This is a genomic window from candidate division WOR-3 bacterium (assembly GCA_029858255.1).
In the GTDB taxonomy this organism is placed as follows: domain Bacteria; phylum Hydrothermota; class Tepidihabitantia; order SM23-42; family SM23-42; genus SM23-42.
Map to the genome: position 1 here is coordinate 57,672 of JAOUFJ010000004.1, position 57,671 is coordinate 115,342.

The 57,671-nt window shown below is 48.2% G+C and carries 51 protein-coding genes, 1 tRNA gene, 2 rRNA genes, 1 other RNA gene and 1 riboswitch (2 of these 56 cut by a window edge); of the genes, 38 read left to right on the forward strand and 17 right to left on the reverse strand.

Features of this window, described 5'->3' with window-relative positions:
• The 3 genes in view from OEV79_03330 to OEV79_03340 are tightly spaced (at most 30 nt apart) and all read right to left on the reverse strand, a layout consistent with a single transcriptional unit that may run on beyond the window.
• Window positions 1–800, reverse strand: partial view of an efflux RND transporter periplasmic adaptor subunit gene (locus OEV79_03330; protein ID MDH4210459.1) — the 5' portion only. The gene continues 355 nt to the left of window position 1, outside the view; the window shows 800 of its 1,155 coding nt (coding positions 1–800); it begins with the start codon at window positions 798–800; its stop codon lies beyond the left edge, outside the window.
• On the reverse strand, window positions 800–2,041 hold the full coding sequence (locus OEV79_03335; GenBank protein ID MDH4210460.1) for a TolC family protein: 1,242 nt from the start codon (window positions 2,039–2,041) through the stop codon (window positions 800–802). Before OEV79_03335 ends, OEV79_03330 begins: the two co-directional genes overlap by 1 nt.
• A 30-nt stretch (window positions 2,042–2,071) precedes the next feature.
• Window positions 2,072–2,746: a YIP1 family protein gene (locus tag OEV79_03340; GenBank protein MDH4210461.1), complete on the reverse strand. Its 675-nt coding sequence runs from the start codon at window positions 2,744–2,746 to the stop codon at window positions 2,072–2,074.
• Between the two features lie 187 nt (window positions 2,747–2,933).
• Here OEV79_03340 and OEV79_03345 point away from each other — a divergent pair, with 187 nt between their 5' ends.
• A complete protein-coding gene (locus tag OEV79_03345; protein MDH4210462.1) occupies window positions 2,934–3,284 on the forward strand; it encodes a hypothetical protein in 351 nt (116 codons plus the stop codon).
• An 18-nt stretch (window positions 3,285–3,302) separates the two neighbouring features.
• On the opposite strand, the gene OEV79_03350 is transcribed toward OEV79_03345, so the two are convergent.
• Entirely contained in the window at window positions 3,303–3,653 is a 351-nt protein-coding gene (locus OEV79_03350) for a helix-turn-helix domain-containing protein (GenBank protein ID MDH4210463.1), read from the reverse strand.
• 191 nt (window positions 3,654–3,844) lie between these two features.
• Between OEV79_03350 and OEV79_03355 the strand changes: the two genes are divergently transcribed.
• The 8 genes from OEV79_03355 (at window position 3,845) to OEV79_03390 (ending at window position 13,187) form a co-directional block, all read left to right on the forward strand.
• Window positions 3,845–4,531, forward strand: a complete 687-nt coding sequence (locus OEV79_03355; protein ID MDH4210464.1) for a DUF554 domain-containing protein — start codon at window positions 3,845–3,847, stop codon at window positions 4,529–4,531.
• A gap of 37 nt (window positions 4,532–4,568) precedes the next feature.
• Window positions 4,569–4,771, forward strand: a riboswitch (cobalamin riboswitch).
• A 24-nt stretch (window positions 4,772–4,795) separates the two neighbouring features.
• The gene (locus tag OEV79_03360; GenBank protein MDH4210465.1) at window positions 4,796–6,784 is read left to right on the forward strand and encodes a TonB-dependent receptor; all 1,989 of its coding nucleotides are present in this window, start codon (window positions 4,796–4,798) and stop codon (window positions 6,782–6,784) included.
• A gap of 31 nt (window positions 6,785–6,815) precedes the next feature.
• Window positions 6,816–7,564: RNase P RNA component class A (rnpB, locus tag OEV79_03365), an RNA gene on the forward strand.
• A gap of 93 nt (window positions 7,565–7,657) precedes the next feature.
• Window positions 7,658–9,352: a single-stranded-DNA-specific exonuclease RecJ gene (recJ, locus tag OEV79_03370; protein ID MDH4210466.1), complete on the forward strand. Its 1,695-nt coding sequence runs from the start codon at window positions 7,658–7,660 to the stop codon at window positions 9,350–9,352.
• Window positions 9,349–9,975, forward strand: a complete 627-nt coding sequence (locus OEV79_03375) for a polyphenol oxidase family protein (protein ID MDH4210467.1) — start codon at window positions 9,349–9,351, stop codon at window positions 9,973–9,975. The genes recJ and OEV79_03375 overlap by 4 nt, the downstream gene beginning before the upstream one ends.
• A gap of 30 nt (window positions 9,976–10,005) precedes the next feature.
• Window positions 10,006–12,072: a clostripain-related cysteine peptidase gene (locus OEV79_03380; protein ID MDH4210468.1), complete on the forward strand. Its 2,067-nt coding sequence runs from the start codon at window positions 10,006–10,008 to the stop codon at window positions 12,070–12,072.
• Window positions 12,069–12,956, forward strand: a complete 888-nt coding sequence (locus tag OEV79_03385; protein ID MDH4210469.1) for an isoaspartyl peptidase/L-asparaginase — start codon at window positions 12,069–12,071, stop codon at window positions 12,954–12,956. The genes OEV79_03380 and OEV79_03385 overlap by 4 nt, the downstream gene beginning before the upstream one ends.
• Window positions 12,957–12,989: 33 nt before the next feature.
• Window positions 12,990–13,187, forward strand: coding sequence for a hypothetical protein (locus OEV79_03390; protein MDH4210470.1), 198 nt, complete (start codon window positions 12,990–12,992; stop codon window positions 13,185–13,187).
• A gap of 24 nt (window positions 13,188–13,211) precedes the next feature.
• On the opposite strand, the gene OEV79_03395 is transcribed toward OEV79_03390, so the two are convergent.
• A complete protein-coding gene (locus OEV79_03395) occupies window positions 13,212–14,177 on the reverse strand; it encodes a DUF4388 domain-containing protein (protein ID MDH4210471.1) in 966 nt (321 codons plus the stop codon).
• The gene (locus OEV79_03400; protein ID MDH4210472.1) at window positions 14,167–15,891 is read right to left on the reverse strand and encodes a hypothetical protein; all 1,725 of its coding nucleotides are present in this window, start codon (window positions 15,889–15,891) and stop codon (window positions 14,167–14,169) included. Before OEV79_03400 ends, OEV79_03395 begins: the two co-directional genes overlap by 11 nt.
• A gap of 201 nt (window positions 15,892–16,092) precedes the next feature.
• Between OEV79_03400 and OEV79_03405 the strand changes: the two genes are divergently transcribed.
• From OEV79_03405 to OEV79_03510, 22 genes are all read left to right on the forward strand, one after another.
• A complete protein-coding gene (locus tag OEV79_03405; protein MDH4210473.1) occupies window positions 16,093–16,299 on the forward strand; it encodes a 4Fe-4S binding protein in 207 nt (68 codons plus the stop codon).
• A gap of 10 nt (window positions 16,300–16,309) precedes the next feature.
• Window positions 16,310–17,377 (forward strand): 3-methyl-2-oxobutanoate dehydrogenase subunit VorB, encoded by a 1,068-nt coding sequence (locus OEV79_03410; GenBank protein ID MDH4210474.1) that lies wholly within the window; start codon window positions 16,310–16,312, stop codon window positions 17,375–17,377.
• The gene (locus OEV79_03415) at window positions 17,374–18,123 is read left to right on the forward strand and encodes a thiamine pyrophosphate-dependent enzyme (GenBank protein MDH4210475.1); all 750 of its coding nucleotides are present in this window, start codon (window positions 17,374–17,376) and stop codon (window positions 18,121–18,123) included. Before OEV79_03410 ends, OEV79_03415 begins: the two co-directional genes overlap by 4 nt.
• Entirely contained in the window at window positions 18,120–18,653 is a 534-nt protein-coding gene (locus tag OEV79_03420) for a 2-oxoacid:acceptor oxidoreductase family protein (protein MDH4210476.1), read from the forward strand. Before OEV79_03415 ends, OEV79_03420 begins: the two co-directional genes overlap by 4 nt.
• A 75-nt stretch (window positions 18,654–18,728) precedes the next feature.
• Window positions 18,729–21,143 (forward strand): TIGR03960 family B12-binding radical SAM protein, encoded by a 2,415-nt coding sequence (locus OEV79_03425; GenBank protein ID MDH4210477.1) that lies wholly within the window; start codon window positions 18,729–18,731, stop codon window positions 21,141–21,143.
• Window positions 21,140–22,615, forward strand: coding sequence for an Rne/Rng family ribonuclease (locus OEV79_03430; protein MDH4210478.1), 1,476 nt, complete (start codon window positions 21,140–21,142; stop codon window positions 22,613–22,615). The genes OEV79_03425 and OEV79_03430 overlap by 4 nt, the downstream gene beginning before the upstream one ends.
• Window positions 22,616–22,639: 24 nt before the next feature.
• Window positions 22,640–24,535 (forward strand): transketolase, encoded by a 1,896-nt coding sequence (locus tag OEV79_03435; protein ID MDH4210479.1) that lies wholly within the window; start codon window positions 22,640–22,642, stop codon window positions 24,533–24,535.
• Between the two features lie 129 nt (window positions 24,536–24,664).
• On the forward strand, window positions 24,665–25,078 hold the full coding sequence (locus OEV79_03440) for an archease (protein ID MDH4210480.1): 414 nt from the start codon (window positions 24,665–24,667) through the stop codon (window positions 25,076–25,078).
• Window positions 25,075–25,638, forward strand: a complete 564-nt coding sequence (locus OEV79_03445) for a hypothetical protein (protein MDH4210481.1) — start codon at window positions 25,075–25,077, stop codon at window positions 25,636–25,638. Before OEV79_03440 ends, OEV79_03445 begins: the two co-directional genes overlap by 4 nt.
• A 43-nt stretch (window positions 25,639–25,681) precedes the next feature.
• Complete coding sequence (locus tag OEV79_03450) at window positions 25,682–26,971, forward strand: MFS transporter (GenBank protein ID MDH4210482.1); 1,290 nt, start codon at window positions 25,682–25,684, stop codon at window positions 26,969–26,971.
• A gap of 100 nt (window positions 26,972–27,071) precedes the next feature.
• Entirely contained in the window at window positions 27,072–27,392 is a 321-nt protein-coding gene (locus tag OEV79_03455) for a hypothetical protein (protein ID MDH4210483.1), read from the forward strand.
• A gap of 53 nt (window positions 27,393–27,445) precedes the next feature.
• Window positions 27,446–29,461, forward strand: coding sequence for a hypothetical protein (locus tag OEV79_03460; GenBank protein MDH4210484.1), 2,016 nt, complete (start codon window positions 27,446–27,448; stop codon window positions 29,459–29,461).
• A 126-nt stretch (window positions 29,462–29,587) separates the two neighbouring features.
• Window positions 29,588–30,067 (forward strand): V-type ATP synthase subunit K, encoded by a 480-nt coding sequence (locus OEV79_03465; protein ID MDH4210485.1) that lies wholly within the window; start codon window positions 29,588–29,590, stop codon window positions 30,065–30,067.
• Window position 30,068: 1 nt separating this feature from the next.
• The gene (locus OEV79_03470) at window positions 30,069–30,632 is read left to right on the forward strand and encodes a hypothetical protein (GenBank protein MDH4210486.1); all 564 of its coding nucleotides are present in this window, start codon (window positions 30,069–30,071) and stop codon (window positions 30,630–30,632) included.
• A gap of 12 nt (window positions 30,633–30,644) precedes the next feature.
• On the forward strand, window positions 30,645–32,678 hold the full coding sequence (locus OEV79_03475; protein MDH4210487.1) for an elongation factor G: 2,034 nt from the start codon (window positions 30,645–30,647) through the stop codon (window positions 32,676–32,678).
• Window positions 32,679–33,437: a prolipoprotein diacylglyceryl transferase gene (gene lgt, locus OEV79_03480; GenBank protein MDH4210488.1), complete on the forward strand. Its 759-nt coding sequence runs from the start codon at window positions 32,679–32,681 to the stop codon at window positions 33,435–33,437.
• On the forward strand, window positions 33,434–34,198 hold the full coding sequence (locus OEV79_03485) for a ComF family protein (GenBank protein MDH4210489.1): 765 nt from the start codon (window positions 33,434–33,436) through the stop codon (window positions 34,196–34,198). The genes lgt and OEV79_03485 overlap by 4 nt, the downstream gene beginning before the upstream one ends.
• Window positions 34,199–34,472: 274 nt before the next feature.
• Window positions 34,473–35,393 (forward strand): class II fructose-1,6-bisphosphate aldolase, encoded by a 921-nt coding sequence (gene fba, locus OEV79_03490; protein MDH4210490.1) that lies wholly within the window; start codon window positions 34,473–34,475, stop codon window positions 35,391–35,393.
• Window positions 35,390–36,352, forward strand: coding sequence for an FAD:protein FMN transferase (locus tag OEV79_03495; protein MDH4210491.1), 963 nt, complete (start codon window positions 35,390–35,392; stop codon window positions 36,350–36,352). Before fba ends, OEV79_03495 begins: the two co-directional genes overlap by 4 nt.
• Window positions 36,349–37,332, forward strand: coding sequence for an AmmeMemoRadiSam system radical SAM enzyme (gene amrS, locus OEV79_03500; GenBank protein ID MDH4210492.1), 984 nt, complete (start codon window positions 36,349–36,351; stop codon window positions 37,330–37,332). Before OEV79_03495 ends, amrS begins: the two co-directional genes overlap by 4 nt.
• Window positions 37,333–37,350: 18 nt before the next feature.
• The gene (locus OEV79_03505; GenBank protein ID MDH4210493.1) at window positions 37,351–37,611 is read left to right on the forward strand and encodes a DUF4321 domain-containing protein; all 261 of its coding nucleotides are present in this window, start codon (window positions 37,351–37,353) and stop codon (window positions 37,609–37,611) included.
• 21 nt (window positions 37,612–37,632) lie between these two features.
• Window positions 37,633–39,039 carry an aldehyde dehydrogenase family protein gene (locus OEV79_03510; protein MDH4210494.1) on the forward strand — a complete coding sequence of 469 codons (1,407 nt, stop codon included), beginning with the start codon at window positions 37,633–37,635 and terminating at the stop codon, window positions 39,037–39,039.
• Window positions 39,040–39,098: 59 nt separating this feature from the next.
• On the opposite strand, the gene OEV79_03515 is transcribed toward OEV79_03510, so the two are convergent.
• From OEV79_03515 to OEV79_03555, 9 genes are all read right to left on the reverse strand, one after another.
• Window positions 39,099–39,323, reverse strand: a complete 225-nt coding sequence (locus OEV79_03515) for a hypothetical protein (protein ID MDH4210495.1) — start codon at window positions 39,321–39,323, stop codon at window positions 39,099–39,101.
• Between the two features lie 103 nt (window positions 39,324–39,426).
• On the reverse strand, window positions 39,427–40,431 hold the full coding sequence (gene ychF, locus OEV79_03520; protein MDH4210496.1) for a redox-regulated ATPase YchF: 1,005 nt from the start codon (window positions 40,429–40,431) through the stop codon (window positions 39,427–39,429).
• A gap of 22 nt (window positions 40,432–40,453) precedes the next feature.
• The gene (gene pth, locus OEV79_03525) at window positions 40,454–41,020 is read right to left on the reverse strand and encodes an aminoacyl-tRNA hydrolase (protein MDH4210497.1); all 567 of its coding nucleotides are present in this window, start codon (window positions 41,018–41,020) and stop codon (window positions 40,454–40,456) included.
• On the reverse strand, window positions 41,017–41,724 hold the full coding sequence (locus tag OEV79_03530) for a 50S ribosomal protein L25 (GenBank protein ID MDH4210498.1): 708 nt from the start codon (window positions 41,722–41,724) through the stop codon (window positions 41,017–41,019). The genes pth and OEV79_03530 overlap by 4 nt, the downstream gene beginning before the upstream one ends.
• The gene (locus OEV79_03535; GenBank protein ID MDH4210499.1) at window positions 41,721–42,674 is read right to left on the reverse strand and encodes a ribose-phosphate pyrophosphokinase; all 954 of its coding nucleotides are present in this window, start codon (window positions 42,672–42,674) and stop codon (window positions 41,721–41,723) included. Before OEV79_03535 ends, OEV79_03530 begins: the two co-directional genes overlap by 4 nt.
• A gap of 154 nt (window positions 42,675–42,828) precedes the next feature.
• Window positions 42,829–42,899 (reverse strand) — tRNA-Gln (locus OEV79_03540).
• A gap of 107 nt (window positions 42,900–43,006) precedes the next feature.
• A complete protein-coding gene (gene ispE, locus OEV79_03545; protein MDH4210500.1) occupies window positions 43,007–43,837 on the reverse strand; it encodes a 4-(cytidine 5'-diphospho)-2-C-methyl-D-erythritol kinase in 831 nt (276 codons plus the stop codon).
• The gene (locus tag OEV79_03550) at window positions 43,834–44,181 is read right to left on the reverse strand and encodes a septal ring lytic transglycosylase RlpA family protein (protein ID MDH4210501.1); all 348 of its coding nucleotides are present in this window, start codon (window positions 44,179–44,181) and stop codon (window positions 43,834–43,836) included. Before OEV79_03550 ends, ispE begins: the two co-directional genes overlap by 4 nt.
• A gap of 47 nt (window positions 44,182–44,228) precedes the next feature.
• Window positions 44,229–44,927: a hypothetical protein gene (locus OEV79_03555; protein MDH4210502.1), complete on the reverse strand. Its 699-nt coding sequence runs from the start codon at window positions 44,925–44,927 to the stop codon at window positions 44,229–44,231.
• Window positions 44,928–45,186: 259 nt separating this feature from the next.
• On the opposite strand from OEV79_03555, the gene dnaA reads away from it, so the two are divergent.
• The 7 genes from dnaA to OEV79_03590 all read left to right on the forward strand — a co-directional run bounded on the left by dnaA (window position 45,187) and on the right by OEV79_03590 (window position 54,766).
• Window positions 45,187–46,509, forward strand: a complete 1,323-nt coding sequence (gene dnaA, locus OEV79_03560; protein MDH4210503.1) for a chromosomal replication initiator protein DnaA — start codon at window positions 45,187–45,189, stop codon at window positions 46,507–46,509.
• Window positions 46,510–46,701: 192 nt separating this feature from the next.
• A complete protein-coding gene (dnaN, locus tag OEV79_03565; GenBank protein ID MDH4210504.1) occupies window positions 46,702–47,796 on the forward strand; it encodes a DNA polymerase III subunit beta in 1,095 nt (364 codons plus the stop codon).
• Window positions 47,796–48,260 (forward strand): hypothetical protein, encoded by a 465-nt coding sequence (locus tag OEV79_03570; protein MDH4210505.1) that lies wholly within the window; start codon window positions 47,796–47,798, stop codon window positions 48,258–48,260. Before dnaN ends, OEV79_03570 begins: the two co-directional genes overlap by 1 nt.
• A gap of 181 nt (window positions 48,261–48,441) precedes the next feature.
• Window positions 48,442–51,474 (forward strand): 23S ribosomal RNA (locus tag OEV79_03575).
• Between the two features lie 35 nt (window positions 51,475–51,509).
• Window positions 51,510–51,626, forward strand: a 5S ribosomal RNA gene (gene rrf, locus OEV79_03580).
• 217 nt (window positions 51,627–51,843) lie between these two features.
• A complete protein-coding gene (locus OEV79_03585) occupies window positions 51,844–52,386 on the forward strand; it encodes a T9SS type A sorting domain-containing protein (protein MDH4210506.1) in 543 nt (180 codons plus the stop codon).
• Window positions 52,387–52,396: 10 nt separating this feature from the next.
• A complete protein-coding gene (locus tag OEV79_03590; GenBank protein ID MDH4210507.1) occupies window positions 52,397–54,766 on the forward strand; it encodes a hypothetical protein in 2,370 nt (789 codons plus the stop codon).
• Between the two features lie 165 nt (window positions 54,767–54,931).
• Here OEV79_03590 and OEV79_03595 read toward each other — a convergent pair whose 3' ends face one another.
• Both OEV79_03595 and OEV79_03600 read right to left on the reverse strand, forming a co-directional pair.
• Window positions 54,932–56,485: a bifunctional GNAT family N-acetyltransferase/carbon-nitrogen hydrolase family protein gene (locus OEV79_03595; GenBank protein ID MDH4210508.1), complete on the reverse strand. Its 1,554-nt coding sequence runs from the start codon at window positions 56,483–56,485 to the stop codon at window positions 54,932–54,934.
• Window positions 56,486–56,644: 159 nt separating this feature from the next.
• Window positions 56,645–57,671, reverse strand: partial view of an MFS transporter gene (locus OEV79_03600; GenBank protein ID MDH4210509.1) — the 3' portion only. It continues 194 nt past the right edge of the window; only the last 1,027 of its 1,221 coding nucleotides appear in the window; its start codon lies beyond the right edge, outside the window; its stop codon occupies window positions 56,645–56,647.

The following is a 57,671-nucleotide window of genomic DNA, read 5'->3' on the forward strand; positions in this document are numbered from 1 at the left end:
CCCGGTCTCAAAAGCGAAGAGACCGCATGGAGTTCGATCTCTACCTCAAAATCGGTTACTTCATCAGTGCTGAGTTGGCTCTGGATAGGCATGAGACCAACCCTAACGACCGTACCATTGTAGGCTGAATCAGGCAAAGCATCGGCAATCACCTCTGCATGCTCGCCGACCCTTACATCCGGAACATCGGTTTCGTCTATTTTGACAACGGCAATCATCTGGGACATATCGGCAACAGTCATCATCACCGTTCCGCCATAATTGAGAGCGCCCATGACCGCTGTCTCACCTTCCTCCACGTTTACCTTCATTATCTTACCGGAAATTGGTGAGTATATCCTGGTCTTGCGATAAGCATCCAATGCTTGTTCGTAAGAAGCCTTTGCCGTTTTGTGGCTCAACTCCACCCGCTCGAAACTCTCTCTTGAAATCAAATTTTGTTCGATCAATTTCTCGGCTCTTTGAAGATCCTGCTCTGCCTGCTCCAGATTGGCGAGCGCCAGACCGCGCGTTGCACTAGCCTGGACATCATCGAGTTCGATCAGCAAATCACCCTTCTTAACATGATCACCCTCTCGATAAATTATTCTCTTCACCCGCGCGATCGTTTCGGCCGATATGTCGATCTGCGCCTTTGCCTTGAGTTCACCCGAGGCCGTAACAACTGACGTTATGTTGCCCCGCTTGACCAGGCTCACGTTAACTTTTTCCCCCGAATCTCCCTGGTTTAGATTCAACACAATAATTATTACGACAACCACAATGGCGCCGATAATTATCAGTAATCTCTTTCTCTTCATCACTGCTCCTTATCGAGTGCTAACGTACCCAGTAAGTAAGAAAATGTTGCCTGCTGCACGTAGTAATCGCTCAGCGCTGAGGAATACGAAACACGCGCATCGTAGACGGATTTCTCGGCAGTCAAGAAATCCAGAAATGACGTAACTCCCAATGCGTAACGCTCACGGGAAATAACCGCAGCTTCATTTGCCGCATCGAGACTCTTTTTGGCGTACTGCAGTTTATCAAACGACTCACTTATTAAGTAGTATGTCGTGCGCAGCTGCTTCTCGGTTTCCAACTCTGCCCTGAGCTCGGCAAATTCGCTGCGTCTCAAATCATTCTTAGCATTCAAATATCTGAACACCAGATTTTTGATCTCGAATATCGGGAAACTCACACTGATCCCGTAATTCTTCACCGCATTATCTCTGTAATATTGGAAATCAAATAGGAATGAATCACTGGTAACATTGTAGCCGTAAAAAAGAGAGATACGGGGTAAGAATGCGAGGTAAGAAGAAATAAGATTGATCTTCGAAAGGTCCTTCAGTTGCCTGGCGATACGCACTTCGTAGTTCACCGCACGTAGAATTTCCGTCAAGGAATCCAGGTCGGGCATATCGGTCAATTCCGGAGCAGCAAGCGTGTCGGTCGGGTAAATATATCCAGCCGTGCCCAATATCGACCTGAGCTCTTCCTGTGCCGATATCTCCAGTGTTCTTGCCCTCGACCTGTCCTGCTGAGCATTGAGATAAAACACCTCACCCTGCAGCAGCTCGAGCCTTGATGCAGAACCCAGCTCGTACTTTGCCTGGACCAGATTCAGATTCTCCTGCGCCCTCTCGATCGTTATCTCCGAAGAGCTCAACAGTTCGAAAGCGTTGATCAGATTGTAGTATGCTGTTTTTATCCGGAGGATGAGGTTGGATATATCAACCTGGTGCTGTATGTTATTACCACCCAGTTCGCCACGCGCAACGAGAACTGAACTTATTATATCAAGGTCGAACAAGGGCATATTAATGCTCATCGCGCCGGTATAATCACTACTCGTGATGCTTTCAAACTCGCTCTTTGTATATGTGCCAGTGACACTGATGGTTGGAAGGAGATTCGCAAGACTCTGGTAGAATTGAATGCGAGATTTATCAAGAGCAGCACGTGACTCGTGGTAGATCGGGCTGTTCTCGAAAGCAATATCGATTGCCTGCGACACCGACAGTGAATCGACCTGCAAGAATAGTGCTAAGATAATCATAATTGTATTAATTCAGACTACGGATGGCGTCTACATCCCTCGGCCGAATATCTGTCCGAGTCCGATCCCGACAAATATCGACACCAACCAGATCACAAAGACGAGCACGTAGGCGTTTTTCTTGGCGATACCATTGGTGATACTGATGCCCATGCCGACCAATATCATCTCCCAGATAATGAAGAAGTCAAACCCGGCGAGCAATTGGTAGGTGAACGAGTCCCTCCCAAGGGCCGGAGCGAGAAGTGCAAGGGATGTCGTTACGTATGGCGATTTCGTAATCGCGATCATGATCAGTTTCAGGATCGCTGAGGGTACGACCACCAATGATGAAAAGCATATGACCGAAAATATCTTCTTGAACCCGCTCTCGCCGCCGAAAAGGGGCACGAAGAGATTGGTCACGACGGTAAAAACAAGCAATAGGATAACGGTAAAAAGCGCGGCACTGAGGGCGCCCGAAATTACGGCAACCGGGCCCGAAGTGAACTGTCTCGCCTGTTCCATTTGTTCCTCGGTCATGCCTCTTTCTCTCATCACCTCTTCCTGACGCATCGTTATTTCTTCCCGTGCGAGATTCACGGTCAGTACAGCAGTCAGCGCTACGATCACTAGAACGATCACTAACGGCAGAACCCACTTGGTTTTTTCTTTCAATGCAGTGAATACCTTGCCCGGAGCAAAGTATATATCCAATATGCCCATTTTGTCTCCTTTCCAACTACTTTATAGTACGTGTTAACAAGGGAATATGTTTCAGTAGAGAATTACTGAAATCCGCTCGTTACTATTAGTAACGATTTTACGCATAAATTTCGTGATGTCAACGGATTGCTCGGCATGGTATTGACACGACAGATCATATCAATATCCTTATTGTCGAGGAGGAAATATGGCTAATAAAAAGCGCCTGTTTATTGCCACTGTATTCGGAGTGCTTTCCGGCATTGTTTGCTGGATTCTGGCGTCCTCTGAAGGACCCACTCCCTGGTTTTTCGCCCTTTCAACCATCCTCAGCCGCACGCTTATTGGATTCGCTATCGGCATCAGTGTACTCAAGATCAGATGGTGGCTGCATGGCATAATCATGGGCTTTATCTTCAGCATTCCCATGGCCCTGCAGGGTTTTTATGTGCCAGGTAAAGAACTGTTCATTCTATTGGGAACGTTGATCATGGGTGTGATCTACGGTTTCTTTATCGAACTCTTTACGACCGTAGTCTTCAAGGCTGGAGCGAAATAGCAAGGTAGAGTACGATAATCAGTATTCACGGCTTCTGAGGCGCTTGACCAGAAGCTCTAGCTGACCAAGGACCTGCGCTATCTTATTGTCCTTTATGAAATAGACCTTACCCTCGCGGAGATTCTCATAACGAACCAGATCGATCTCCCTTAGGTGCCTCAAGACCGTGCTGACCGTAGTGACTGAAAGCTTCAGCTTCACGGCTATGGCCGATGGAGTACAACCGCCCCGCATCAGAAGCTTGACAATCTGGTACGCTGTGGGATTACCCAGCACCCTGCAGATACGCGAACTCCGGTAATCGATTTCGGGTACTCTTCTCTTTTCGTTTCTCATCTTGTCTGTACATATATTACAAATTCCATCCATTACGTTACAACAGTAAATTCGTGAATTCGCCAATTGGCGAATTCGGAAATTGCGAGTATACTTCAAATCACTCACAGTTCAGACACGTTTCAAAGACCATGTGAACAGACATCATTGCGCCAAAGAAAACGGGTCAGTGGAACACACGCTATTTACGTTGAATTTCTGTTCGGGCTGTATATAATTACGCCATGATCGGGACGATCGTAAATACGGTACTCGTCATTGTGGGCAGTCTCCTGGGGTTGCTCCTGCGAAAGGGTATCCCTGAAAATTTCAGCAGGATGATCATGGTCGGGCTAGGCCTCTTCACCTGCGTGTTGGGTGTGAAGATGGGTATCCAGATGGAACGGCCGCTCGTTGTCGTCTTGAGCCTGATACTTGGTGGTGTGTGCGGTGAACTATTACATGTCGAGGAATTCCTCGAGGGCATCGGCGAGAGACTGAAGCGGCTGGTCAAGAACCAGGGGGAAACATCATTTGCTCAGGGTTTTGTTTTTGCCAGCCTGCTTTTCTGTGTCGGTCCCATGACCATACTCGGGTCGATCCAGGCCGGGCTTCAGAACAAACCTGAATTGCTTTTTGTCAAATCACTGATGGATGGCGTGTCGTCGGTCATCCTCGCCTCGGCAATGGGTCTTGGCGTCATCTTCTCGGCAGTTACCGTGCTCGTGATCCAGGGCGGCCTGACATTGCTCGCCCAGCAGTTCAGTTTTCTTACCGACCCGGTCTACCTCAACGATTTTACCGGTGTCGGCGGCATCATGATCTTTGCCATCGGGCTTAAGCTGCTTGCTGTCAAAACCATCAAAGTCGGCAATCTACTGCCGGGTCTGGTTATTGTAATAATCCTCACTTTTATTGCTGGATTGATTTAGCAGAAATACCAAAACCTCAGTATCCGAAATTTCCTTGACAGATCTCTTCGTAAAGGATATACTCAATCGGCTGGTGGATTCAAGGGAAGCGCCGTGAGAATCGGCCGCGGTCGCCGCCACTGTGATTCCATCTTTTCTCTGATCAACGAAAGCCACTGTTGCCGCACCCCAGGCGTGCGGACGGGAAGGCTGGTCAGGGCAGGATAAGCCAGGAGACCTATCCCCAGTCACACGAAGATATACCTTCGGACGAAAGGAGGATGTATGCTGCTTTTGTTATTATCACTGATGATCAGCCAAATCACGTATGAAATGGATGAGGTCGTGGTCACGGCGCACCGCTATCCTGCCCTCTTGAAGGACGTCACGGTTGCGGTCATGATCATAGAACGCGAGGAAATAGACAAGCTAAATGCCCTCAATCTTGGTGAAGTACTCAACGCTGCTGCCGGCATCGATTTCAAAGACTACGGAACAACTGGCGGGGTGACCAGCGTGTCCTTGCGCGGAGTGCCTTCCAATGGCACCCTGGTTCTCATCAACGGACAGCCGTTGAACGCCGTCACCAATGGCATGGCTGACCTTAGTATGATCGACATAAACACGGTCGAAAGAATAGAGATCGTCAAAGGACCGGTTGCAAGTCTCTACGGCGCGAATGCGCTTGGCGGCGTCGTCAATATTATAACACACCGTGAACTGAGCAAACCAGACATCGCGATAAAGTTCACGCCTTCAACAACGGTAATAGACGATCCTCTTCACACAAAAGACATATCGATCAAACTTGGATTGCCGATACGGAAAACACAGTTTGACCTCAGTGGCAATTACGGCAATTCTGATGGGCACAGGAGCAACAGCGATCTGACAAAATACCATATTACAGGCTCAATTGTTCACAAGGCCAGAAGCGCAGAATTGCGAGCGTTCATAAACTACAGTGACAAAGAGTACGGCATTCCCGGACCTCTGCCATTTGTCGACAGCCTTCATCCAATGCCACAATTTGGCGACAGTACCGCAACCTCCCTTTTTGACCGGGAAATAGATCACTCGCTAATGGGGAATTTAGGTGCCGATTTGCAGGTTACTGACAACGTACGGTGGTACAGCAAGATTTTTGCAGACCGGAAGCATACTGTATTCAGCACTACTTACGGCGGGTGGTTGGGTGATACCATCAGCGAAAAATATGATTACCTGACTCACACGCTCGGCTTAAACACAATGCTGACAGTGCGCGCTGAGAAATTTGCTTTCGCGCTCGGTCTTGACGCCACTTATGATACCCTTCTCACGAATACTACTTCAACGCAGACCGGAGATACCGCCTGGCGTGCCAGTTCAAGCAACATAGGAGTGTGGACTGAACTGCAACTACACCTGACCGATGCGGTATCGGTTACGCCCAGCATCCGCTACGACCGCAATTCGGCTTTCGGCGATTTCTTGTCACCCGGGATCGGTATTTCCTATATGCCGAACGAAATACTCTGGCTCAAGTTCTCGGCGGGGAAAACGTATCGCGCACCGACCTTCAATGACCTATACTGGCCGCAATCCGGCAATCCCGACCTCGAACCAGAACACGGCTGGGCATATGAACTCCGTGCCGAGAGTTCGCCGCGACCAAATCTTTTTGCGGCAGCGTCTCTCTTCCTGCGCAGCGTGAAGGACCGGATCGCATGGTTGCCCGAGGCCAATAACTTATGGCAGCCGCAGAACGTAAATTTTCTGACGATAAGAGGTTTCGATCTGGAATTGAAGCATCAGATAGCCGATTTTGTCGAGCACAACCTTGAATTCACTTACTTGAATGCACGCCAGAAGAACGATGAGATCGTGTATGATTATTATGACTGGGTAGCAGATACTTCACTGACGATTTCCGAAGAGATCGAACGGTCAGCTGCCTTCACACCAGAGTACAGCGTGTCCTCAACGTTCAGTTTTACATTGCCAGGGGACTTCGGGCTCAGTATTTCGGGTCAGTATGCTTCACGTCGGATCAATTATTATGCAAATTATGATGATTATCCGGCTGTGTACATGGATATGAAGACACTTGATGATTATTTGGTCGTCAATGCTGCGATCAGCAAAAAAATATTCAAAAATACTCGGCTGACTGTTGGTGTAAAAAATATGTTCAACAAAGAGTATTCGCTGCAATTTGGCAATGCAGTAGAAGACCGCGATTATCCTATGCCAGGGAGAGTTTATTTTGCTCAATTTAACGTAAAATATTGACATAAATGTCCAGCGCGGCTATAATTTCAAGTGGGGTAATCGGATAGCCGCTCCATGTGAGAGGAAAGTCCGGGCTTCATAGGGCAGGATGCTTCCTAACTGGAAGCCGCGCACCTAAGGTGCGGGAGGAAAGTGCCACAGAAAATATACCGCCCAGCACCTTTGGTGACACATGAGATCGATAGAATGTGTCTGCACACGGAATGTTGACGTCCTTCAGAGAACCGGAGGCAGTAATCCGTTGAGAACACTACAAGCGATCTCATAAGAATGGCTGTATGTCATGGCTTAATGCTTTGTCAAACCGCTGCATTTCTGATAAAGCAACAATGTACAGCTTGTTGTATCACCAAAGGTGCTGGGTAAGGGTGAAATGGCGAGGTAAGAGCTCACCACTCTGATGGTGACATCAGAGGTACGGCAAACCCCATCCGAAGCAAAACCAAGCAGTTCCAGTAGAGGCGGCCCGCCTTCCCCCGCACCTGTGGCGGCATATGAGATCGATGCAACGAGTGCTTAGAGGAAACATATCCGTCCTTCAAAGAATTGGAGGAGGAATTCTCTTGAGTGTTCTACAAGCGATCTCAGAACAATGGCTGCATCTTGCACCTTTGAGTTTTATCAACTTGTTGAGTTAATGATACAGCAACAGCGTGCAGCTTGTTATGCCACCAAAGGTGCGGGGCTGGAACGGGTAGGTTGCGCAGAACCCGGCAGTGATGCCGGGACAAGAGAAATGGCTATCTATTACAGAACCCGGCTTATAGATTACCCCACATCTGAAGCAGTTGACAAATAGTAATCACATAAGTATTATATACAAAGGTTCTGTCAATCTTTCGGAACCGGATTTTCATTTCACTGCATGAATTCATGACCAAATGGCAACCTAAGAATAATAATGCAGAGGCAACCGCCCTGCAGATCAGAGGCAAAAGCGTGCCGCGAGCAATAGTCCAGATCCTTCAGAACCGCGGTTACCACACTCCACAGGCAATAGAGAAATTCTTTGCACCATCTCTTTCTGACCTTCACGATCCTTTCTTGCTGCAAGACATGGAAAAAGCGGTCACACGCATCATGCGTGCAGTAGATAACAAAGAAAAAGTGCTGATCCACGGCGATTATGATACCGATGGGATAACCGCAACTGCTCTGATGGTCAGGAATCTAACAAAATTGGGTTTACGCATCCAGCACTACATCCCCCACCGCCTGGAGGAAGGTTATGGCTTATCTTCAAGTGGTATCAACCATGCCATAGAAGAAAGGTGCACATTGATCATCACCGTCGACTGCGGCAGCGGCGCACTCAATGAAATCGCATATGCAAACGAGCACAAGATCGATGTCATTGTCTGCGACCACCATCAACCGAAGGACCGCTTGCCTGATGCACTGGCTCTCATAAACCCCAAACTTCCGGGCAGTAATTATCCTTTCAAGGAACTGGCAGGAGTCGGCGTCGCCTTCAAACTCCTGGCCGCGCTCCAACAAAAAATGGGCAGGCCAATGGAAGAATTACATGGCGACCTGGACCTTGTCGCGCTGGGAACTGTGGTAGACGTCGTTCCCCTGATTGATGAAAACCGGGTTCTCGTGAAATACGGCATGAAAAGAATCCTGCACAGCCGGAAAAAAGGCATCCAGGCGTTATTGAAAGAAACGGGCATAAGCAAAGAATTGAATTCATACCATCTCAGTTTCATAATCGGCCCCCGCATAAATGCCTGCGGCCGGCTGCACGATGCAAAACTCGCTCTTGAGCTTCTGCTCACCGAAGACATGTCCCATGCGCTGAAGTTAGCGCACGGTCTCACGGTCGATAACGAGGAAAGAAAAAAAATCCAGGATGAAACGTATGCAAATGCCATTTCGATCATGAAAGACACAAAGCGAGACAAGGACCGTATCATAGTGCTGGCTAATGATGATTGGCATGAAGGCGTGCTCGGTATCGTTGCATCAAGAATCGCCTCCGAGCATTTCCGCCCGACCATAATATTGACCCTGAAACAGGAAACGGCAAAAGGTTCGGCGCGCTCTATTCCGGGTTTCGATATCACCGGCGCAATCGGGACTTGCTCTGAACTGCTTGTAAAGTACGGCGGACACGCTCAAGCTGCCGGGTTGGAATTGAAGCAGGATAATCTTGAACGCTTCAGAACCTGCATCAACGAGAATGCGCAGAATTTCGACAGTTCGGTTTTCGAAAAGCAGAGTTATTATGACATCAAGCTCGGGTTGGATGAAATAACAAACGAACTGGTGTATTTCCTCAAATACTTTGAGCCGACCGGTATTGCCAACCCGCAGCCGGTTTTCCTTGGTGAAGATCTCGAGGTCGTCGGCGTACCGCGGGTGATCGGCACGAACCATTTGAAGATCGCCTTACGCCAGGGGAAAAAAGCATTTCCCGCCATCGCTTTCGAACGGGCTGAGGAAATTCTCGGTATCGAGATCGGCAAAACAAGGGTCAATTGTCTTTACTCACTAGCCGAGGATTCTTACCTCGGCAAGAGAAAGACAAGCCTGAAGATAAAGGACCTGGAGAAGATAGTGTCATGAACTGGCACATGTCTACACGTGGACAGATCCGCTATTTTCAATTTTCGTTGGGGAAAGCTTCAGCAATATATTCGATAAAGAACGGTCAGGACGATCTCATTCGTCACTTTGAACCGGTTTTCTTGAAACAAATCCACTCCAATATCATCGTCGACATTGATGTGCAAGCAGAGCGAACGGGAGACGGTTTAATCAGCGCAGGAAAACGAAATATCGGCGTGAAGATCGCCGACTGTCTACCCGTTTACCTCTTCACGCCAGAGAAAACATGTCTTATCCACTGCGGGTGGCGTGGTATTATTGGCGGCATAGCCAAGGAAGCTGGCAGTTTGCTAAAGGAATTCCATTACGTGCTTGGAGCATCGATAGGATCATGCTGCTACGAAGTTAAGCAGGACGTTGTTGACCAATTTATTCAGAGTCACCCAAAAGCCTTGCGGCAGTGTAATAACCGATACTATCTCGACTTGAAGGCGGCGGTTATCAACGATCTTGGCTCCAGGAATCTACTGGGTTCACTTGATTTCTGCACAAAATGCCACCCTGAATATTTCTATTCACACCGACGCGGCGATCGTGAACGTAACTACGCGGTTATTACAAACAACCAGACAATAGATTGACACCACCTGGTTTCGGACTAAAATGACGCAATGAAGAGCCTCTGTTTCTTTCTCTTGATCCCCCTTGCACTGTTCGCTCAAGATTGGACAATGCTCGTATATGTCGCTGCGGACAATGACCTCGCGCAATGGGCGGATTCCGACCTGGTGGAGATGGAACTAATCGGCAGTAATCAGAATGTATCGGTGGTCGCTCAAATCGACAAACCATATATCGGCGCGAAGCGGATGCTCGTTAACCAGGGGTCATCTTATGTCATACAGGAACTTGGTGTCATCGACATGTGTGCATGGGAAACCTTGTATGACTTTCTCGCCTGGGGAATAAGTAGCTTCCCCGCCGACAGGTATCTGGTAATACTCTGGGATCATGGCTCGGGATGGAGCGCAATGCCCAATCGTTCTTTCGGCGCCGACTGGTCCAGCGGAAATGTTTTGAGCATAGCAAACGGCGATTTCGAAAAAGCACTGGATAACGCTTACCAGTACACCGGAGAGCGTATCGATCTTTTTGCCTTCGATGCATGTCTAATGCAGCAAATCGAGGTCGCCTTCGAACTCAAAGATTTCGCCCATATATTGCTCGCCCCCCAATCGATAATGCCGCTCCCGGGTTTCCGTTATGATGAAGTAATTCAAATCATCCACGCTGATCCGGGGATAAACGCCGCGGATCTTTCGCGTGGCATCGCACAAAGTACCGTGAGCAACTATCAGAACATCCAACCCATCGCCATTGCATCAGTCAACCTGCTGAGATTGAACGAGATACAGAACGATTTCGTCAATCTGGCCAGTGTATTGATGTATGAATCACCCGGTGCGGCATTGCGCGCCGTGAGGCAGAATGTTCAGACAATCCCGTCAATCGGCTGCACTCCTGATACCAGTGACGATTTCATAGACCTTGGAGATTTCATCCTGGGTCTGGACAACATCTACACCGGCGGCGAGATCGACCGCCTCATCGATTCCTATGACCTTGCCGTAGCATACACGTCATACTGGGGAGAAGCCTTTGCACAAACCACAGGCATGACTATCTGGTTCCCTGATGTGTATCGGCAATTCAAACAGCAGTTCTACGATTATGATAACCTTGAGTGGAGTCGTTCGAATTGGCTCAGATTTCTCAACTGGTACTATGACAGCGACGACATCAGACCAACCAGACCGTCATTAGAGGCAACTGCACCCGGCAATGACAATGAATTCACCCTCAGCTGGGCAGGATCTTATGATCTGGCACCATTGAAATATGATGTCTTTGAGATGTCCCGTTTGATGCCGGTTTTCAGTGATCCGTGCGAGGATTCAAGCCAGTGGAACTTTTCGGGGTTCGCCCTCACCTCGCTCAATCATTATACCGGTAGTTATTCTTTTTTCTCCGGGAATACCGGGAATCTGAACAACTATATCGAGACCAAGGACAACATCGAAATCGAAGGAATCGGAATGATGCATCTCTATCTCCATCATAATACCGAGGACATGACTGATTCCCTGATCATCCAGTACGGACCATTCCAGGATGTGCATTACGGATATTCAGGGGGCTGGATTCAAAGAACGATTTTACTGCCACCAGGTGATTATCCCATCCGCATATTCTACCGAACCAATAGCGTCAATAACCTGGGCGGTTGCTACATCGATGATATCCAGCTTTACATACTGACGGATGCTCGTACTGCTGGCAACGACCTCGACGAAACGCACCTCAGGCTTTTCAACGTACCGCGCGGTGTTCATCAATACTTGGTGTATGCCGAGGATTCCTATGGCAACACGAGCAACCTCAGCAACATACTGGAAGTGGACATCGAACAGTATGCTGCTCCGTACTCGATCCCAAACCCCTTCCAGACATCGTGCTACATCGCTCTCGATTACCCTGACACCCTTAACCCGACGGTAGAATTATTCTCGCTGCGTGGGGCACGTGTAAAGAAATTCTATCCCAATCAGATCGTTGATAAGAAGATCTTCTGGGACGGTAAGGACGAGGACAGCCGTGATATCGCGGCCGGCGTGTACTTTATCCTGGTGAAGGATGCCGGGTTCAAAAAGATCGGGAAGATCGCAAGGCAACGATGAGGAAAAACATCGCGATCATTGCGCATGGTGGAGCCGGCGGAATAAATCATGCCCGCCGTCGTCTTCGCGGCCTTAAAGAAGCCGTGAGAGAAGGCTACGATATCCTCTACGGTGGAGGATCAAGCATTGATGCTGTTGAGAAAGCAGCCGTGATTCTCGAAGACGCCCCGATTTTTAACGCTGGGACGGGTTCCTATCTCAATCTATCAGGCGAGGTAGAAATGGACGCCTCGATCATGACCGGCGAACTGAAGTTTGGCGCCGTCGGGGTGATCAGAGACGTCAAGAACCCGATAAGTATTGCGCGCATGGTCATGGAGAAAACCGACCACCTTCTGCTGTGCGGTGACAATGCAATAAAATTCGCCCGCTATATGGGCATGCCATACCATGATCCAAAGACAAGGGAGAAAGAACTCATCTGGCAAAGAGGAAAACGAAAGCGCGAAAGCAAATACTTTGAGAAAATATGGGAACTCAATGATTACTTTGGCACGATAGGAGTGGTCGCGATCGATATGAACGGACTGATTTCTGTCGCCACATCAAGCGGCGGGATAAATCTGCGTTTGCCTGGACGGGTTGGTGACACACCCATCATCGGCGCGGGAACTTATGCCGACCACAACGGTGGAGTCAGCACGACCGGACATGGCGAAGAGATAATGAGACAACTTCTTGCTTTTCGCGCTGTGACATTGATGTCAAAATCAAGAGCACTCGAGGCAGGAAAACAAGTACTGTCTCATGCAACAAAGTCAGGATGCCGATGCGGAATGGTCGGCATCGATAAGAACACCAACATACTCTGCCTCAACAACACCAAGGCAATGTCCTGGTGTTATATCAAAACCGGGAGAATGCGCGCTTTTCTTCATGAGTAATTGACAAAACCGGTTCGCTATATATAATTCCCAATGGCAAAGATCGATAATGTACTGTGCCCGGTGTGCTTATTCACCTCGAATTATATTAATCTGATAATCACCGACGAGGAATTCTACATGTGCCCCAAGTGTAAAGCGACCTTCTCCTATGAGGAACTGATGCAGTTATATACGATCAGCCAGTTCAGCTACGACATCAGCAAAACGAACCAAAAGCCAAGCCCGTAGTTACAGCAGATTCAATTCTTGAGATCAAAATAAATCTTCAATTTCCTGCGCGGATGGTAAGCGCTGGTTTTTGTAGAAAAAAATCTTGCGGTAGTCCTCTTGCGTATCGGCATGGTCTGCAATACAGCACCAATCAAAGGATAACAAACGTGCGTTGGCAATGATGCTGCCCACCAACAACTCACCAATCAAGATTCCTGCTGCTACGGCAAGGGCAATCGGGGTCGCAAGGGTTTTTATGGATAATTTTATCTTTGGCTCCTTCTTCTTGACCGAAGGCTTTGCGTAAGCAACCTCAATTTGCCCCGTTGACTGCAGATGATAAAGACATGCATACGTATGAAACTTACCAAGCCCTGAGATCTCTAGAAGATCGTCAACACTGCGCCTCTCATCAATCAATGATAATACACGTGCTTCATCTTCTTTCAGTTGCAGCTTCAGCTCTGGACGATCGACCCGCCTAAAAACGATATCACCAGAAGAAATAGCCTTCGAAATCCTTGGCCATTCATCGAGCCGGCGCGCCGATTCCAATATCAATCCTTCAGTATGCATCCTGATTTTTATCACGCTTTTCGGGTATATCAGCACACCCTCTTCAAATTTGAATTCGCCTTCATCCCACGTGAACAACTCGTCCATTACTTCCTGGATTTTGAACTTAATTGTACGCTCGATTTCTTCTATTGTCAGATATTTATCCTCAATGATGATATTTATGACCGGCCTCTTGGTCTCGCGATGAATGTCCTCGATCATCTCGAAAAGATTCTTACCGATCATTCCTGATTTGACCAAATATGTTTCTAATCTTTCTACGCGTTCACCCACCTCAAAAAAGGCGCCTGCAACATCACCATCAATGAAACCCACATCGGCTATTTCTGGATATTTCTTGATCTTAAGCACGCCGGTCAGCTGCTCGCGCGAAATCAGCTGCAGGACACTCGTGATATTAAGGCTCCTCAGATCGCCTTCAATCGCCATGCACACCCCTTATTGCCAAAAATGTATAAACATACGCGAATAAGGCAACTACTACAGCAATCACCACGAAGATGGACGACAGTGGAAGGCTTACCCACCCAGCCGGCTTGACGAAGAATTGAGGGAGCAGCAGCGGTGTGTAGGTAAGCATGACCAAATAAACAACACAGAGCCCTGAAAAATTCTTATTCAGATAGATTAAACCGGCACCCGGGACAATGGCGTTAAGTAAATACGCGATCGTTCTTTTCATCCGGCGGTGGCGGTTGCCAACCGAGTGTCTTAACAACTGTTCCATTTCCACATTTTCCGTCGTCTTCAATTTCGCAAAGCATTCCTTGCAGATAATTTCATCTGCCTCAGCTTCCTGACACTTCCTGCATATCGCCCGGCCACAGGTAGTACAATAAAATGGCGGAGGGAATCTATAGGGGAGAAACGATAGGACAAATATGGCCAGTGACGCAAAAAAGAATATCGGATTGATCGCACCGAAAAGATCGAGTTTTTCGGAAAGAAGAATTCGATAAAATTCACTGGTGGAAGGCATGATATCAAGGGGTTCCGTGGATGAAGACGAAAACCCGCGGCGCCGGGCCTCGGCCATGTATCTTGATGATTCGCTGTACTCAAGACTTCTCAATTTCAACAGGCCCATGTTAAAGAAAGGCTCACCTTTACTTCCCGCCCTCATTGTGTAGCTATAGAGAGTCTCTGCTCTCGCAACCTCACCATAAATGAAATATATGTTCGCCAGATTGTTCACAACTGCGATTTCACGGCGCCCGGTATAGTACATTTCTTCGTACAGAGACATTGACCTTTCAAGATCACCCACCTGTTTCAAGGCATAAGCCTCGAAGAGCTTTTCCTGTTCATTATCCGAGTCAAGCGTCATGCTGTTGTCATAATGCACCATTTCGTAGAGTCTATAGCTCTTCGAATCTTTCGATAGAAACAGCATCAAATCGTGCAGCGGCAACGAAAAAACGAAAACAACAATCATGAAGCACAAAATACCTCTAAGCAAGTTCCGTTCGTGCTTGCTAAAAACAAAGAGCAGGAGAACTGCATAGCTCACAAAGATCAGGAAAAGATTGCGGAACACCAGTACTGGGAAGAGCAGAGCGACCAGTCCGATTATTCCCTTCAACCTACCATGCTCCTGTATATCAATACGGTGACTGATCACAGGAAGGTAATATACTGTCTTGGACGCGACATACACGAATCCACACATGAAGAACGCTAAAAAGACGAGAACAATTCCGTTGGCAATGAAGAATATCTGGCTCCTGAAATCTGTAAAAACCGGAAGGGCGAGGGCCGATATCACCGGATCGACCTTCCGCGATTTGGCGGCCAGCGCAAGGAAGGAAAGAAAATTCTCGACCGCCGAGGAATCTAAATGACTGGCGAGATTGAGCTTGTTCATCGCTGTCTCGTAGTCATCGGCCTCTTTTGCCTCCCATCGCAATGCGGCTGAAATATGGAAATTTCGCCTGAAATGAGTCCGCATTAGTAGCGAATCGGCCTGCGGGTCATTAGCAGTGTTGCGCCAGAACCAGAGCACAACCGGATCATCGGCAAAATCAGAAATTTTGTAACGGCCCTGCGTTAGACCAACGAAAACAGCCTCACTCCTGGGTGACTGGAGAAAGGCTTTGTAACTTGTGTCAAACTGAAAAACCACGAGTAAAACTACCGCCAGCATAGGGAAATTATAGAAGAAATCCCATGCTTGTCAATACTTAATCGATACTTAATTCTGATAATGCCGAATTATTCGCATAAGTGCCATGTTTCAAGCACTTTTCTTGACTTTTGGACTATATTGACTATAATAAATTAGAATTATTGATAACGTCCTGTACCATGTCGATGAATCAAAGTAGCAATCAGAAAGGAGGACTTAATGCCTCAGGTCAAGATTTTAGAGGAAGTTTGCAAGGGTTGCGGCCTTTGTTGCGATGAAGTCTGCCCGGTAAATATCCTGATTCTGGCGGATCGAATCAATGCCAATGGTTATCATCCAGCTGAAGTCACCGATAATAGCAAATGTATTGGTTGCGGATACTGCTTCAAAATCTGCCCCGAACCAGCAATAGAAGTTTACAAGTAGAGGAGAAGAAATGCCAGAAAAGAAATTAATGTATGGCAATCATGCAATAGTCGAGGGTGTGATCGCAGCCGGTTGTCGGTTCTTTGCTGGATATCCTATTACCCCCCAAAATGAAATCCCTGAACTCATGTCAATCAGGATGAACGAGATAGGAGGGGTATTCATCCAAACCGAGAGTGAAATCGCAGCAATTAATATGCTCTTCGGTGCAGCCGCAGCTGGGAAGCGGGCGATGACTTCATCCTCTTCACCCGGTATCAGCCTTATGCAGGAAGGGATTTCATATATTGCAGGTGCCGACATACCAGTGCTTGTTGTGAATGTCGTCAGAGGAGGACCGGGCCTCGGCAATATCGCGCCGGCTCAATCTGATTATTATCAGGCAACAAAAGGTGGTGGTCATGGCGATTACTTCACGATAACCCTGGCTCCGAATTCAGCTCAGGAACTGTATGAATTCCCTAAACTGGCTTTTGAGCTAGCCGAGAAATACCGTAATCCAGCTCTAATCCTTGCAGATGGTCTGCTCGGACAGATGATGGAACCAGTGGAGTTCACGTACGAGGCGGTCGATCCCGACACACTGCCAGAACCGTCCTATGCCCTGAGCGGATGCAAAGGCAGGGAGCGTCGCGTGGTGCGGTCATACGATCTAAAACCCGGCAAGCTTGAGGAAATGAACTGGCAGAGGCTAAAAAAATACCGGAAGATACAGGAAGCAGAACAGCGGTTCGAAGCTACGGCATGCGACGACGCTGACCTCGTTATCATCGCTTACGGAACCTGCGCTCGCGTATGTGACGCGGCAGTCAGGATTGCCCACGCCAAAGGACAAAAGGTTGGGCTGCTTAGACCCATAACCCTCTGGCCGTTTCCCAACAAGATCATGGCTGATATGTCGAAAAAAATCAAGAATTTCCTGGTGGTGGAAATGAATATGGGACAGATGATCGATGATGTCAGACTGGCCACTGAATGCAGGAGCAAGATACATTTCCATGGTCGACCCGGAGGCGGTGTGCCCACACCGCCCGAGATATACGAGAAGATCCAAACGATCTTGGGAGGTGCGCGATGACACAGCTTTTTGGAAGACCCCAGGGCCTGACAGACGTTCTGCAACGATATTGCCCTGGATGCGGTCACGGTATCGTACATCGGATAATCGGCGACCTCCTGGTTAAATTGGATATTCGAGAACGCGCCGTCGGCATCGCACCGGTAGGTTGTTCGGTATTTGCCGATGAGTACTTCAATTGCGATATGATACAACCCCCGCACGGAAGGGGGCCTGCGGTTTCAACCGGAATAAAAAGAGCTCGACCAGACTCTTTTGTCTTCAGCTACCAGGGAGACGGTGATCTCGCGGCAATCGGCACGGCCGAGATTGTGCACGCGGCCGCGCGCAACGAGAATATTACCATTATCTTTATTAACAACGCTATCTTCGGCATGACCGGCGGTCAACTTGCACCGACGACTCTACCCGGGATGAAATCGACAACCTCGGTACAGGGGCGCGATGTCAAGAAACATGGGTATCCGATAAAAATCTGTGAACTGCTTGCCGGTCTTGACGGACCGTACTATCTCGTCAGAACCGCCGTCAACACGCCGAAACATGTGATCAACACGGAGAAAGCGATTAAAACGGCATTCGTAAATCAGATTGAAAACAAGGGTTTTTCCATGGTTGAGATTCTGTCAATGTGTCCTACAAACTGGGGACTGACTCCGATACAGTCAAAGAAATGGATCGATGATAAGATGATAAAATACTTCCCACTTGGCGAGTACCGGAACCGGGCAAAGGAGGAGAAATGACAATGGAGATCATCATTGCTGGATTCGGTGGACAGGGAGTGGTTTCCTCGGGCATAATACTGGGACATGCCGGGCTGTCTGAGAACAAAAATGTCACATTCTTTCCCTCTTATGGCGCGGAAATGCGGGGAGGTACTGCCAATTGTTCGGTCGTGATATCAACCCAACCGGTCGCTTCGCCAATTGTTGCGAGCCCGGACGTTGTCGTGATCATGAACGAACCCTCTCTTGCTCGATTTGAACCCATGGTGAAACCAGGTGGCATTCTATTCTACAACAAAACATTGATCAAATCAGCTCCCAAAAGAACAGATATGACCGTGATCCCAATTGAAGCGAACGCAATCGCTGAAGAGCTTGGTCAAGGCCGTATCGCGAATATGGTCATGCTCGGCGCTCTCATCAAGAAAACCGGGATCCTCAAAATCGAAACGCTGAAAATGGCGCAACGCGAACGCTTCACCAAAGCAGGCGAAGAACAGCTATCATTAAATGACAGGGCGTTGGACCGCGGCTATGAACTACTATGACCGGGGACATTTTGATCGCGTTGTTCATATAGTTCTTGCCGTCGACACAGGCAGATTTCTTTGCACACTATAAACATGCTGGATGAATTCTTACCTCTGGTAAGAAAACCGATTCGCTACACCGGTGGCGAATACAACATTACGCTGAAGAAAAACCCGAAAATAAACATCGGGCTCATCTTCCCTGAAATCTACGAACTGGGCATGTCGAATCTCGGGATAAAGATTGTATACCATCTCTTCAACCGCAAAAAAAACATACAATGCGAAAGGATCTTCGCTCCGTGGCCAGACTTCGGCGACAAAATGCGTGAATATCGCATTAAACCCTACGGGCTCGAGACCAGGCGAGAAATCGATGATTTCGATCTCTTGGGTTTTTCGCTGCAGAGCGAACTATGCTACACTACCGTACTGCATATTCTCGATCTGGCAGACATCCCATTTCGCGCTGCCGATCGTGGATCCAAACATCCCATCCTCATCGCCGGAGGTCCCGCCACGCTGAACCCGAGACCCATGTCCTCCGTCTTTGACGCGATTGTAGTTGGTGATGGTGAAAACGTAATCAGGGAAATCACCGAAATGCTCGAGGATATTCCGGCGGTGAAAAAAGACGACCGGCTCCGTGCCATGTCAAGATTGCCGGGTGTTTGGGTGCCACTAATCCACGGATACACAGCCAAAATACAAAAACAAACTGTCAGTTCGCTCGATGAAGACGCGGTACCCTTCCCCCCGATTCTGCCAACATGTGATATAACGCATGACCGCTACGTTGTCGAAGTCATGCGCGGCTGCACTTGGGGCTGTCGCTTTTGCCAGGCTGGTTATGCTAATCGGCCGGTGCGGATCAGACCCGAATCTGAAATATTGAGGATCGTAGAAAAAGGCATACGGCAGACCGGCTGGGAAGAAGTTTCGCTGCTATCATTTTCAATACTCGATTATCCTGATCTGCTTAATCTCATAAGGAAACTCAACGAAATGCTCAGGAAGAGAATGGTCAGCATCTCGCTACCGGCTATGCGTGGTGAATTGTTCACCGAAGACCTGGCACTATTACTGAAGGAAATAAAGAAGAGCGGCCTGACCTTTGCTCCAGAAACCGCTAGCGACGAATTGAGGCGCCGGCTGAACAAATCCTTTTCAAATGAACGCCTGATCAATTCAATTCAGACGGCTTACCGCACGGGGTGGAAACAGGTCAAACTATATTTCATGGTCGGATTGCCATTCGAAACCGATGCTGATATCAGAGAAATAAACAGATTGAGTGAGACCATACTCAAGGCTTGCCCGAGGGGAAGCCTTAAACTTTCGGTGAGCTCATTCGTTCCCAAGCCGCACACACCATTCGAATCCGTCGAATTTGCACCAATCGACGCACTGAGGAGAAAAATAGAACTGCTCAGAGCACACAAGAAACGCCGGGTTGAAGTGAAATATGAGTCTCCTGAAGTTTCGTATATCGAGGCACTACTGTCTAGGGCAGACGAGAAAATATTTCCTGCTATCGAAGCCGTATACCGGGCCGGCGGCAAATTCGAGGAATGGCGTGAGGGTTTCGATTTCTCGCGTTGGGAGAAAGCTCTGCAGCAGCACGGGATAGCGCCAGCGGATTACCTGAAACCAAAGACGGAAAATCCATGGGACATCGTTGACGTAGGGATCAGCAAAGAATTCCTGAACAAAGAATTCCAGAGATCCCGGCTTGCCCTCAAGACCGAAAACTGCTTCTACGAAAAATGCGTGAAATGCGGGGCATGCGACGGAAATCGACCGACTCATTACCAGGGCGATGACAAATATCTCAGTGTCACGCCTGCAGCAAAAAGCGCGGGGAAGCAGGTGATATACAGGGTAAAATACTCTGTCGGCGAGGATTTCAGATATGCATCGCACCTCGACATTGCCAGGGCGATTTACCGTGGACTGCGCAGGTCAGATCTTCCGATAAAATTTACGCAGGGGTTTTCGCCAATACCCAAAATCTCCTTCTGCCCGCCGAAGAGTGTTGGACAAATATCAAAAGGTGATTTCTTCGATCTCTATCTCGATACAGAATACATCGGAAATATCTCAAGAGAATTGAACGCTCGATTCCCGTCGGGAATTCGGGTGTTGGACATTCGTGCTATCGAACCAAAAACTCTTTCTCTTTCCAGCTCCATTAATCTCATCAACTATGAGGTTAACATCAGAAGAGAGGATTTGAAGAAGTCGATCGATCCGACTTCAGAAGCGCCGGTCTACGTGAATACGAAGTCCGGCGAGAAGAACATCATGACCGGGGTTGATTCCATATCGATCGACAACGGCAATCTTTCATGTGGTCTTTTTTATGGTGGGGGGCAGATTAACATATACGACCTTATTTCGTATTTGACAGATCTCCCACCTGATCAGGCTAAACGTTTCAAGGTAACAAGAACCACCATGTTCATAAAAAGAGAGAGTGAAAAATTTTCTCCAATGGAGGTCAAGTGAGAAAAAAGGATATCATTGTTAACATTTCACATTCCGAAACGAGAATAGCGGTGATGCAAGACGGCAGTTTCGCGGAATTCTATCTCGAACGCGCCGAGCGAACCAGTATTGTCGGCAATATCTATAAAGGTAAGGTCCTGAATTTAATTTCTGGATTGAAGGCTGCCTTCGTGAACATCGGCATCGAGAAGAATGGATTTCTGCCGCTCAATGAAATCCCGTTTGAGGAATTCTCACAGGTCTTTGAGAGTGAAATCGAAATGGAACAGGAACGCCGTCCCGAAGAGATAAAATTACGTGAGAACCAGGAAATAGTAGTCCAGGTCACAAAGGATTCCTACGGGATAAAGGGTCCGCGCATCACGTCGTATATTTCTATCCCGGGCCGATATGTAGTATTGCTAGTGAATGCCAAGAACATAGGCATTTCACGCAAGATTCGTCAAAGGCGCGTGCGGGAGATGCTCTTCAGGTCCACCAAGCACGTCAAGCCGCCCGGTATGGGGTTGATAATCAGAACAGCGGCGGCGCGCGCAAAGCCTGAAGAAATCAGAAAGGAAGTTGAAGTTCTGAAACGCGATTGGGATAGAAACATGGAAAAGGCCAAAAATCCGGCTCCCATTCTCATCTACGAAGAACCGGATGCACTTATAAAGACCGTACGCGATATATTTAATAATGAAGTCCGGAATTTGTTCGTAGATTCGGCACCGGCATACAGTAAGATAATAAGTTATCTTGGCAAGGTATCGCCGCGTATGCGATCGCGTGTTAAATTATACCGGGATTCACAACCAATATTCGAAAAATACTCGGTAGAGGAAAAACTCAAGAGCATACTGGAAAGAAAGATCTGGCTGCCGAGCGGCGGATACATTGTGCTCGACCAGACCGAGGCACTGGTGACCATTGATGTTAACACCGGCAAGTCTTCAAAGGAAAAACAAGCAGAGAAACTGGCTCTGTCTACAAATCTTGAAGCACTGAAGGAAATTGTGCGTCAATTACGGCTCCGCGATATAGGAGGGTTAGTTATCGTTGATCTGATCGACCTTACAAAGAGAGATAATGTTGACCGGATGTTACGGGAATTCAAGTCCATGATCCGCGAAGATAAGGCACGTTATCGAATAGGCGGAATCAGTGAATTCGGTCTCCTTGAATTCACACGCGAACGATCGCGGTCCAGTATTACCTCAAGCCTGAGTGAGGCATGCCCGACCTGTAAAGGAAGAGGCAGAACGATGTCCCGGATGAGCGCATTCGGTTACATTGAACGCTGGTTCATGCACAACGGGCAGAATATTAGAGGAAAAATGGTCGAACTGCAGACGTCCCCAAGGCTGGCAGATTTCCTCAGTCTACAACAATCGGGAACGATAGCTACAATTGCTAAAGAATACAATCTTATTCTGCGCATCAAAGCGGATTACGCCTTTAATGAAGGGGATTTCAGGGTCGTGGTGCTCTGATACGATAAGGGAAGGGATCGAAAAATGCAGGTATTCAATGGCGGTATTACCGACAGCGAAATAGAAAAACTAAAGGAAAATGCCCGGCTCTGCCGTGGTGATATTATCAAGATGACGACCGTCGCGGGTTCCGGGCATCCGGGCGGCTCGATGTCTTCAATTGACATTTATCTGACACTGTATACGCACGCGCGAATCTCCCCGGATACCGTGCACGACATTACTCGTGACCGTATAATCGTCAGCCACGGCCACACATCTCCCGGCTTGTATGCATGTCTTGCGCGGCTGGGGTTTATAGACCGTGATGACCTGCTGTCTTGTTTCAGAAAAGCGGACAGCCCGTACGAGGGGCATATCGAACGGAATGTTCCAGGCGTCGAATGGACAACGGGCAATCTTGGACAGGGACTTTCTGCCGGCTGCGGGTTCGCTCTGGGTGCTCGGCTGAATGGACTTGACTACCATACCTTTGTCGTAATGAGTGATGGCGAGCAGGCAAAAGGGCAGGTTGCAGAGGCAAGGCGGTTCGCCCGTAAGTATGAACTGAATGCGCTCACCGTGATCATCGACCACAATCACATTCAAATATCAGGCAGAACCGAGGAAATCATGCCGGTCAATATCAAAGAGAATTTTCTCGCTGACGGATGGCGGGTACTGGAGATCTCCGGGCATGACTTCGCAGAAATCCACGAAGCGGTACGACAATCGATCTCGGACAAAGACAATCCATGCGTTATCATTGCCGAAACAGTAATCGGCAAAGGCGTTTCATTCATGGAGAACAAGAGGGAATACCACGGACGCGCATTGAACACGGAGGAATGCAGTAACGCCTTGAAAGAGCTGGGCATCGAGAATGATGTCGATGTTATCCGCAAGTCTCGCAACACGAGGAAGGTCAGGAATTACAATCATTATACAACACCACTGCCTTCATTGAATACGGGTTCACCAAAACGATACGAGAAGGAAACACATCCAAGGGTCGTGTTCGGCAATGTCTTGAAAGAACTTGCGCAGGCCAATCCCCATACACCGATTGCCGTGTTCGACTGCGACCTGGCCGAATCGGTCAAATCAAATGAGTTCGCCGAGATACGGCCCCAGAATTTCTTCGAGGCGGGCGTTAGCGAGCACTCAACAGCGACGACGGCAGGCGCGTTGTCGATCAACGGCGTAATCACTCTCTGGGCAGATTTTGGCGTTTTCGCAATCGACGAAGTCTACAATCAACAGCGGCTCAACGACATCAATCATACAAATCTCAAGGTCTGCGCCACACATCTCGGATATAATGTCGGCCCCGACGGTAAGACTCACCATTGCATTGATTATATTGGTCTCCTCAGAGGACTCTTTGGTTTTAAATTGATAATTCCAGGTGACCCGAATCAAACTGACCACGCAGTCCGCTATATGATGTCGCAAGCCGGCAACTATGCGATCGGTATCAGCCGGTCGAAATTGCCGGCGCTTACGACGATCGACGGAAAGTTATTTTATGACGAAAACTACAAATTCGAATACGGAAAGTGCGACTTGCTGAGACCTGGCAAGGACTGCACGCTATTCACTTACGGCATCATGCTTCCAATTGCGGTGAGCGCCTGGGCTAAGCTAAAGGAGGACGGCATCAGCGCGGCCGTATACAATATCCCGTGTCCTCTTGATGTCGGCAAAGACACGCTGACAAAAGCGGCCTCTACGGGATTGATCATCACCTGCGAAGACCACATAGTAGGCACCGGCTTGGGCAGCACGATCGCTCAATCTATCGTGCGCAACAGACTAACGACGCCTGTGGTCGAAATCGGCATCGGACAATATGGTGCTTCAGACGAGCACGACAATCTTCTCAGGAAATACGGGTTGGATGTGGACTCTCTGGTTAGGACCGTAAAAGAGCATATTTGATCTGAAAATCTAACACGTGTACTCTCTTCGACTGATTATTTCGCATCACTGCAGTACGAGTCGTTTTCAAGTTTTTCCTCGATCCCCTTGACCGTAAAAGGATATGGCAAAACGCAGCGCAATAAGTAGATGAAAAAACCTTACCGGTACCTTGACCACACCGCCGATCTGGGCATTGAAATCTCCGGACATGGGCTCGAGGATCTATTCGCGAATATCGGACGGGCGATATTTGAGACCCAGATCATCGGCACCATCCGGGCAAGTAAAGAAAGATCGATAGATCTCACTAGCGACTCGCTCGACGAACTTACCATCGATTGGTGCCGGGAATTACTCTATGTTTTCTCGGTTGAAGGTTTCATTCCCAAAAAATACACGATCCGAATAAAGGAACAATCGTTACAGGCCCACCTGTTCGGTGATGAATTCGACACAAAACGCCATCGCGTGAGAATCGAAATAAAAAAACCCACTTACCATAATTTTTTACTGGAAGAAAAAAAGGGTGTGTACAAAACCAGTATCATTTTTGACGTATGAAGGGAAGCACAAGGGGTCATATTGTATCCGTCCTCCTGTTCCTCATGCTCATCACCCCTGTATCACAGGCGGAGAAATCAGATGCCGGTGATGACAGTAAATGCACAGAGGCAGAGTGCCACAAGAAATTCGCTATTGAATGCAACAATGAGGTCTGGGGTCTACTAACAAGAGAATCCAGAACCGAGCAGGAAGATGAGAACATGATCCACGCTGCCCATGCTTCACACTATCACTGGAGCAAGATCGGAAAACCAATAAACATACAGCGGGGACACTGGCTGATCTCCCATGTTTACGCGGTCTTGAATAAACCTGACCAGGCTTTATACCACGCCAAAAAATGTTTGTCCCTGACCGAAGAACACGGCTTTGTCGACTTTGACATGGCTTACGCCTATGAAGCGATGGCAAGAGCGAATGCAGTAGCAGGCAATGAATTAGAGGCAACCAAATACCTGAAAATGGCGCGCGATGCGGCTGAAAAGATAAAAGCGGAAGACGACCGCCAGCTCTTCAACAGTGATCTCAAGGCAGGACCGTGGTACGGAGTGGAATAGAACTACACCGCATCACAAATATGGCAAACAGAGCTATAAAAATATGATCACCGGCCAAAGATCAAAAAGGACGACCCTGCTCAATCTTTCATCATTCCAGATCCTGACAATGTTCCGAAGAGGTCTGTTCTACAGCTATCTTTCGATATATCTCCGGTTTTTCCTCGGTTTGAGCGTGACCGAAACGACTCTCTTTGCCACCCTGCCTATGGTGCTCAACGTGGTCTTCCAAAGATTCGTGTGGGGAGCACTTTCGGACAAGTATCAAAAGAGAAGAACATATATTATTATGGGCGAGGTGCTGGCAGCAGTCGGCACGCTGCTTGTCTGGTATCTTCATAAACTCCCGGAATCCAGGTCTACCGCAGGGTATATCATCATCATCGGCCTGTCAGTGGTCGAGATATTCTGGTCTATGTCCAACATCGGATGGAGCGCGATCATCTCCGACCTGTATCCGGAAGGTGAACGTACCGGCGTCCAGGGTAAACTTTCCAGTCTCGGCGCCATTGGTAGAATAGTCGGCGTACTGATCGGCGGCCTGGCATATGACGGGCTTGCCCGCTATTACGAGGGATGGGGGTTTGACAACGGATTTCTCTTCTTCGTCGCATCCGGGATAATGCTCGTATCGACCATTCCCATGTTCTTCGTACCAGAAGGCGGCGTAAGTGCCGGGCAGCCACAGAGTTCAAGCACGCATACCCACGCAAGGACGCTCTCGCGCGTGTTCGCGGTATTCATGCTGGCGATGATCTTCATCAATTTCGGCCGTAATTCGATCGCTATCATAAAGGCACAATACCTGTCCCTCGACACCGGATTCAACGTATCGAGCCAGGTCCTCAGCTACATAGTGAATATGGAGTCACTTGCCATCTTCATCGTTGGATTGTTCATTTCGCGATTGTCGAAATCGTACAAGGACGCTACCCTGCTGTTCGCCGGTGCGACGGTCGCAATCTTCAGCCTAGTCGGGTTTGCGCTAGCTTCAACATTGCCCCTCATCTACGTGTGCAACTTCCTTCTCGGTGTCTCCATGGTCATCATTCTATCGGCATCATACTCCTACGCCTCACAATTGATCCCTCCGGACCGTCGCGGCAAACAATTCGCCTGGTTCAATGCTACGTTCTTTCTCAGCTGGGGCATGGCAGCGACCATCGTCTCCGGGCCAATCGTTGACCTGCTGATAAGGTCTGGCGCCTCCGAGGTGTTCGCCTACCGGATGTCATTCTTTGCTTCGGCGCTGCTGGTGGTGATCGGATTGCTGATACTATTCCTTGCCGACCGCATGAGGCGACACGCAATAGAAGATCGCCCGCAATCATAGTTATTGCCCAAATTCTTTATACCAAGGCCTGTTAGAGGCCACAATTGTCTGTAGAACGCAGTCTGTCTTGACTTTGTTCCATTTCTGCATACAATAGGGTATGAAATTGATCGAAGAAATCAAGAAAGCCGAAGAAAAAGCCGAAATTCTGAAGAAAAATACCGTGAGCGAGGGGCAGTCACTTGTCGAAAAAGCACGGGAAAAAGGCGAGAAAGACCTTGCGGCTCTTGATGATTTGAGGGAAAAACAACTGGGAAAGGCGCTGGATAAGGCTCAGCAGATCGTTGGCAGCGAAGTCGCCAAAATCGACGCGGAACATGAACAAGCATCAAAAGAAATCAATGAGTCATATAAAAAAAACAAAGATAAAACTATCAAAAGAATCCAAGAAATAATCCTCAAATGGCCGTCCTCCCAGTAGAAAAAATACACATTGTTGTTTACAAGGGTATAAAGGATAAATTCCTTCAAGAATTGCAGAAGGAAGGAATAATCCATATTACAGAACAGGAGGAATCAACCACCGAGGTGTCGACCGACCTGAGCCGTATCGATGATGTACTCAACCAGCTGACTAGTTATAAGAAACGCAGCCCGCTTTCGATGTTCTTCAACGTAAGACGCCCCATGCCCTATGCCATGTTTGTTGAAACGACCCGATCTTATGATCACAAGAAAACCGTTACCCAACTTGAATCTATCAGAACCGAACGGGACAAGATGTTCAGCCGCACCAAACAGATTGAGGATGAGATATCATTACTTACACCGTGGAACCCATTCAGTTCAGACCTGGCGACCCTGAAAGAATTCAAACAGACCGATAGTATCCCCGTAATGATTCCTTCTTCAGAACTACTCGAGCAGATGGCCGACGCAATTGCTGATATACCATATTCCGAGGAAAAAGTGAACACTGTGAGTACGGTCCAATATCACCTTTTCTTCGTAAAAAAAGAACAAAGTGCACAACTACGCGCCCGACTCATAGAGAATGGATGTGAAATTGTGGATTTCCGCTCCCTCAAGGGTATTCCCGGAGAATTGCTAAAGAAACTCGAGAAGGATTTGGTGGCGGCGCGAAGAAAAATAGAGGACTTGAATGAACTGGAAAAGAGTCTGGCCCATGAGATCGACAAAATAGAAGCAACGGCTGACCTTCTTTCAATCGCCAAGAAGAAAGAAGATCTGGCCGGGGCACTGCCGGAGACAATAAGCACAACGAACATAATCGGTTGGGTGCTCAAACGCAACTTGAAACGGCTGGACAATATCGTTGATAGGTTTGGGCTCGTCTTTTACGAAAAAATCGAAAGAGATCCGGATGAAAAACCGCCGGTAGCATTACGAAATGTGACCCTTAGCAGGCCATACGAAATGTTAGTAAAACTCTACAGCATGCCCGACCCGAAAGAGTATGATCCAACACCGTTTCTAGCGTTTTTCTTCCCGGTCATGTTTAGTCTATGCATTACCGATGCCCTATATGGAATTCTGTTGATACTTATTTCGCTGTATCTGATGCGCCGTGTCACCGGTGATAAGAGTCTTTTCAGAATACTCCTTGTCGGCGGCATCCTTACGATATTCGCGGGCGCCATGGTTGGAGGCTGGGGCGGTGATATCTTTGAGTACATTGGCTTCCAGCCGCTCATCAGGTTCCGCAGGGCGCTTATGCTGTTCGATCCGGTGACCGATCCGATGATCTTCATTGCCATAGCACTTGGCTTGGGTTTCATTCACATGATGCTCGGCATCGCTATTGAAATCTATGATGATATTAAGAACGGAGAATACGAACAGGCGATATTTGCCAACCTCACGTGGTTCATAATCCTACCGTCCATCATTCTGTATTTCAGCATCTTCTCATCATCGCCTACGGCAAAAATGGCACTTGAGGTAATAATCTGGACCTGCATCGTAGGGGTCGTCCTTGCTTCTCATCCGGAAGGAAGCCCCAAGGTTATTGACCAGATCATATGGGCACCGATAATGTTTCTGCTATGGTATGCGGTAACCAGCTTTGCCTTCGGATTCCTTGGCATTGAATACGTCATCAAAGTTCCGGCATTTGCCTACTTGCTAGCCCTCCCGTTGCTCATATTGGAGTTCACGCGCATAAAAGCGATGAAACAGGTGTTGGGTAAAGCCGCCTGGGGGTTATACAACTTATACGGCATATCAAGTTACCTCGGTGTTCTCCTGTCATATGTAAGGTTGATGGCCCTGGGCATGGTTACCGGTGTGATCGCAATTGCCATTAATAAAATCGCATGGATGATAACAGGTATACCGGTTCTGGGTATTATACTGGCAATCGTCATTCTCATACCAAGCCATCTATTCAATCTCATCATCAATACACTGGGTGGTTTTATTCACACTATGCGCCTTCAATATATCGAATTCTTCGGCAGATTTTACAGCGGCGGAAGCAAACCATTCAAGCCATTTCAGATGGAAACCGACTATGTTGAAATTAAGTAACATCTGTTTATTTAGGCATTTTAGGAATTTGGGTGTTTTGGTTTCTAGGTTTTTTAGGTATTTTGTCTGTTTTAGGCATTTTCTCTATTATAGGCATTTAGGTATTTATCATATGCAGGAGGTAAAATGGTCGAATCTTATGGTTTAGCAATAGCAATCGCAGGTGGTGCGCTGGCGGCAATACTCGGAGGAATCGGTTCGGCAATAGGCATCGGCTACGCTGCTCAAGCTGCCAACGGAGTCTTGAGTGAAGATCCAGAAAAATTCGGTAGTCTGTTGATCCTCGTCGCACTGCCCGGTACACAAGGCGTGTATGGTTTTATCGGCGCGTTCATAGTTTTGCAGAAAATCGGAATATTCGGAGGCGAAGTCGTCACACTATCTATGCAACAGGGTCTGCAAATATTCTTCGCGGCTCTACCCGTGGCAATTGCCGCAATCGCGTCCGCAATCTGGCAGGGAAAGGTCTGTACTGCCGGGGTCGAGATGGTTGCGAAGAGACCAACTGAAGCGGCCAAAGCAATGATCTACGGGATTCTCGTAGAGTTCTATGCAGTTTTGGGGTTGATCGTTACAATCCTGGCAGTTGTCCAGATGAAGATCTAACATGTCAACCCAACAGGTTACAGAAAAAATTCTCCACGACGCAGAGAACAACGCGCAAGAAATCCTTGCAGAATACAAGAATGAGGCGGAAAAGATCACGACTGATTTCGCCCAACGCATCGAGCAGAAAAAGCAGCAAATCAATAAAGAGGTCGAAGAACGGAAAGAAACTGAAATAATGCGGGGATTGTCTCAGCACCGCCTTGCACTTAATAGAAAGCAGACCGAGCACAAGCAGAATCTCATCAAAGTAACTATCGACGAGGCAATATCAAAACTCAACGATCACGATGAATACCCCACGTTTCTGAAGGCTCTGATAAAGAAAAGCGACGAGAAGAAGGGCGAACTGTTGCTCAGCAAGGCCGACCTAAAAAAATTTCGCGGCGATCTGGAGAAATTCCTCGCCACGGAAGAAATGGAATTGAAAGTCATTGAGGATGATAGCATCAGAGGTGGACTCATAATCAAACGAGGGACAACTAGCTACATTGGCTCACTCGACATAATTCTCGAATTGCTGAGCGAGGAACTGGCCATCGCGATTTCAAAATCAATGTTTTAAAGGAGGTTATCCATGGCTGAAAATGATATCAGGAATATCGGATTATTCGGGCATGCGGGAAGCGGCAAGACGACGATAGCCGACGGACTTCTTTATCTTGCGGGAGCCAACACAAGATTCGGTAAAGTCAACGAGCAAACATCGGTTTTTGACACCGAACCCGAAGAGCAAGAGAAAATTTGCAGCCTCAACCTCGGGCTCGCATCGTTCAAACACAAAAATGTTCTCATCAATCTGATCGACACGCCTGGCTATGCTGACTTCGTTGGCGAGGCAATAAGTGGGATCGAGTCCATTGATTGTGCAATAGTCGTCGTGGATGCCGTCGGAGGTATCGAGGTCGGAACCGAAAGGTTGCTGGGTGAAATAACCAAGAAGAAAATACCAGTCGTGTTTTTCATCAATAAATTGACCAAAGAAAATGCGGATTTTCAGAAAACTCTCTCAACGATCGGCGAAGCATACAAGAAGAGTGTTGTTGCCGTGACAATACCCATAGGAGAAACGAGCAAATTGAGCGGTGTAGTCGATGTCATAAATGGCAAAGCTTTTGAGGCCAAGGGTAAGGAAATCCCAGTTCCGGATGAGATGAAGGATGCTATCCAGAAATACCGCGACAAGTTCATCGAAGCGGCTGCTGACCTTGATGAAGGACTGATGAACAAATACATCGAGGGCGAAAAAGTTGAGTTACCGGAATGCCTCGACCCGGTTAAAAAAGGTGTTACCGCCGGCAAGATCGCAATATGTCTTGCGGGCGATGCAATGGAATTGATCGGTGTAAGCAATCTGCTTGATATTGCCGTTGAGTTTATACCGACCCCGCAAATGCTACCTGACATTCAGGTGGGGGGCAAGAGCATCAAAAGGGAAGATTCTTCACCATTTCTTGGTTATGTATTCAAAACCGTAGTTGAACCACACCTCGGTGAAGTATGCTACACCCGCATATTCAGCGGCAAGGCTAAGAGTGGGGATGTCGTTGACAACACAACAAAATCTTCAGAGGAAAAAATCAATCAGATATTCCTGATAAAGGGAAAAGAGAAGACCGAAATCGAGGAACTAAATACCGGTATGATAGTCGGCTTGGTCAAACTCAAGAACACCAATACCGGCGATACTCTCACGAAGGGGGTGAATGTCACTCTGCCGCCAATAGTATTCCCGACGCCGTCGATATCCATGGCAATCGTGCCAAAAGAAAAAGGTGACGAGGAAAAGATCTCAACAGGACTCACTCGCCTCCACGATGAGGACCCGACATTTGCTTTCGCTTTTGACCCGGAGATCAAACAATTGATAATCTCTGGCATTGGTGAACTGCATCTCGATATCATACTCTCACGATTGAAAAGGAAGTACAGTGTCAGCGTTGACCTCGTGAAACCGCGCATAAAGTATCGCGAGACCTTCACCAGGAAAACCAGCGCTCAAGGTAAGTATAAGAAACAAACCGGTGGGCACGGTCAGTATGGTGATTGCTGGTTGAAAGTCGAGCCCAGGGAAAGAGGAGCTGGCTTTGAATTCGTTGACGAGGTCGTGGGCGGCGCCATACCTTCACGTTATATACCATCGGTCGAGAAAGGAGTCAAAGAAGATTTGGAGCACGGTTTTCTTGCCGGCTACCCGCTAACCGATATAAAGGTCATCGTTTATGATGGTTCGTATCACCCCGTTGACTCGTCGGACATCGCTTTCAAAATCGCGGCATCGATGTCGCTTAAGTCGAACGCCGAAAAGGGTGGCGTAGTATTGCTTGAACCGATCCAAGAAGTGGAAGTCTTTGTGCCCGAGTCTTTCATGGGAGATGTCATCGGTGACCTGAACAGCCGCCGTGGTAAAATAATGGGAATGGAAGGGGAAGGCAAGATACAAAAAATTAAGGCTCTCGTTCCCATGGCAGAAATGTACAAATACTCGACCAGTCTCCGCTCGATGACACAGGGCCGGGGTTTTTTCAACATGAAATTCAGCCATTATGAGGAAGTTCCGCGCGACGTGACCCAGAAGATTGTGGACGAAGCAAAAAAATCTAAAGAGTAGATGAGACCCGTTTTGATAGAGGTTGGCGGGATCGCGATCCCGGCTTACGGCGTAATGCTTGCGGTCTCTTTTCTCGCCGCACTCTGGTATGTAAAACGTAAAGCCCCAAGGTTCGATATCTCGCCAGTGATAATCGAAAATCTGGCATTCTATGTTATGCTCGGTGTCGTTATCGGGGGCCGTCTGCTCTATGTGATATTCCACTGGACGCAATATCAGAATGACCTGCTCGGTGCAATCCGGATATGGGAAGGTGGAATGATGTTCTTCGGAGGATTCCTTGGTGGATTCATGCTCGGCGCACTGTATATGCGGAAACAGAAAATCTCCATTTACAGAATGTCGGATTTGGTTGCACCGTCGCTGGGCCTCGGGTTGTTCTTCACGCGCATCGGATGTTTTCTTAACGGCTGTTGCTTTGGTGAACCATCGGTACTGCCTTGGGCAATGCGTTTCCCGCCCGAATGCGTGGCCGGGACTTCGCCGATCGGCACACAGCCGCTCCATCCTGCACAACTCTACGAATCAGCCTTCGGTCTGGCGCTGTTCTTCTTTCTGAACAACCGGCTTGGTAAATCTGAGCGCAAGGGCGCTGTTTTTGCCCAGTTTTTGATATTCTACGGCGTTTTCCGTTTCGGAATCGACCTGATACGTTACTATGAAAACAGCGCTAATTATTGGATTAATCAAGTCATCGCCCTGGGGTTGATCATCGCTGGAATAGTAATGTTCATCCGTCCCGTCAAAAAACCGTCTTGACCCTTCTGTCAGATGTTCTAAAAGCAGTATTCGACTTCATCTTACCGCAATCCTGTATCCTATGTAACGAAGAAATACAGCGTGGGGTAATTTGTGATAACTGCCTTGATTATCTGCCGCTTGTAAACCCGCCGCTTTGCGTCGTATGCGGACGACCGATAAAGAACGGCAAGCAGTGTGCTTTCTGCGACAGTGAATCACCGGTCGACCATGGACGCGCCTGGATACTCTTCATCCCTCCGTCAGACAAGGTCATTCATCATTTCAAATACCGACGGAAAACTCGCCTCGCACAACTACTTGGCCGGGCGATGGCAGGAATGATCAATGCCGATCATATCTTATCAGGTGCGGACACTATTACGCCGATCCCTTTGTTCTGGTGGAAGAGAATGCGCCGGGGCTACAACCAATCAGAGATTCTATCGCGCATCGTAAGCACGGAAACGGGTATCGGGCAAGAGCGACTGCTGAGAAGAATCAAGCATACCCGAACGCAGACACGACTCAGCACCGAAGAACGCAGGAAAAACGTCCTGAACGCCTTTGCGCTGAGCAATGATAGTGTTCACGATAAAAAGATACTGCTGATCGACGACGTGCTCACCACTGGTGCAACGGCGAGGGAATGCGCCCGTGTTCTGAAAGAGCACGGTGCGGCTGCGGTCTATTCATGTGTCGCGGCGATCACGCCGGATAAACCCAACACTTTTTCTCGTCATCGTCCGGTTCACCCGGACGATCCAGAAACGCCAGAATGAACGCCACAAACTCTGGATCCTCTGGTTAAACCAGAGAATGACAAAATCTCTCTCACCACCCTCCAACCTGATCCTACGGCTGTCGTCCAGCCCACCCCCTCCTGTCATCGTCCGGCTTGCTTGTCCGCCTCAGGCGGGACCGGACGATCCAGAGCAAAAACCGTACCACAGAACCTGGATTCCCCGGCTAAACCGGGGAATGACAGAATAATGACCTCTGTAGCGTTGACACAGGTGCAGTTTCCGATTAATATTACATTCTGAGAGAAATGGTATGTTAGTTAATCTAAATAAAATCCTTCCAAAAGCGCGCAAAAATGGCTATGCCGTGGGCGCGTTCAACACCTCAAACCTGGAAATCACCCAGGCGATCATCAGTGCATCCGAGGCACTAAAAGCGCCGGTGATCGTCGCCACGAGTGAGAAGGCGATCAGGTATGCCGGGATCGAAAATATCTCCGAGATGATCATCGGCATGGCAAAGCGAACAAAAATCCCGGTTGTGCTACACTTAGATCATGGCAAATCCTATGAACTGTGCAGGGAATGCATAAAGCATGGCTACACATCGGTCATGATCGATGCCTCACATCTGCCATTCGGCGAAAATGTGAAGCTGACAAGAAAGGTCGTGCGCTACGCGCACGCAAGGCGGTTGACAGTCGAAGCGGAGATCGGGAGGCTTGCGGGCATTGAAGATGACGTTGACGTCACGGAAAAGGAAGCCCTGTATACGGAGCCGCACGAGGCAAAGAGATTTGCCGAAGAAACCGAATGCGATGCACTGGCGATCGCCATCGGGACTTCGCACGGCGCGTATAAGTTCAAGGGCAAACCAAAATTACGCATCGACATACTAAAGGAAATCGCCGGGTTGATCCGAATACCGCTCGTGCTTCACGGTGCATCCGGCGTTAAAACTAAATGGATCAACCGTGTGAACAAACACGGCGGTGCGCTGGAGCACGCGCGCGGTGTGCCGGACAACCTCATCCGCCAGGCCGTTAAGAATGGCATAGCCAAGATAAACACCGACACTGATTTGAGGATCGGCTTCACGGCAGGGCTTAGGGAATATCTTGAGGAGAACCCTGCTGATTTTGACCCAAGAAAGATCACGGGCCGTGCACGAGACCTGGTCGCCGAAGTTGTAACAGACAGAATACAAGTGTTTGGCACAAAAGATCGCTTGTGAAAAAACCTTTTCTCATCACACCAGCCGTTCTTTGCATTCTGTTAATGTTCGTTTTATGCGGCGTGCCACCGAAGGAGTACAGTTACAGCAATTTTCTGTTTGGTGCACAGTGTAACGTGAAATTTCAATTCATTCATGAATACCGTGCAAAAGAGATTATTGATGTTCTCGATCTGGAACTCACGCGGCTTGATTCGCTGTTGAATTACTTTAGTGACAAAAGTCTGCTGAGTGAACTGAACCGCAATTCGCGGGTAAAGGCTCCGAGTGACATAGTCTTTCTTGTTACACTTAGCGACTCGGTCTCGCGGCTGACCGGCGGTCTTTTCGATATTACAATAGCCCCGTTACTCGAGATTTGGGGTTTCTACCTTGGAGAGCCAAAGATGCCCGGTGCGGGCGAAATTTCCCGCGCAATAGGTCTCGTTGATTACACAAAAATCCAGATAAAAGAAGATTCAATTATCATCGAACCAGGTATGCGCGTTGACCTTGGCGGCATTGCCCAAGGGTTTGCCGCGGACCGTGCCGCGGATATTCTCAGGCAGAATCATGTGAAGTCGGCAATAATAGACATCGGCGGTGAGATCATTACAATAGGACGATCGCCCGAGAAGAGACCGTGGCGTGTGGGCATCCGCAACCCGCGTGGTGGAGGTGTGATCGAAACCATTGATATGAAAGATTCTGCCGTCTCTACGTCCGGTGATTACGAGAAATTTTTCATCATCGGCAACCAGCGTCACCCGCACATCCTGAATCCGCATACTGGTCTACCAGCAAAGGAGTTCGCTTCGGTAACCGTGTGCGCTGACAATGCCGCATTTGCTGACGCGATGTCAACGGCGATCGCCGTCATGGGCGCGACAAGAGGCATTCAATTCCTTGATTCACTCGGAATAAAAGGTATAATATATTATGAGCGCAATGGTGAACTGGAGAGACTTTCCAACAGATGAAGGTTGAAGCAAAACACTATAGAACCAAAACAGATCATGTTGAATGCACAATGTGCCCACACTTGTGCAAAATCAAATTGGATAAGTGGGGACTCTGCCGCGGGCGTAAGAATGAAGCGGGTAGATTGTGGGCGACCAATTACGGCGAAACCACTTCGATCGCAATGGACCCCATAGAAAAGAAACCGCTGTACCATTTTCATCCCGGGTCGCAGATACTCTCCATTGCGTGCAACAGCTGCAACATGCGGTGTCCGTTCTGTCAGAACTGGGAAATCTCACAAGTTGAAGTGCAAACCCAGTATCTATCTCCCGAAATACTTCAGAAAATGTCGAGGGACCACGAGTCAATGGGTGTTGCATATACGTACACCGAGCCTTTAATGTGGTTTGAATATTTGATAGACGCAGGAAAGGCTATTCATGAAATTGGTGGCAAGAATGTACTTGTGACCAATGGACTGATCAACGAAGATCCGCTGCGTGAGCTTATACCGCTGATCGATGCTATGAACATCGACCTCAAAACAATGAATCCGGATGTGTACAAAAAAACATTGAAGGGAGACCTGGCCGCAGTTAAGAGAACTATCGAAACTGCACACAAGAATTGTCATATTGAAATCACGAATCTCCTTGTCACTGGATTGAATGACAAGAAAACGGATATCGACAGCTTGGTCGATTATGTCTCTTCCATAGACCCAAATATACCTCTTCACTTTTCGAGATACTACCCCAATTATGAATACACGAAACCTCCAACTTCGGTAAAGATGATCGAATACGCATATTCGAAGGCTCGCGAAAAACTGGCTTATGTCTACATTGGAAACCTGCCATCTGAAGAGGGTGCCCATACGGTCTGCCCGAAATGCGGGAACATGCTCATAGAACGGATGTATTTTCAGGCAATGGTCAAAGGTCTTGACGGGAATAAGTGCAATAAATGCGGGGAGAAGATTCCAGTTGTGGTATGAAAACCATAAAGGAGGATCATGGCAAGACGTAAGTTGGGGCATGTAATCGCCGGTGTAATAATAGGCGGAATTATCGGCTCGGCACTATCATCCCTGCTGAGCGGCATTTTTCCAAAGGGCCCTGTGAAGAACTTTTTCTTCAGCGCACTAAAAGTTGGTTTCTCAGCAGTCGAGGTGAATCTTGGTTTTTTTAACTTTACGATCGGGCTTGGGTTGAACATTACGCTGGTGACAGTAATCTTCATATTCCTGGCTATCTATTTACTGCATAAATTATAGAATTGACAGGCCAGAAACATCATGTTTATCAAAGGTAAAAGAGTAGTAAGGGACAAAAAGATCGAGGTCATTAATCCCTACAATGATCAAATTGTTGAGACGCTCGGTAGGAGCGAAAACGCAGATGTCAAAGAAGCACTGGCTATCGCTCAGAAAGGATTCGATATACTGAGGAAAATGCCCGCTGGCGAAAGGTCAAGGATCTTAGAAAAAACGGCGCAGATAATAATTTCACGCAGAGACGACTTCAGCCGTGCCATAGCCCTTGAATCCGGCAAAACAATCAACGAAGCGCGTAGTGAAGCTGACCGCGCCGCTAACACTATGAAACTGTCAGCCATCGCAGCACTAAAATTGACCGGCGAGACCGTTCGTTTTGACCTTGGTGGACAATCCAAGAAATTGGGTTTTTTCATGCGGGTTCCGCTGGGAATCGTTCTGGCTATCACACCCTTCAATTTCCCCCTTAATCTATCTTGCCACAAAATCGGGCCAGCTATTGCAGCAGGCAATGCGGTTATTCACAAGCCAGCAACAAAAACACCGATATCTGGCGTGATGCTGGCCGAAGCCCTGGTGGAAGCCGGTCTTCCGGTTGAGGGAATCTCGGTTCTGACCGGTCCTGGCAGTACTATCGGCATGACACTCATCAAGGACCCGCTCGTTAAGAAAATAAGTTTCACCGGCTCCCTCGAAGTTGGAGAAACAATCACCGCCAATTGTGGTATGAAACGAGTGACAATGGAACTTGGCTCCAACTCCGCAGTCATCGCATGCAAAGATGCGCCACTCGAGATTCTCGCAAAGAAAGTACGCAAGGGTGGGTATACCCTTGCCGGGCAGGTCTGTATCTCAATCCAGCGAGTGTACGTTGAAGATACGGTTGCCGATGACCTTCTCGGCATGCTTACGGATGAAGTTAAACACATAAAATACGGGGACCAACTTCTCGAGCATACCGAGATGGGCCCGATGATCGACAATGCTGCGTTGGAAAAAGCGGAATTATTCTGTGAGGATGCAGTAAAAAAAGGTGGGAAGGTCATTGTCGGCGGCAAAAGAGAAGGTAGCATTTTCACGCCAACGATCATCTATAATGTGCCGGAGGATGCTCTGGTTATTCAGGAAGAGGCATTTGCACCGATCGTTGCAGTCAACGCATTTAATGGAATCGACGATGCGATTCAAAAAGTCAACAACACAAAATATGGCTTACAGGCAGGGGTCTTCACACGGGACATCACCAAGGCACTCCAGTGCGCGCGCGAAATCGACGCCGGAGGAGTACTGATCAATGAAATTCCCACGTACAGAGTCGACAATATGCCTTATGGCGGTACAAAAGGAAGCGGCATTGGCCGCGAAGGTCCCGATTTTGCGATTAGGGAAATGACGGAAGAGAAACTCGTTATACTCGACCAGATATAGTATTAAGTAAGTATTTTTTGTGTTGTGCGATACCGTAAAGGTTTGTAATATGCGGCCAGCTATTCGCCGCGGGATTCAAGCTGTGCTTCCAGCTCTTGAATCCTTTCAACCAATTTTTCCTTCTCCCCTTCTCTTTCTTTCCTCCATATTCTCGTAAGCATTCCAAAAGCCATGAACATAAGAATCATTCCCCACCATGGTGCGAACCAACTGAAGATGTTGAAAAAATGAAGGATTAATCCAACCACCCCGACCAAGAATAAAACAAGTGCCCATAATGACATAGAGCCTCCTTAATATCTTTGTCGCTCTGGTGTACTAACGTATTATATGAACAATTAATTTATTGTCAACAAATTTTTTTCCGCTATGGGTGATTCAAGCACATCATCCCCGGAATTTAACCAAAATGATATCACCGTCGTGTACTACATATTCTTTGCCTTCAATCTTGGTATACCCCCGATTCTGGCCTTCACCAAATCCTCCGGCTCTGATAAAATCATCATAAGCCAGGACTTCGGCCTTGATGAAACCTTTCTGCATATCCGTGTGAATCTTACCAGCCGCGTCGATTACCCGTATCCCCCTTGCGACAGGCCAGGCACGTGCCTCCTCACCCTTGATCGTGTAGAAAAGAATGATAGATAATTCTTCCATGCACATCCTCACGAGACCATCAATGCCCCGTGGATCCACTCCCGCATCTTGCCTCAATTCTATTCTCTCTTCATCGCTGAAATCTCCTGTTTCCTCTTCAAGCTTCACCGAAATTCTATATCCTTCATGTTCAGTAACGAACTTACCCTCGTCATCAAGATTCAACAACACAATCTCCTTTTTCGTGGTAAGCAGTGGAATTCCCTCGTGGGTCTCGCTCGGTATATTGCCTTGAACTAGTTCATCTTTAATGCTATCCAGTTTCTGGAGTTCTTCACGAAATTCCGCCGCTTTTTTTATTTTCTCAATACGCCTTTCTACAATTTCCAGATCTGCAAGCAGCAATTCCGTGCGAACCACTGAATAATCACCTTCTGGCGACAGCTCAGCCGAAGTATGCGCAACATCGGGTGCTTCGAAGCACCTCAAAACGTGTACGATGCAATCAACATCCCGGATGTGAGAGAGAAACTTATTGCCCAGACCTTCACCCTTATGCGCATCTTTGATAAGACCGGCGATATCCACGAACTCAATGCTGGCGTATCTCATCTTGGGGGATTTTGTGATCTCCACAATATGCTCAAGGCGCTCGTCCTGAATCATAACCATACCTACATTTCTATCTATCGTGGTAAAAGGGAAATTTGCCACCTGGGCACCGGCCTTTGTTAGCAGATTGAAGAGGCTGGATTTACCAACATTGGGCAATCCGACAATACCAATCTTCATATTTTCGAAGAGAATATGATACTCATTTGTCTGAATCTAACTCAATCTTAATCGAGTTGATGTGGTTCTGAGCTTTCACAAAGCCATCGCGCACCAGTATTCTTATTCCTTCTATGCCATGTTTCAGCACCCTGACGAGTATTCTCATCTCCCCTGAATTGAAACTTTCAAGAACATAATCTTCGGTATCAATCGAGGGTTGACCGATGCCTATTCGCAAACGGGGAAAGTCGCAGGTTCCAAGACTATCTATTAATGACCGTAGCCCCAAATGCCCGCCGTCGCTTCCATTACTTCTCAGACGCATTCTTCCAAGGGGTAAGTTGACGTCATCAAGAACAACCAGAAAGTCATCTTTCTCGCCCCGGAGCAGGTCGCGAACCACTAAACCGCACTGGTTCATCCAACAATTGGGCTTTACAAGCTGCACCGGCGTATTTCTTATGCGAAGCTTTGTTTGTCTGTACTGTCGTTTGTCGACGAATCTCTTTTTTGACGTTCGGGCCAGTTGTTCAAGGAAGAGGTATCCTGCGTTATGTCTTGTTCTTCGATATTTCAGACCTGGATTACCAAGCCCAAAAATTATCATTTCCCTCCTCTGGGTGCCTCCTTGCCTTTTTTCTCTTCCTTCACCTCTTTCTTTTCTTTAGCTTCCTTTACTTCCTCTTTTTTCTCTTCCTCTTCTGCGCCCTCTTCGGCCGCGACAACCTCCTCTTCAGCCGGCGCCTTAACCTCAACCTCTAACGCGCGCGGGACAAGAATCGAAACGACGGTCGTATCAGACGAAAGCTCAAACTCCACACTAGGCATCTGAATATCACTGATGTGAATAGCCTCACCCAGATCAAGGTTGGAGATGTCAACATCAATGTGGGAAGGAAGAGCGTCGGGCAGGCATCTCACCTGCACTTCATGAAGATGAACGTCCAGAATTCCACCCTTCTTGATTCCGGGTGCTTCACCAAGAGCATGAATTGGCACGGTTGCTCTTATTTTCTCTTTTTTATGAATATGCTGAAAATCCACGTGTAGCAGCGTTGCCTCTAATGGATTTTGCTGCAAAGACTTGATCACACACGGAAAGCCTTTACTACCAATTTTCAGATTGACAATGACGGTTTCGCTCTTCATTGCATCCAAAACTTTTTTGAATTCCTTCTGTTCAACATATATTCTTTTGGTTTTCTCTTTGTGTCCATATAGAACGGCCGGAATTTTGCCTTCTCTGCGTAATCGTTTTATATCACCCTTTTTCTCGGTCTCAAGGGTATTCGCAGGTAGATCTATTTTCATGTTTGTACCTCCTTGAATAATGAACTTATCGATTCAGCGCGATGGATTCTGATGATCGCTTTACCTAGAAGACTGGCAACGGACAATATTTTCAGTTTCTTTATTTTCTTCTCCGGAGACAACGGTATTGTGTCAGTCACCACGAGCTCCTTGATACAAGATTTCATTAACCTTTCCGGCGCGTTGCCAGAGAGGAGTGGGTGTACTACACAAGTGTATATTTCTTTGGCACCTTTTTTGCGGATGGAATCAGCAGCATCGACCATGGTCCCGCCGGTGTCTAACATATCATCGTAGATCAATGCAATCTTGTTCTCAACCTCACCGATGATGTTCACTACTACCGATTTATTTGGCCCAGTCCGCCGTTTATCAACTATTGCGATCGGCACGTGTTTACCCAGGCGCCTCGCAAAAGCGCGCGCCCTCTTGACGCTCCCGGTATCGGGAGCGACCACGATCAGGGAAGCAGTGCTGAATTTCTGATAGTAGTCGATAAAGACAGGTGCTGCATATAGGTGATCGACAGGAATGTCAAAGTATCCCTGTATCTGTTCGGCGTGCAGGTCCATTGTCAATACCCTGCTGGCACCACTTCTCGCGATCAGGTCAGCAAGCAACTTTGCCGAAATCGGTACCCTTGGCTCATCTTTTCTGTCCTGCCTGGCATAGCCGAAGTATGGAATGACCGCGGTTACACGATCCGCTGAAGCACGTTTCGCCGCGTCAAGAAATAACAGGAGCTCAAGAATATGCTCGGCTGGCGAATGTGTTGACTGCACGATAAATACATCGCGACCGCGGATATTCTCTTCCAGTTTGACCTTCAGCTCACCGTCAGCAAAGCGCGTAATCGTGCTCTTACTAACCGGAACGCCAATGGCTGAAGAAATCTTTTTTGTCAAATCCTGACTCGCACTACCCGCAAATAACTTTATATCCCTTTTCATCAAAAAACCTCCTTTTTGCCGGAAGGCAAAAATGGATTCAAGCCGCTGCTCAGCGTATCAAGCTCCCCGTTTCTCAACTTCCTCACTTCTCATCCTCTCATCTTCTCAGCATCTTCGCCGCTCCGTGTTACCGGGTCTCCCTGTCTTCCCGTAGCTGGGGCGGGAGGAGTCGAACCTCCGCGCCAGGATCCAAAATCCTGTGTCCTGCCACTAGACGACGCCCCAATAAAGATCGACTGACGTTTTACGGTTTCGATGATCGTTTCGTCCAACGTCATCGATCCACGGTTGACGAAACGCTTTTCGCAACCGACCAACAATTACCTGTTTCGTCAAGTAGTTGCCACTTCGAAATATGTAGCACCGATTCCACCCAGGTACTTTATTATCTTGGGACGAAGGCTGTCATCAACGACAGCGAAAATACATGAACCGCTACCGGATAATGACACAAAAAAGGCGCCCGTGCCAAGTAAATTCGTTTTTACATCCAATAGATCAGGGTGGTACTGGAAAATTACCTTTTCAAAGCTATTCTCCAGCTGAAAGCCCTTTCTCTTCGCTTTGCGTTTGTCCTGAACAATATTATCCACATCCGGCTCGTGTGTCAACATCATCTTATCATATTGTTCGTAAGCCCATTTCGTAGATATCGCATATCCTGGATAGTAAAGCACAAGATCCATCCGGGGTAATTTGAAAAAAGTCAGCTCATCACCCCTGCCGCGTGCATAGGCAGCACCCCCTTTGATGAAAAACGGCACATCAGAGCCTATCTCCCGGGCCATTTCCATGAGTTCCTCGTCCCCGATGAACATATTGAAGAGCTTTCCAAGACCCTTGAGCACCGTGGCGGCATCTGCAGACCCGCCGCCTAAACCAGCACCAACGGGGATGTTCTTTACAAGCCCGATCTTAACCCCCCGGGTTATTCCATATCGTTGCTTGAATAGTTCAGCAGCCCGGTAACAAAGGTTATCAGGCCGCTCAATCTGGAGATTTTTGGCTTCTATGACGGTGCCCGACGTTGTTTCCTCCAGCGTCAAAAAATCAGACAGGTTTACCGTCGTAAGGGTCGTCTCCAAATTATGGAAACCATCTTCCCGTTTATTGAGGATCTTCAGCCCGATATTCACTTTCGCCCAGGCTTTTAGTCTAATCATTTAAGTATCTCTATTTTGACTTTCGTGACCCCGGCTGCGATCATGTCAATCTTTTTTGCCGCGGCATAGGATATATCAATCAACCTGCCGCGTACCCACGGTCCCCGGTCATTTACCCTCACGACCACGGATTTCTTGTTTTTAACGTTGGTGACCTTGATGCGCGTTCCAAATGGAAGATCCCTATGGGCACAGGTGTAATCCCACTGATTGAAGATTTCACCCGATGCCGTCTTTTTGCCGTGGAATTCTGACCCATAATAGGACGCCAGGCCATATGTCGGAGCACTGGTAGGTCCACCAAATAGACAACAACATGAATAGAGACATAACACAATGCCCATTCGTCCTATTATACAATGATTTATTTTGATGTCAACGGAATATGTTTTTACTGTAGTTTCATGAAAATTTCTTCTAGCACCCCGCCCCTTGAGAAAATACGGTGTTCGCCTTTGTAGATGGCTTCGGACCGACCATCGTCATCGACATTTATGTCAACCCAACCCCTCTTGCAGGACATACATATTGGGAAGAGATAATCCCAGTCGCGTCGATCACCAAGATCATAGAAATAAAGGTAATCCCAGGTTTTCCCATTGCGCGGGTTTCTGGTGTAGAACAAAAAATACTGGCCGTTTGGTGAGACCCTGTAATCAAGTAATTGCTGCCATTCTCCTTCTTCTATGATTTCAACCTTCTCGCCGTCCTTCACCACAAAGAAGCTAGGATCACTGCTGAGTCTATCCCAGATTGTGACGACCAGGATCCCGTCGTATATGCCGGAGAAATCATATGAAATGTTTCTTCCCTCCTGCCCCAGTTCTTCCCACAAAAGGTTTTTCCCGGCGTCGTAAAACGATATTTTTGAATGCACCACTTCCTCATCACCGGCTTGCACCGCCTCATAGATCAGATAATACATGTGATCTTCCGACACCCTTCCCCGTCGAACGACTATTTGCCCCAAGCTGTCGCTGTAATCTTCGTCTTCCAGGATTATTATGTCAACAACTGAATCTTGATCTGTAAATTGAAGAGTATCTGCGTTCTGATAGACAAGCAACCCAACCAGAAAGAATGTTATCATAAATTCATTATATAAAACTTCCATTGGTTTGTCAACGACCTGAGAATTTTCTAGAATTTTTGTTCAATGCAAATTTTGTGCCGAATAATATCGTTCGCTTTCCATTTTTTTCTTGACTTTCACCTTCTTTTGTGTAGACTTTAGGCACCGGTAAAGAATCTTTTTCAGATTCTTTTTTTTCTCGTTAACATGTCAAAAAATAAGGAGAAATGTATGCTTTCCGTGTGGATAACTATGTGGGTTTCTGTGGATAAACAAAATGACTGAGCAGGCGAAAAAAACCTGGGAGAATATCCTAAATTATTTAAAGGAAAGAATCAACCCCCAATCCTTTGCCACATGGTTTGGCAGTAGCTCCGGAGTTGAACTTAAAGATGATGTACTCCTCGTTGAATTCCCGAACGGATTTTTTATCGACTGGATAGAGGAACATTATTACAGCATACTGGAAGAGGCGGTTAATCACGTAAACGGAAGCAAACTGCGGCTTGCGTTCAAGGCAACAAAGCAGCAGGGTGATCGTCCGATCCGCAAGAGGAAAAGGATTATTCTTTCCCACGCCTCAACAAAACTGCAAGAGCGGTATACTTTCGAGAATTTTGTCGTTGGCAAGAGCAATGAATTCGCGCATGCAGCGGCGCTGGCCGTTGCCGAAGCGCCCGGCCAAGCATACAATCCTCTCTTCCTCTATGGTGGCGTGGGGTTGGGTAAAACCCATCTCATGCAGGCGATAGGCAATTTTGCACATCGCCAGTATAAGAACCTGAGTGTGTATTATACTCAAGCGGAAAACATAATGACCGAGCTCATTGAGGCAATACAGAAGAACCAACAGATGACATTTAAGAGGAAGTATCGCACGAAGGAACTCCTCCTTATCGACGATATTCAATTCCTTTTTGGAAAAGAGCGGTTGCAGGAAGAGATATTTCACACTTTTAACTACCTGTACACCCAGGGAAAGCAAATAGTCATTAGTTCAGACCGGCCACCAAAGGAGATCCCGACTATTGAGGAGCGTCTCACATCCCGCTTCCAGGGAGGGCTTGTCGTTGACCTTCAACCCCCGGACCTTGAGACTCGCATTGCTATCCTGCAGAAGAAGGCGGAATTTGAGAACATCAGGATCCCGAGTAACGTGGCTTATTATATTGCCTCCCGGGTGAAATCGAATATCCGTGAATTAGAGGGTTGCCTGATCAGACTACTGGCAATGTCATCCTTGTCAGGCGAAGATGTGACGGAACAACTGACCGAGACCGTGCTTAAGGACCTCTTAAACCACGGAGGCAAGGTCACGAAAGAAATGATCCTGCGCAACGTTGTCGATGAGTTCGGCTTCACCGAGTTAGAGCTCAAGGGCCGACGCAGAACCCAGAAGTTGGCACTGGCGCGACAGACTTCCATGTACTTGATCCGCAATTTGCTCAGTCTCTCCCTTACTGAAATCGGTGATTTCTTTGGAGGAAAGGACCACACAACGGTCATGCATGCTATTGAGAAAGTCGAAAATTTGAAGAAAGCCGACTTTGAATATAGCCAAAAACTCCAGGGGATAATGACGCGAATAAATAGTGTGTAACACGTGGAGAAAAGATTGAAGAATTTGAAAGACACCGTTTGTTCACAGGAAATCCACGTACCTTTCTGGATATTCGAAGGAAGTTTGTTGAAGGATTTTGAAGCTTTAGGGACATATCAACATTTCCACCTACCCAACAACAACAACAAATATATATTTATATATTGTTGTTGTATTTATTAAGGAGGATACATGGAATTCAAAATTGCTAAAAGTGCATTGGAGAAAACGCTGAATAGTGTCGTACGAATAATTCCTCCAAAGAGTACCTATACCGTATTACAGAATATCATATTAGAAGCAAAGGATAAAGAAATCTCGATAGAAGCAACTGATTTAGATATTTTTATAAGAAAGGTCATACCTGCCGAGGTCAAGGATACAGGAAAAGTACTGATACCGGGGAAGAAAATACTCGAAATAACAAGAGAGGCGAACGCTAAAGAAATCGGATTCAAACTAAAAGAACTGAACCTGCAAATTTCTGCTGGCAATGCGCATTTCAATATTCCTTCTTTGGACTCTCAAGAATTTCCCGAAGTCCCTAAATTTCCCGAGAAGAAATGGTTTGATATCAATATCAGTCAAGCACAGGAGATGGTCAACTCAACCATTTTCATGGTTGCAAAGGACATCAGCCGCCGGCCAATGAATGGTGTCCTCATTCAACTGAAGGAAAATGAATTAAAATTCGTAACAACCGATGGCGCCCGGTTGGCGATGTGCAAAACCGAAAAACAGGAAAATCCGGGTGAAATCATCGTTGCACCTAAACTGTTCGATCTCATCGGCTACGACAGCCCTGACGAGCAGGTCGAAATATTCTCGGAAGAAAGAATGTTGGGTCTGAAATTCGCGGACACAAAAATAATCGCGCGCTTAATTGAGGGTCCCTACCCTAACTATGAAGGGGTCATACCGAAAACCTTTGTGGGTAATTGTACGATAGAGAAGGATATTTTAGATGGTGCCCTCAAGCGTGTTTCCCTGGTTTCCAGTCCGCACATCAAGAATGTTAAGTTTGACTACAGCAGCGGCGGTATTGTTTTATCGGCCTCCTCGCCAGACATTGGTGAGGCCAAGGAAGAAATCCCCTGTGTTTACGAAGGTGAGGGTCTATCCATCTGGTTTAACGCAAGCTACATTATCGAAATCTTACGACATGTGACGACAAACGACGTGGTTATGCAGCTGACATCACAATCGACGGCGGCACTTCTTGGACCAAAAGCACAGGAGAATATACTGTATTTATTGATGCCTTTAAGGATCGAAGGGTGGGAATGATGAAGAAATTAGCAATTCTATGTATCCTGATCGCTCCGGTGGTTGCGTTTGCCGGAAACCTGGGGCTTGGGGTCGTCCTGGGAAGTCCAACTGGACTGTCACTTAAATACATGTTGTCAAGACAGTCTGCATTCTCGGCGCATGCTGGATGGTCATTTATTGATGACCCGGGCGTGCACCTGACCGGGGACTATCAACACCTCTTTCCGATGGTGATCGAAACCGCCGAGGGCACAACGATAAGCGATTTCACGCCATATATTGCGGCTGGGGGTCGTTTCAGGTTCAAGAAGGATGAAACCACCGATGAGAATGAATTTCACCTCGGAGTGCGTATCGGTGGCGGCGTTGAATACAATGTCTCCCAATTTGGGATATTCCTTGAAATATTGCCCGTTGTCGACCTTATCCCCGAGACCAGCTTTGACCTTGAAGGCGGGCTGGGCTTTCTCTTCTACTTTTAGGGCATAGGCCGTACTAACAGGCGAAAGATAAACATTGGGTATTGACAGCAACAAAAAAATTTATATAATAATAGGCTGTAGGTATTTCGTCTCTTGACAAGAGGGCGAAAATGCTTATAATATAAAGCATAGAAACTAACTGCTTTTGATCTTTGAAAACTTATTTGGCGGAAGGTAACGGGTCCAAGTTAATAAGGGCGCATGGTGGATGCCTTGGCTTCTGGAGGCGATGAAGGGCGTGGTAGGCTGCGCAAAGCGTCGGATAGGTGCGAACAACCTTTGATCCGGCGATTCCCGAATGGGGAAACCCATCCTGAAGAAATTCAGGATATTCCGTCGCGAGACGGAAAGCTAACCAAGGGAAGTGAAACATCTCAGTACCTTGAGGAAAATATATTCCGAAAGTAGCGGCGAGCGAAATCGGAACAGCCTAAACCGATCTGCATGTTCAAGCGAGCAAGCCTTGTGCAGGCGGTGTAGCGGGGTTCAGTCGAATCCAAATTGCTCTGCGGGTTGTGAAGTTACAAAATCTTGGGGTAATCGAAATTTCCTGGAAAGGAATACCATAGATGGTGATAGTCCAGTAGATGAAACTCTAAGATCTTCATTGACTGAAATCCCAAGTACTGCGAAGTAGTTACTTCGTGGGAATCTGCCCAAACCACTGGGTAAGGCTAAATACTCCCAGATGACCGATAGCGAACAAGTACCGTGAGGGAAAGGTGAAAAGAACCCCTGGCGGGGAGTGAAATAGAACCTGAAACTGTGCGTCTACAATCAGCAGGAATATTGATCTCTTGGAAGCAATTCCGAGAGGCCATCGATATGACTGCGTGCTTTTTGCATAATGATCCGGCGAGTTACCCTGACCTGCAAGCCTAATTCTTCTACGAAAGTAGCGGAAGCAAGCGTAGGGAAACCGAGTCTGAATAGGGCGACTTAGTAGGTTGGGATATTACCCGAAACCCGGTGAGCTACCCATGGTCAGGATGAAATTTCGGTGACACGAAATGAAGGTCCGAACCGGTGGATGTTGAAATATCCTCGGATGAACTGTGGGTAGGAGTGAAAGGCTAACCAAACCGGGTAATAGCTGGTTCTCCCCGAAATGTCTCTAGGGGCAGTCTTGGACGTTCAGTAGTAGTGGTAGAGCACTGAATAGAGGAGGACCCTTCGGGGTTCAAATCTAACCAAACTCCAAATGCTACTACTTCAAAAGTCCAGGAATTAGGCAGTGGGGGATAAGCTCCATTGCCAAAAGGGGAATAACCCAGATCGTCAGCTAAGGTCCCCAAGAATTGATTAAGTGGGAAAGGATGTGAGGTGACTTAAACAACTGGGATGTTGGCTTAGAGGCAGCCATCATTCAAAGAGTGCGTAACAGCTCACCAGCCGAGTCGCTTTGCGCCTAAAATATATCGGGGCTCAAATCAATCACCGAAGCTGCGACTCTCCGTCTTTGACGGAGGGGGTAGGGGAGCGTTCCATTGTAGGTTGAAGTTGCGACGTGAGTTGTGATCGACGAACTGGAAGTGATTATGCCGGAATGAGTAGCGATAATCTCGGTGAAAAACCGGGACACCGTAAGCCCAAGGCTTCCTGGGGAAGGTTAATCCGCCCAGGGTTAGTCGGTGCCTTAGCTGAGGCCGAAAGGCGTAGGCGATGGGAAAGCCGTTAATATTCGGCTACCGTCTTAGTTTCGTTATGAACTATGGGGGGACGCTGACAGTAAAGGTGGGTCCTGTGTTGGAATACAGGATCTAAGCGCATCAAGGGAGATGCCAGGCAAATCCAGTATCTCTTAACCTTGGTGTGCGATGGGGAGACCCAAAAGGTCATAAACCCACCTCGAGAGTCAGCCGAGAAAAGCCTCTATGTCAGAAACTAAGGTGACCGTACCGGAAACGGACACACGTGGGCGAGGTGAATATCCTAAGGTGCTCGGGTGAATCCTCGTTAAGGAACTCGGCAATCTAACCCCGTACCCTCGGTAGAAGGGGTTCCCGCTGTGATGAACAGCGGGACGCAGTGAAAGGGCTCTAGCGACTGTTTAACAAAAACACAGGTCTCTGCTAAGCCGAAAGGCCATGTATAGGGACTGACACCTGCCCGGTGCCAGAAGGTTATGGAAGGAGGTCAATTCCGGCATAGACTTCGGTTTAGGCCGGAAGGTAGCTTTCGACCGAAGCCCTGGTAAACGGCGGCCGTAACTCTAACGGTCCTAAGGTAGCGAAATTCCTTGGCGGGTAAGTTCCGTCCTGCACGAATGGTGTAACGACTAGAGCGCTGTCTCAACGAGGAGCCCGGCGAAATTGTAGTGGCGGTGAAGATGCCGCCTACCCGTGATAGGACAAAAAGACCCCGTGAACCTTTACTGTAGCTTGCTATTGGATTTTTGCTGAACATGTGTAGCATAGGTGGGAGGCTTTGAAGTCCCGGCGTCAGCTGGGATGGAGCCACCAGTGAAATACCACCCTTGTTTTGTCGAGAGTTCTAACCCCGTCCCTTGAATCAGGGCGCGGGACAGTGGCAGGTGGGCAGTTTGACTGGGGCGGTCGCCTCCTAAAATGTAACGGAGGCGCCCAAAGGTTCCCTCAGCCCGGTCGGTAATCGGGCATTGAGCGTAAGGACATAAGGGAGCCTGACTGTGAGGCCGACAGGCCGAACAGAGCGGAAACGCGGGCCTAGTGATCCGGTGGATCTGTGTGGAAAGGCCATCGCTCAGCGGATAAAAGGTACTCCGGGGATAACAGGCTGATCGGGCTCGAGAGTTCATATCGACGGCCCGGTTTGGCACCTCGATGTCGGCTCATCGCATCCTGGGGCTGGACAAGGTCCCAAGGGTTGGTCTGTTCGCCCATTAAAGCGGTACGTGAGCTGGGTTCAGAACGTCGTGAGACAGTTCGGACTCTATCCATCACGGGCGTAGGAGACTTGAGAGGAGCTGTCCTTAGTACGAGAGGACCAGGATGGACGGACCTCTGGTTTACGAGTTGTTGCGCCAGCAGCAGCGCTCGGTAGCTATGTCCGGAAGGGATAACCGCTGAAAGCATCTAAGTGGGAAGCCCCCCTCAAGATAAGGTCTCCCGTTCGTATCCACTTCGGTGGAAATGACCTAAAGACTACCTGAAGATGACAGGTTTGATAGGCCACAGGTGTAAGTACAGCAATGTATTGAGCCGAGTGGTACTAATAAGTCGTGTGACTTGGACTTCCTTCCGCCAATTTAATTAAGATTTTAAGAAGATTCCCGGTGGCATTACCGATGGGGAAACACCTCTACCCATTCCGAACAGAGAAGTTAAGCCCATCAGGGCCGATGGTACTATGCTGGTAACGGCATGGAAGAGTAGGTCGCTGCCGGGTCTTTTTTTTTGCCTCTTCGAGGCAATCGATGATGAGATAAAAAAGATTGATTACAATGATGTTTTTTTGTGAAATGATATTGTTACGTAGATACATGCAACTTGACACGCTATTACGCTTCTGTATAATTCAGCACGATGATTGAGTAGTTGTTCAGAAAGATATTTGTGAAAATTTGTAGTTGAAAAACACGCCGTAATTTATTCAGGAGGTGGTTATGGCCAAGACGGCGACATGTCTTGCCATTGTACTCGTGTTGTGTATTACTACGCATGAAGCCTATCCCTTTCAGCTCAAATCCGATATTTTATCGAGCGGTGGCACAACGGTGGTGTCTACCGGGTTTGTTGCTGAGGGCACGCTGTCCCAGTTCACGGCGAGCAGTCCGTGGCTTACGAGCAGCGGGTTTCAGGCGGTCATTGGTTTCTGGCATCCATTTGTCGGCGGCCCGGGGATCGATGAGCACTATGAAAATCTCGGACCGAGCGCTTACGTGAATTTCCTTTATTCAAATGACCCGAATCCGGCCTGTGATCATACGGTCATTCAGTATTCGATCGCGCGTGAGGGCAGGGTAAGACTTGAGGTTTATAACACGCTGGGCCAGCGCGTGACGTCGCTGGTGGACGGGACGCAGTCGCCCGGTATGTACAAGGTTGCCTGGAATTTTCAGATAGACCGTTTACCGGCCGGGGTCTATTTTTACCGGTTAAAGACCGTAGACTACACGAAGATTAAAAAGATGGTAGTAGTTCATTAGGGAGGAGATGATGAAGAGTATTTGTCTGGTGTTTCTCTTGTTGGTTGGGTTTTGTGTGTTTGCTGATGACGCGCGGGTGGTTGAGCGCTCTTCGGATGAGGCGGTAAAGGTCGAGACGAGCCGGATAGATCCCGAGGTTTTTGCCGTGCCCTTGCGTTTGAACTATCAAGGTTTTTTGACCGATGACAACGGCAATGCTATCGATGACACGGCGACCATGGTCTTCAAGATATTCACGGCTTCGGTTGGCGGCAGCGAGTTGTGGTCAAGTGGCAATCAGCTGATTGATGTAGAGAATGGTGTCTTTCACCGCGTTCTTGCGAGTGTGCCGATGAGCGTCTTTGAGGCTGGTGATGTGCGCTGGTTGGAGCTCGCGGTACGGGGTCAGGTGTTGAGTCCGCGGACCGAGATCACAAGTGTTCCCTGGTCATACGTCGCGACCCTTGCCGACAGTGCTGATGGCTCGGCACGGATCGGTGGCCAGACCCTTGCTGCGCTTGATGCGCGGTATATCAATAATGGCGAAAATGCGGGCAATGATCTTTCCGGCACCTATCCAAACCCCACGGTAATAAGGATCCAGACCCGCCCCGTATCGAGCACGGCGCCGACAATTGGCCAGATCCTAAAATGGAATGGCACACAGTGGGCGCCGGCGAATGACACGGCCGGCGGTGCTGATAATGACTGGGTCATTGCAGGCAACAACATGTATTCCGGCGTGTCAGGTAATGTCGGGATCGGCACTGGAAGCCCTTTGGTCAAACTTGACGTGCGCGGCGCGATTTGCGGCGGTTGGGTGAATACGGTCAACGCAACATATGGTGCAGTTCTTGGAGGTTACAGCAACACGGCCGGCGATGCGGTGACTGATACCGGTGCCGTTGTTTGCGGCGGTCGGTATAACACGGCAATAGATCGGTACACTACAGCAAGCGGTGGACGGGATAACGTGGTGAGTGGCACTTACGCGACCGTGGCCGGGGGTTATAGCAGCACTGCGAGCGGTATTTATGCAGCAGTAGGTGGGGGGTATGATAACACCGCAAGCGGCAATTACTCGACCGTAGCCGGGGGCCGGTACAATGGCGGCACGGGTATTAGTGCAACTGTAAGCGGTGGTATTAATAACGGCGCCACGGCGGGGTATGCTACAGTTGGCGGGGGCAACATAGATTCGGCTCTTGCCGTGTATTCTGGAGTTCTCTCTGGCTACAGCAATCTCGCTGGTGTTGTAGTGAGTGATACCGCGGCAGCGATCTGTGGCGGATACAACAATCTTGCACGAAAATATTCATTTGTTGGTGGTGGCCGCAACAACTCTGCCGGTGGCAGCAGTGAGAGTCATGCTACTGTTGGCGGGGGTTCCTACAACTCGGCTGGTGGCGATTATGCTACGGTCGGCGGTGGAACGGGTAATTCCGCTGGCTTCGACTACTCAACCGTAGCCGGTGGTCACTACAACGAAGCCGATGCCGATTACGCGACTGTTGGCGGCGGCAATAACAACAATGCTGCGGGTAGTTATACGACCGTGGCTGGCGGCCATGCGAATTTTTGTTATGCACAATATGCAACTGCTGGTGGCGGACGTGATAACTACGTCAATGGTTTATATGCAACTGTGTCAGGCGGATATGATAATAGAGCGATCGGCGGTGCATCAATCGTTTGTGGCGGTTATCGGAATAGCGCCAGCGTTGACTACGCGACCGTGGCCGGAGGATACGCGGATACTTCGGGGGCATTTTACAGCTACACTGTAGGTTACCACTCAGTGGTACCCTATGGTTACAGCAACTCTGTCGCTCTCAACGGCCAGACAGCCACGGCATCGAATCAGACAAGGGTCGGTGTGCTTTCTAAAGCATCCGGAACGTTCACGATCGACCATCCCCTTGACCCCATGAACAAGATCCTCAACCACTACTTTGTTGAATCGCCGGAAATGGTGCTCATTTACCGGGGTGTTGCGACAATTGGTGTCGGTGGGCGCGCCGAGATTCAGTTGCCTGATTATTATGACGCACTCAACAAGAATTCACAGATTCAGTTGACCGGCGTGGGAACCTACGAAGTCTTTATTGCGGAGAACGTCCGGAACAACCGTTTTGTCATCGGCGGCAAGCCTGGGACTGAGGTGCATTGGGTAGTCACGGGTGAGCGCAAAGACCCGTCGGCCGAGATCACGAAGATCATCATGCCGGTGGAGCAGGCCAAGGATGGAGAACTGGCTGGTCGGTCCCTTGACGATGATTTCCTGTGTTCGACCAGGGAGCAGCTTGAGCGGATGGGTAGGGCCGCAGAGTTCAAATTCCGCCTTGCTTCGAGCCAGCAGAGATATGAAGAAATGCGGAGGATGCTAGTAGAAAACAGATAAATGAGAGTCTGCTTCCGCAAATCCGAAATCCGAATACCGAAAATCCTCGCGAAGCGGGACAAATTCAAAGCACGAAATATTAATTACCAAAACCGCGTTTGATATTTTGGATTTGGAAATTCGAGATTGTTTAGAGTTTAGGATTTAGTGCTTAGGATTTTATCTTTAGAAGGTTTCGTCTTTTTCTTCTTCTTTGTAACTGATCTTGTACAGGTCAGAGCGGCGGTCGAGCCAGGTCAGAACACTGCCGTCTGATCGATGTGTCTTAAGCAGCCTAAGGTCAAGATCCTGAAAGATCATCGTTTCGATATTCGGGGCGCATTCGGCTGCAACACCGTCACGCTGAAACGGTATATCACTCGGCGTAAGAATAGCCGACTGTGCATAATGAATGTCTAGGTTCTTAACACTCGGCAGGTTGCCGACGCAGCCAGCGATTATTACATATATCCCATTCTCGATACAGCGGGCGTGAGAGCAGTATCGTATGCGCATGTAGGCTCTTCGCTCATCAGTATTGAAAGGAACGAAAATCATGTTTGCGCCTTTGCGAACAGCAATACGGGCGAGTTCGGGGAATTCAATATCGTAGCAAACGAGAATAGCGATCTTTCCCTTGTCGGTATCGAAGACTTCAACCCTGCTTCCCGGTTTTACGCCCCACCACCTGCGTTCACTCGGGGTGATGTGGATCTTATATTGCTTGCCGATCGTTCCATCCCTGCGGAACAGGAATGAAATGTTATACAGACCATCATCCTCGATCGCGAAGTGAGAACCGCCTATTATGTTGATATTATGCTTAATCGCAAGTTTCGTGAAAAGGTCCAGGTAGCGCGGCGTGAATTCGGAAAGCGCGCGCATGGCTTTGGCGGGCCGTTTGATCTGGAAAAAAGACAAGAGTTGTGTGGTGAACATCTCCGGGAACATTATGAAATCACACTTGTAGTCAGAGGCAACATCGACAAAATACGTACTGTGTTCAGCGAAATCGTCGAAATTTTTGATCATACGCATCATGTACTGTACTGCGCAAACCCTCACGTATAGAGGCGTCAAAGCACTCTCCGGGCCGGGGATATAGTCGAGGTTCGTCCATTCAAGAAGCGTCGCAAAACCTTTTGATTCTTTATCACCGGGCAAGTATTCCGGGATGAGTCGTTTCAGGACAAACCCGTTGGCGATTTGAGCAGTAAGAACTGGGTCGTATATCACTCTTTCCAGTACTTTCTCAACATATTTTCTTGCCGACATTTTGTCCGCGTATTTGTGAAAAGCAGGAATACGGCCGCCGAGCACTATTCTACGTAGATTCAACTTTCTTGCGAACTTCTTGCGCTCGTTGTACAGCCGCCGACTCAGTTTGTAGCCCCTGAATTTGGGCGCCACCATGATCTCTATTCCGTAGAGCGTGTCGCCGTGCGGATCGTGGTTCGTGGCATACCCCTGCCCGCTGATGTCGCGCCAGGTGTGCGTTTCGTGATATTCGTCGAGATCTACGATCAGACTTGATGAGGAGGCTATGATTTTTCTATTGAGCGTGATGCACAACTGTCCCTCAGGAAACACCTTGATTAGGCTGTCAAATTGCTCCCTGGTCCAGGTTTTCATGTCCGGGAAGCATTCCCTCTGAAGTGCCACTATTGCTTCGTAGTCTTCCGGTTTAAGCACGCGCAGTTTTATGCGCTTCTCGAATTGCCGAACATCGACGTCTTTCATACTTGCGAAATTATACTGGTGAATCATCTTTAGTCAAGCTTGTATGAGGGGACAGGCTACTTTTTCAACATATCACGGTTGATTCAGGAATGATTCGATAATACCCAATTGTGGAGCATGGCAGAAATTCAGACAATGGTAAAAAAGTAGCCTGTCCCCTTAATGTTTTCCGAAAAAACCATATGTAATACCGGTAGAAATGAGATAAAATATGCTTGTTGTGATGAACGGCATAGCATAGCCGAAATGTTCGATCAAATATCCGCCAAAGTTCGCGCTTATTCCCCATCCTGCAGTGAAGGCTATCGTGAGAAGCGCATTTGTCAGTGGCTGGTCTTCGTGATGTACTTTTTCCATGGCGAAGTTGGTATACAGGGGTTGCGCCATGTTCATGAAGGCAGCGCGGATCAAGAAGGCCAGGACGGCAAATGCCAGAAGCTTGGTAGTGCCGAGAACAACCAAGAAAGGGATGGAGATGAGCTGCGAAATGACTACGGTTTTGATCTTGCCGATGCGCTCGGCGGCAAGGGGTGCGATCAGCAAGCCCGTGATCATAAGAAATTGCTGCATGCTGTAGAAGATCCCGATCATGTATTCCGGTGTGTTGAAAGAATCCTTGAAATACAAGTTAAGGAACGGTATGCTCAGCCCCGCGCCTATGCCAACGATCAGATTGGGCAGAAAGAGTTTTGCGATGGTGCGGCTGGAGTGAATCTTCATACGTTCTGGCCGGCGGGGTGGCTTCTGTTTGATCAATGTAATGGGTATCATCGCCGCAAGCACCAGACCGCTGAAAATCAATAGCGTGAAGCGATACGGCAGATAAGGAACCATTCCTGCTTTCTGGATCATGCCGGGCAGAGCACCAGCCAGTATGTTCCCGAGTATGCCGGCAAAAAGCATGAGTGCAAACTGCATGCTGAAAAGGTACGGCCTTTCCCTGGGTGTGCTGTTGCGCATGAAAAAAGGTGCTGCAGCGACGTTTGAGAATACCGCTGCCATGCCCGCGGCAAACCCGCTGGCGAGTATCATTGCATATTGAGACGCTGTGATCTGCATCAGGTATGAAAAAACCGCGATCGGTGTGGAGATAAGAAGGATCGGTTTGATCGCAAACCGGCGCAGCAAGAGCGAAGCAGGAATAGCCATGAGCGCCGTGCCGATTGTCGTTGCGGAAATGATATTG

Bases quoted from the DNA above. Each gene is read 5' to 3' on its own strand.
- OEV79_03570 (MDH4210505.1), top strand. From the start codon at position 47,796: ATGAAGAAATTAGCAATTCTATGTATCCTGATCGCTCCGGTGGTTGCG.
- OEV79_03385 (MDH4210469.1), top strand. From the start codon at position 12,069: ATGAGGAAAAACATCGCGATCATTGCGCATGGTGGAGCCGGCGGAATA.
- OEV79_03410 (MDH4210474.1), top strand. From the start codon at position 16,310: ATGCCAGAAAAGAAATTAATGTATGGCAATCATGCAATAGTCGAGGGT.
- OEV79_03475 (MDH4210487.1), top strand. From the start codon at position 30,645: ATGGCTGAAAATGATATCAGGAATATCGGATTATTCGGGCATGCGGGA.
- OEV79_03375 (MDH4210467.1), top strand. From the start codon at position 9,349: ATGAACTGGCACATGTCTACACGTGGACAGATCCGCTATTTTCAATTT.
- ychF (MDH4210496.1), bottom strand. From the start codon at position 40,431: ATGAAGATTGGTATTGTCGGATTGCCCAATGTTGGTAAATCCAGCCTC.
- OEV79_03420 (MDH4210476.1), top strand. From the start codon at position 18,120: ATGACAATGGAGATCATCATTGCTGGATTCGGTGGACAGGGAGTGGTT.
- dnaA (MDH4210503.1), top strand. From the start codon at position 45,187: ATGACTGAGCAGGCGAAAAAAACCTGGGAGAATATCCTAAATTATTTA.
- ispE (MDH4210500.1), bottom strand. From the start codon at position 43,837: ATGATTAGACTAAAAGCCTGGGCGAAAGTGAATATCGGGCTGAAGATC.
- OEV79_03400 (MDH4210472.1), bottom strand. From the start codon at position 15,891: ATGCTGGCGGTAGTTTTACTCGTGGTTTTTCAGTTTGACACAAGTTAC.
- OEV79_03445 (MDH4210481.1), top strand. From the start codon at position 25,075: ATGAAGGGAAGCACAAGGGGTCATATTGTATCCGTCCTCCTGTTCCTC.
- OEV79_03380 (MDH4210468.1), top strand. From the start codon at position 10,006: ATGAAGAGCCTCTGTTTCTTTCTCTTGATCCCCCTTGCACTGTTCGCT.
- OEV79_03590 (MDH4210507.1), top strand. From the start codon at position 52,397: ATGAAGAGTATTTGTCTGGTGTTTCTCTTGTTGGTTGGGTTTTGTGTG.
- recJ (MDH4210466.1), top strand. From the start codon at position 7,658: ATGACCAAATGGCAACCTAAGAATAATAATGCAGAGGCAACCGCCCTG.
- OEV79_03535 (MDH4210499.1), bottom strand. From the start codon at position 42,674: ATGAAAAGGGATATAAAGTTATTTGCGGGTAGTGCGAGTCAGGATTTG.
- pth (MDH4210497.1), bottom strand. From the start codon at position 41,020: ATGATAATTTTTGGGCTTGGTAATCCAGGTCTGAAATATCGAAGAACA.
- OEV79_03595 (MDH4210508.1), bottom strand. From the start codon at position 56,485: ATGAAAGACGTCGATGTTCGGCAATTCGAGAAGCGCATAAAACTGCGC.
- OEV79_03550 (MDH4210501.1), bottom strand. From the start codon at position 44,181: ATGGGCATTGTGTTATGTCTCTATTCATGTTGTTGTCTATTTGGTGGA.
- OEV79_03585 (MDH4210506.1), top strand. From the start codon at position 51,844: ATGGCCAAGACGGCGACATGTCTTGCCATTGTACTCGTGTTGTGTATT.
- OEV79_03390 (MDH4210470.1), top strand. From the start codon at position 12,990: ATGGCAAAGATCGATAATGTACTGTGCCCGGTGTGCTTATTCACCTCG.
- dnaN (MDH4210504.1), top strand. From the start codon at position 46,702: ATGGAATTCAAAATTGCTAAAAGTGCATTGGAGAAAACGCTGAATAGT.
- OEV79_03395 (MDH4210471.1), bottom strand. From the start codon at position 14,177: ATGGCGATTGAAGGCGATCTGAGGAGCCTTAATATCACGAGTGTCCTG.
- lgt (MDH4210488.1), top strand. From the start codon at position 32,679: ATGAGACCCGTTTTGATAGAGGTTGGCGGGATCGCGATCCCGGCTTAC.
- OEV79_03360 (MDH4210465.1), top strand. From the start codon at position 4,796: ATGCTGCTTTTGTTATTATCACTGATGATCAGCCAAATCACGTATGAA.
- OEV79_03435 (MDH4210479.1), top strand. From the start codon at position 22,640: ATGCAGGTATTCAATGGCGGTATTACCGACAGCGAAATAGAAAAACTA.
- OEV79_03350 (MDH4210463.1), bottom strand. From the start codon at position 3,653: ATGGATGGAATTTGTAATATATGTACAGACAAGATGAGAAACGAAAAG.
- OEV79_03465 (MDH4210485.1), top strand. From the start codon at position 29,588: ATGGTCGAATCTTATGGTTTAGCAATAGCAATCGCAGGTGGTGCGCTG.
- OEV79_03355 (MDH4210464.1), top strand. From the start codon at position 3,845: ATGATCGGGACGATCGTAAATACGGTACTCGTCATTGTGGGCAGTCTC.
- OEV79_03505 (MDH4210493.1), top strand. From the start codon at position 37,351: ATGGCAAGACGTAAGTTGGGGCATGTAATCGCCGGTGTAATAATAGGC.
- OEV79_03440 (MDH4210480.1), top strand. From the start codon at position 24,665: ATGAAAAAACCTTACCGGTACCTTGACCACACCGCCGATCTGGGCATT.
- OEV79_03415 (MDH4210475.1), top strand. From the start codon at position 17,374: ATGACACAGCTTTTTGGAAGACCCCAGGGCCTGACAGACGTTCTGCAA.
- OEV79_03405 (MDH4210473.1), top strand. From the start codon at position 16,093: ATGCCTCAGGTCAAGATTTTAGAGGAAGTTTGCAAGGGTTGCGGCCTT.
- OEV79_03555 (MDH4210502.1), bottom strand. From the start codon at position 44,927: ATGATAACATTCTTTCTGGTTGGGTTGCTTGTCTATCAGAACGCAGAT.
- OEV79_03335 (MDH4210460.1), bottom strand. From the start codon at position 2,041: ATGATTATCTTAGCACTATTCTTGCAGGTCGATTCACTGTCGGTGTCG.
- OEV79_03515 (MDH4210495.1), bottom strand. From the start codon at position 39,323: ATGTCATTATGGGCACTTGTTTTATTCTTGGTCGGGGTGGTTGGATTA.
- OEV79_03530 (MDH4210498.1), bottom strand. From the start codon at position 41,724: ATGAAAATAGATCTACCTGCGAATACCCTTGAGACCGAGAAAAAGGGT.
- OEV79_03455 (MDH4210483.1), top strand. From the start codon at position 27,072: ATGAAATTGATCGAAGAAATCAAGAAAGCCGAAGAAAAAGCCGAAATT.
- fba (MDH4210490.1), top strand. From the start codon at position 34,473: ATGTTAGTTAATCTAAATAAAATCCTTCCAAAAGCGCGCAAAAATGGC.
- amrS (MDH4210492.1), top strand. From the start codon at position 36,349: ATGAAGGTTGAAGCAAAACACTATAGAACCAAAACAGATCATGTTGAA.
- OEV79_03340 (MDH4210461.1), bottom strand. From the start codon at position 2,746: ATGGGCATATTGGATATATACTTTGCTCCGGGCAAGGTATTCACTGCA.
- OEV79_03510 (MDH4210494.1), top strand. From the start codon at position 37,633: ATGTTTATCAAAGGTAAAAGAGTAGTAAGGGACAAAAAGATCGAGGTC.
- OEV79_03450 (MDH4210482.1), top strand. From the start codon at position 25,682: ATGATCACCGGCCAAAGATCAAAAAGGACGACCCTGCTCAATCTTTCA.
- OEV79_03345 (MDH4210462.1), top strand. From the start codon at position 2,934: ATGGCTAATAAAAAGCGCCTGTTTATTGCCACTGTATTCGGAGTGCTT.
- OEV79_03425 (MDH4210477.1), top strand. From the start codon at position 18,729: ATGCTGGATGAATTCTTACCTCTGGTAAGAAAACCGATTCGCTACACC.
- OEV79_03470 (MDH4210486.1), top strand. From the start codon at position 30,069: ATGTCAACCCAACAGGTTACAGAAAAAATTCTCCACGACGCAGAGAAC.